Annotated in this window: 49 protein-coding genes and 3 pseudogenes; 27 read left to right on the forward strand and 25 right to left on the reverse strand. The window is 71.6% G+C overall.

Annotated features, from left to right (window positions below; all coding sequences use genetic code 11):
* Window positions 1-157: 157 nt before the first annotated feature.
* Complete coding sequence (locus ACIA6C_RS13600) at window positions 158-1,207, reverse strand: methyltransferase (protein ID WP_399275369.1); 1,050 nt, start codon at window positions 1,205-1,207, stop codon at window positions 158-160.
* A gap of 41 nt (window positions 1,208-1,248) precedes the next feature.
* Window positions 1,249-2,307: a nitrous oxide reductase family maturation protein NosD gene (locus tag ACIA6C_RS13605; protein ID WP_399275371.1), complete on the reverse strand. Its 1,059-nt coding sequence runs from the start codon at window positions 2,305-2,307 to the stop codon at window positions 1,249-1,251.
* A gap of 362 nt (window positions 2,308-2,669) precedes the next feature.
* Here ACIA6C_RS13605 and ACIA6C_RS13610 point away from each other — a divergent pair, with 362 nt between their 5' ends.
* Both ACIA6C_RS13610 and ACIA6C_RS13615 read left to right on the forward strand, forming a co-directional pair.
* Window positions 2,670-3,887, forward strand: coding sequence for a M4 family metallopeptidase (locus ACIA6C_RS13610; RefSeq protein ID WP_366079438.1), 1,218 nt, complete (start codon window positions 2,670-2,672; stop codon window positions 3,885-3,887).
* Window positions 3,884-4,186, forward strand: a complete 303-nt coding sequence (locus ACIA6C_RS13615) for a protealysin inhibitor emfourin (RefSeq protein ID WP_399275374.1) — start codon at window positions 3,884-3,886, stop codon at window positions 4,184-4,186. The genes ACIA6C_RS13610 and ACIA6C_RS13615 overlap by 4 nt, the downstream gene beginning before the upstream one ends.
* Window positions 4,187-4,209: 23 nt before the next feature.
* Here the strand turns inward: ACIA6C_RS13615 and ACIA6C_RS13620 are convergent, their stop codons facing one another.
* From ACIA6C_RS13620 to ACIA6C_RS13630, 3 genes are all read right to left on the reverse strand, one after another.
* Entirely contained in the window at window positions 4,210-4,992 is a 783-nt protein-coding gene (locus ACIA6C_RS13620) for a polysaccharide deacetylase family protein (protein ID WP_399275376.1), read from the reverse strand.
* A gap of 267 nt (window positions 4,993-5,259) precedes the next feature.
* Window positions 5,260-6,246: an aldo/keto reductase gene (locus ACIA6C_RS13625; RefSeq protein ID WP_399275378.1), complete on the reverse strand. Its 987-nt coding sequence runs from the start codon at window positions 6,244-6,246 to the stop codon at window positions 5,260-5,262.
* Between the two features lie 225 nt (window positions 6,247-6,471).
* A complete protein-coding gene (locus ACIA6C_RS13630; protein ID WP_366079442.1) occupies window positions 6,472-6,867 on the reverse strand; it encodes a VOC family protein in 396 nt (131 codons plus the stop codon).
* Between the two features lie 61 nt (window positions 6,868-6,928).
* Here ACIA6C_RS13630 and ACIA6C_RS13635 point away from each other — a divergent pair, with 61 nt between their 5' ends.
* Window positions 6,929-7,906, forward strand: a complete 978-nt coding sequence (locus tag ACIA6C_RS13635; RefSeq protein WP_399275381.1) for a helix-turn-helix transcriptional regulator — start codon at window positions 6,929-6,931, stop codon at window positions 7,904-7,906.
* Between the two features lie 131 nt (window positions 7,907-8,037).
* Here the strand turns inward: ACIA6C_RS13635 and ACIA6C_RS13640 are convergent, their stop codons facing one another.
* Entirely contained in the window at window positions 8,038-8,949 is a 912-nt protein-coding gene (locus ACIA6C_RS13640) for a LysR family transcriptional regulator (RefSeq protein ID WP_399275383.1), read from the reverse strand.
* A gap of 125 nt (window positions 8,950-9,074) precedes the next feature.
* Here ACIA6C_RS13640 and ACIA6C_RS13645 point away from each other — a divergent pair, with 125 nt between their 5' ends.
* Window positions 9,075-9,806, forward strand: coding sequence for an SDR family NAD(P)-dependent oxidoreductase (locus ACIA6C_RS13645; RefSeq protein ID WP_399275385.1), 732 nt, complete (start codon window positions 9,075-9,077; stop codon window positions 9,804-9,806).
* Window positions 9,807-9,959: 153 nt separating this feature from the next.
* On the opposite strand, the gene ACIA6C_RS13650 is transcribed toward ACIA6C_RS13645, so the two are convergent.
* The gene (locus ACIA6C_RS13650) at window positions 9,960-10,691 is read right to left on the reverse strand and encodes an SDR family oxidoreductase (RefSeq protein ID WP_399275387.1); all 732 of its coding nucleotides are present in this window, start codon (window positions 10,689-10,691) and stop codon (window positions 9,960-9,962) included.
* A gap of 141 nt (window positions 10,692-10,832) precedes the next feature.
* Here ACIA6C_RS13650 and ACIA6C_RS13655 point away from each other — a divergent pair, with 141 nt between their 5' ends.
* On the forward strand, window positions 10,833-11,339 hold the full coding sequence (locus tag ACIA6C_RS13655) for a DinB family protein (RefSeq protein ID WP_399275389.1): 507 nt from the start codon (window positions 10,833-10,835) through the stop codon (window positions 11,337-11,339).
* 9 nt (window positions 11,340-11,348) lie between these two features.
* Here the strand turns inward: ACIA6C_RS13655 and ACIA6C_RS13660 are convergent, their stop codons facing one another.
* Complete coding sequence (locus ACIA6C_RS13660) at window positions 11,349-12,581, reverse strand: monooxygenase (protein WP_399275391.1); 1,233 nt, start codon at window positions 12,579-12,581, stop codon at window positions 11,349-11,351.
* A 226-nt stretch (window positions 12,582-12,807) separates the two neighbouring features.
* On the opposite strand from ACIA6C_RS13660, the gene ACIA6C_RS13665 reads away from it, so the two are divergent.
* The 3 genes from ACIA6C_RS13665 (at window position 12,808) to ACIA6C_RS13675 (ending at window position 15,573) form a co-directional block, all read left to right on the forward strand.
* On the forward strand, window positions 12,808-13,989 hold the full coding sequence (locus ACIA6C_RS13665; protein WP_399275392.1) for an ALF repeat-containing protein: 1,182 nt from the start codon (window positions 12,808-12,810) through the stop codon (window positions 13,987-13,989).
* 182 nt (window positions 13,990-14,171) lie between these two features.
* Complete coding sequence (locus tag ACIA6C_RS13670; protein WP_399275394.1) at window positions 14,172-14,735, forward strand: dihydrofolate reductase family protein; 564 nt, start codon at window positions 14,172-14,174, stop codon at window positions 14,733-14,735.
* A 157-nt stretch (window positions 14,736-14,892) separates the two neighbouring features.
* Entirely contained in the window at window positions 14,893-15,573 is a 681-nt protein-coding gene (locus tag ACIA6C_RS13675; protein WP_399276217.1) for an HAD family acid phosphatase, read from the forward strand.
* 30 nt (window positions 15,574-15,603) lie between these two features.
* Here ACIA6C_RS13675 and ACIA6C_RS13680 read toward each other — a convergent pair whose 3' ends face one another.
* The 5 genes from ACIA6C_RS13680 to ACIA6C_RS13700 form a co-directional block, all read right to left on the reverse strand.
* Window positions 15,604-16,869: an MFS transporter gene (locus ACIA6C_RS13680; protein ID WP_399275396.1), complete on the reverse strand. Its 1,266-nt coding sequence runs from the start codon at window positions 16,867-16,869 to the stop codon at window positions 15,604-15,606.
* 46 nt (window positions 16,870-16,915) lie between these two features.
* A complete protein-coding gene (locus tag ACIA6C_RS13685; RefSeq protein ID WP_399275398.1) occupies window positions 16,916-18,916 on the reverse strand; it encodes a PEP/pyruvate-binding domain-containing protein in 2,001 nt (666 codons plus the stop codon).
* Window positions 18,913-20,364, reverse strand: coding sequence for an acetyl-CoA carboxylase biotin carboxylase subunit family protein (locus ACIA6C_RS13690; protein ID WP_399275400.1), 1,452 nt, complete (start codon window positions 20,362-20,364; stop codon window positions 18,913-18,915). Before ACIA6C_RS13690 ends, ACIA6C_RS13685 begins: the two co-directional genes overlap by 4 nt.
* Before the next feature lie 366 nt (window positions 20,365-20,730).
* Entirely contained in the window at window positions 20,731-21,672 is a 942-nt protein-coding gene (locus tag ACIA6C_RS13695; RefSeq protein WP_399275402.1) for a M56 family metallopeptidase, read from the reverse strand.
* On the reverse strand, window positions 21,669-22,046 hold the full coding sequence (locus ACIA6C_RS13700) for a BlaI/MecI/CopY family transcriptional regulator (RefSeq protein WP_399275404.1): 378 nt from the start codon (window positions 22,044-22,046) through the stop codon (window positions 21,669-21,671). The genes ACIA6C_RS13695 and ACIA6C_RS13700 overlap by 4 nt, the downstream gene beginning before the upstream one ends.
* Before the next feature lie 255 nt (window positions 22,047-22,301).
* On the opposite strand from ACIA6C_RS13700, the gene ACIA6C_RS13705 reads away from it, so the two are divergent.
* Window positions 22,302-22,616, forward strand: a complete 315-nt coding sequence (locus ACIA6C_RS13705) for a phosphatase PAP2 family protein (protein WP_399276219.1) — start codon at window positions 22,302-22,304, stop codon at window positions 22,614-22,616.
* Here the strand turns inward: ACIA6C_RS13705 and ACIA6C_RS13710 are convergent.
* Window positions 22,580-23,872, reverse strand: coding sequence for an APC family permease (locus ACIA6C_RS13710; RefSeq protein WP_399275406.1), 1,293 nt, complete (start codon window positions 23,870-23,872; stop codon window positions 22,580-22,582). The genes ACIA6C_RS13705 and ACIA6C_RS13710 overlap by 37 nt on opposite strands.
* Before the next feature lie 295 nt (window positions 23,873-24,167).
* Between ACIA6C_RS13710 and ACIA6C_RS13715 the strand changes: the two are divergent.
* Both ACIA6C_RS13715 and ACIA6C_RS13720 read left to right on the forward strand, forming a co-directional pair.
* Window positions 24,168-24,386, forward strand: a pseudogene (locus tag ACIA6C_RS13715) (glycosyltransferase); the annotation flags it as partial.
* Window positions 24,387-24,793: 407 nt separating this feature from the next.
* On the forward strand, window positions 24,794-25,429 hold the full coding sequence (locus tag ACIA6C_RS13720) for a glycosyltransferase (protein ID WP_399275408.1): 636 nt from the start codon (window positions 24,794-24,796) through the stop codon (window positions 25,427-25,429).
* A gap of 36 nt (window positions 25,430-25,465) precedes the next feature.
* Here ACIA6C_RS13720 and ACIA6C_RS13725 read toward each other — a convergent pair.
* Window positions 25,466-25,957 (reverse strand): annotated as a pseudogene (locus tag ACIA6C_RS13725) (GNAT family N-acetyltransferase); the annotation flags it as partial.
* 130 nt (window positions 25,958-26,087) lie between these two features.
* On the reverse strand, window positions 26,088-26,609 hold the full coding sequence (locus ACIA6C_RS13730) for a pyridoxamine 5'-phosphate oxidase family protein (protein WP_399275410.1): 522 nt from the start codon (window positions 26,607-26,609) through the stop codon (window positions 26,088-26,090).
* Between the two features lie 227 nt (window positions 26,610-26,836).
* Here ACIA6C_RS13730 and ACIA6C_RS13735 point away from each other — a divergent pair, with 227 nt between their 5' ends.
* The 7 genes from ACIA6C_RS13735 to ACIA6C_RS13765 all read left to right on the forward strand — a co-directional run bounded on the left by ACIA6C_RS13735 (window position 26,837) and on the right by ACIA6C_RS13765 (window position 32,825).
* Complete coding sequence (locus ACIA6C_RS13735) at window positions 26,837-27,124, forward strand: DUF4345 domain-containing protein (RefSeq protein WP_399275412.1); 288 nt, start codon at window positions 26,837-26,839, stop codon at window positions 27,122-27,124.
* 323 nt (window positions 27,125-27,447) lie between these two features.
* Window positions 27,448-27,915 (forward strand): MarR family transcriptional regulator, encoded by a 468-nt coding sequence (locus ACIA6C_RS13740; protein WP_399275414.1) that lies wholly within the window; start codon window positions 27,448-27,450, stop codon window positions 27,913-27,915.
* A 206-nt stretch (window positions 27,916-28,121) separates the two neighbouring features.
* Window positions 28,122-29,213: a PP2C family protein-serine/threonine phosphatase gene (locus tag ACIA6C_RS13745; protein WP_399275416.1), complete on the forward strand. Its 1,092-nt coding sequence runs from the start codon at window positions 28,122-28,124 to the stop codon at window positions 29,211-29,213.
* A gap of 358 nt (window positions 29,214-29,571) precedes the next feature.
* Window positions 29,572-30,168 carry a hypothetical protein gene (locus tag ACIA6C_RS13750; RefSeq protein WP_399275418.1) on the forward strand — a complete coding sequence of 199 codons (597 nt, stop codon included), beginning with the start codon at window positions 29,572-29,574 and terminating at the stop codon, window positions 30,166-30,168.
* 162 nt (window positions 30,169-30,330) lie between these two features.
* Complete coding sequence (locus tag ACIA6C_RS13755) at window positions 30,331-30,798, forward strand: hypothetical protein (protein ID WP_399275420.1); 468 nt, start codon at window positions 30,331-30,333, stop codon at window positions 30,796-30,798.
* Between the two features lie 133 nt (window positions 30,799-30,931).
* On the forward strand, window positions 30,932-31,531 hold the full coding sequence (locus ACIA6C_RS13760; RefSeq protein WP_361138971.1) for a hypothetical protein: 600 nt from the start codon (window positions 30,932-30,934) through the stop codon (window positions 31,529-31,531).
* A gap of 268 nt (window positions 31,532-31,799) precedes the next feature.
* On the forward strand, window positions 31,800-32,825 hold the full coding sequence (locus ACIA6C_RS13765) for a serine/threonine-protein kinase (protein ID WP_366079463.1): 1,026 nt from the start codon (window positions 31,800-31,802) through the stop codon (window positions 32,823-32,825).
* A gap of 120 nt (window positions 32,826-32,945) precedes the next feature.
* On the opposite strand, the gene ACIA6C_RS13770 is transcribed toward ACIA6C_RS13765, so the two are convergent.
* The 3 genes from ACIA6C_RS13770 to ACIA6C_RS13780 form a co-directional block, all read right to left on the reverse strand.
* Window positions 32,946-33,176, reverse strand: coding sequence for a response regulator transcription factor (locus ACIA6C_RS13770; protein WP_399275422.1), 231 nt, complete (start codon window positions 33,174-33,176; stop codon window positions 32,946-32,948).
* A gap of 170 nt (window positions 33,177-33,346) precedes the next feature.
* Window positions 33,347-35,794, reverse strand: a complete 2,448-nt coding sequence (locus ACIA6C_RS13775) for a SpoIIE family protein phosphatase (RefSeq protein ID WP_399275424.1) — start codon at window positions 35,792-35,794, stop codon at window positions 33,347-33,349.
* Between the two features lie 161 nt (window positions 35,795-35,955).
* The gene (locus ACIA6C_RS13780) at window positions 35,956-36,249 is read right to left on the reverse strand and encodes a hypothetical protein (RefSeq protein ID WP_399275426.1); all 294 of its coding nucleotides are present in this window, start codon (window positions 36,247-36,249) and stop codon (window positions 35,956-35,958) included.
* A gap of 914 nt (window positions 36,250-37,163) precedes the next feature.
* Between ACIA6C_RS13780 and ACIA6C_RS13785 the strand changes: the two genes are divergently transcribed.
* The 3 genes from ACIA6C_RS13785 to ACIA6C_RS13795 all read left to right on the forward strand — a co-directional run bounded on the left by ACIA6C_RS13785 (window position 37,164) and on the right by ACIA6C_RS13795 (window position 39,586).
* Entirely contained in the window at window positions 37,164-38,747 is a 1,584-nt protein-coding gene (locus tag ACIA6C_RS13785; RefSeq protein WP_399275428.1) for a DUF6777 domain-containing protein, read from the forward strand.
* A 228-nt stretch (window positions 38,748-38,975) separates the two neighbouring features.
* The gene (locus tag ACIA6C_RS13790; RefSeq protein WP_366079468.1) at window positions 38,976-39,197 is read left to right on the forward strand and encodes a hypothetical protein; all 222 of its coding nucleotides are present in this window, start codon (window positions 38,976-38,978) and stop codon (window positions 39,195-39,197) included.
* Window positions 39,198-39,340: 143 nt separating this feature from the next.
* A complete protein-coding gene (locus tag ACIA6C_RS13795) occupies window positions 39,341-39,586 on the forward strand; it encodes a DUF6158 family protein (protein ID WP_399275430.1) in 246 nt (81 codons plus the stop codon).
* 69 nt (window positions 39,587-39,655) lie between these two features.
* Here ACIA6C_RS13795 and ACIA6C_RS13800 read toward each other — a convergent pair whose 3' ends face one another.
* The gene (locus ACIA6C_RS13800; RefSeq protein WP_399275432.1) at window positions 39,656-41,851 is read right to left on the reverse strand and encodes a SpoIIE family protein phosphatase; all 2,196 of its coding nucleotides are present in this window, start codon (window positions 41,849-41,851) and stop codon (window positions 39,656-39,658) included.
* A gap of 834 nt (window positions 41,852-42,685) precedes the next feature.
* Here ACIA6C_RS13800 and ACIA6C_RS13805 point away from each other — a divergent pair.
* Entirely contained in the window at window positions 42,686-44,683 is a 1,998-nt protein-coding gene (locus ACIA6C_RS13805; RefSeq protein WP_399275434.1) for a flavin monoamine oxidase family protein, read from the forward strand.
* 161 nt (window positions 44,684-44,844) lie between these two features.
* Window positions 44,845-45,039 carry an antitoxin gene (locus ACIA6C_RS13810; protein ID WP_399275436.1) on the forward strand — a complete coding sequence of 65 codons (195 nt, stop codon included), beginning with the start codon at window positions 44,845-44,847 and terminating at the stop codon, window positions 45,037-45,039.
* 130 nt (window positions 45,040-45,169) lie between these two features.
* Here ACIA6C_RS13810 and ACIA6C_RS13815 read toward each other — a convergent pair whose 3' ends face one another.
* Window positions 45,170-45,967: a TIGR04222 domain-containing membrane protein gene (locus tag ACIA6C_RS13815; RefSeq protein ID WP_399275438.1), complete on the reverse strand. Its 798-nt coding sequence runs from the start codon at window positions 45,965-45,967 to the stop codon at window positions 45,170-45,172.
* Window positions 45,968-46,202: 235 nt separating this feature from the next.
* Here ACIA6C_RS13815 and ACIA6C_RS13820 point away from each other — a divergent pair, with 235 nt between their 5' ends.
* A complete protein-coding gene (locus ACIA6C_RS13820) occupies window positions 46,203-47,654 on the forward strand; it encodes an amino acid permease (protein ID WP_366079474.1) in 1,452 nt (483 codons plus the stop codon).
* Window positions 47,655-47,742: 88 nt separating this feature from the next.
* Here ACIA6C_RS13820 and ACIA6C_RS13825 read toward each other — a convergent pair whose 3' ends face one another.
* The 3 genes from ACIA6C_RS13825 to ACIA6C_RS13835 form a co-directional block, all read right to left on the reverse strand.
* Window positions 47,743-49,128: a S8 family serine peptidase gene (locus ACIA6C_RS13825; protein ID WP_399275440.1), complete on the reverse strand. Its 1,386-nt coding sequence runs from the start codon at window positions 49,126-49,128 to the stop codon at window positions 47,743-47,745.
* 231 nt (window positions 49,129-49,359) lie between these two features.
* Window positions 49,360-50,094, reverse strand: a complete 735-nt coding sequence (locus tag ACIA6C_RS13830; protein WP_399275442.1) for a VOC family protein — start codon at window positions 50,092-50,094, stop codon at window positions 49,360-49,362.
* 136 nt (window positions 50,095-50,230) lie between these two features.
* Window positions 50,231-51,121, reverse strand: coding sequence for a nuclease (locus ACIA6C_RS13835; protein WP_399275444.1), 891 nt, complete (start codon window positions 51,119-51,121; stop codon window positions 50,231-50,233).
* Between the two features lie 596 nt (window positions 51,122-51,717).
* Here ACIA6C_RS13835 and ACIA6C_RS13840 point away from each other — a divergent pair.
* Window positions 51,718-51,960: pseudogene (locus ACIA6C_RS13840) on the forward strand (hypothetical protein); the annotation flags it as partial.
* Window positions 51,961-52,530: 570 nt separating this feature from the next.
* The gene (locus tag ACIA6C_RS13845) at window positions 52,531-52,848 is read left to right on the forward strand and encodes a UBP-type zinc finger domain-containing protein (RefSeq protein WP_399275446.1); all 318 of its coding nucleotides are present in this window, start codon (window positions 52,531-52,533) and stop codon (window positions 52,846-52,848) included.
* Between the two features lie 182 nt (window positions 52,849-53,030).
* Here the strand turns inward: ACIA6C_RS13845 and ACIA6C_RS13850 are convergent, their stop codons facing one another.
* Window positions 53,031-54,161 carry an NADH:flavin oxidoreductase gene (locus ACIA6C_RS13850; protein WP_399275448.1) on the reverse strand — a complete coding sequence of 377 codons (1,131 nt, stop codon included), beginning with the start codon at window positions 54,159-54,161 and terminating at the stop codon, window positions 53,031-53,033.
* A 226-nt stretch (window positions 54,162-54,387) separates the two neighbouring features.
* On the opposite strand from ACIA6C_RS13850, the gene ACIA6C_RS13855 reads away from it, so the two are divergent.
* Window positions 54,388-54,867 carry a MarR family winged helix-turn-helix transcriptional regulator gene (locus tag ACIA6C_RS13855; RefSeq protein WP_399276222.1) on the forward strand — a complete coding sequence of 160 codons (480 nt, stop codon included), beginning with the start codon at window positions 54,388-54,390 and terminating at the stop codon, window positions 54,865-54,867.
* Window positions 54,868-55,282: the final 415 nt, after the last annotated feature.

Raw genomic sequence — 55,282 nt, forward strand, 5'->3', positions numbered from 1 at the left:
GGGGGGCTCGGCGTCGATCTCCTGCCGCCTGGCTTTCACCGTGGGGTCCCGCCACGCGGTTCGTTTCCGCACTTTCCCCCCCCAATTCCGCCCGGGGGGGGGGGCCCCCCCCCCCCCCGCCCCGGCCCCCCGGCGGCGTACGGGCGGCCGGCCGCCCTCAGCCCGCCACGGTGCAGTCGAAGGCGTGCAGGTACGGGTTGACCGGACGGATGTCGTTCACGGCCAGGCCCGCCTCGGTGAGCCTGCCGACCATGCTCTCGGTCGTGTGCTTGGCCCCTCCGACGTTGAGCAGCAGCAACAGGTCCATGCCGGTGCTGAACCGCATGGACGGGGTGTCGTCCACCAGGTTCTCGATCACCACGACCCTCGCCCGGGGGCCGCCGGCCTCGATGACGTTGCGCAGGGTGCGGGCGGTGCTGACGTCGTCCCACTCCAGGATGTTCTTGATGATGTACACGTCGGCCTGCACGGGGATCTCCGCCCGGCAGTCGCCCGGCACGATCTGCACCCGGTCGGCCAGCGCCCCTCCCGGCCGCAGCCGGGGATCGGCGTTGTCGACCACGCGCGGCAGGTCGAGCAGGGTGCCGCGCATCGCCGGGTACTTCTCCAGCAGGCTCGCCACCACGTAGCCCTGGCCACCGCCGACGTCGGCGACCGACGAGGCTCCCGACAGGTCGAGGAACTCCGCCACGTCCTGCGCGGACTGCCTGCTGGAGGTGGTCATGGCCCGGTTGAAGACGTCCGCCGACTCGGGGGCGTCCTCGTTCAGGTACGTGAAGAACTCCTTGCCGAAGAGGTCCTCGACGACGTTGTGGTTGGTGCGCACCGCCTCGTCCAGCTTCGGCCAGGCGGCCCAGGTCCAGGGCTCCGTGCACCACAGGGCGATGGCGCGCAGGCTGTGTGGGTCGTCCTCGCGCAGCAGCCGGGACGTGCCGGTGTGTGCGAACGTGCCGTCCGGCTCCTCGGCGAAGACCCCGTAGCAGGACAGCGCCCGCAGCAGCCGCCGCAGCGCCTTGGGCTCGGTCTTCACCGCGGCGGCGAGGTCCGCCGCGCTCATCGGGCTGTCCCCGAGCGCGTCGGGTACGCCGAGCCGGACGGCAGCGCGGAGGGCGGCGGTGCACGCCGCCCCGAAGACGAGCTCGCGCAGCCGCATGGACGGAGGGGGCGCCGGCTTCGTGGTCGGGTCGGTGGTGGGTGCGGTCGTCATGCCGCCCTTCCTGTTCTCGGTGGTGCCGGACGGGCGGGAGGTCAGCACAGCCCCGTGGGCTTCGAGGCCCCGCAGGTGTTGCTCTTGAAGACGTTGCCCCGGCCGACGCTGCTGTCGACGAGGTCCGCCGGGGCGTTGCCCCGCAGCGTGTTGTCGGTGACCTTGTTCCGCTCGTTCTTGGCGCCCACGAAGCTCTTGAAGAGGACGATGCCGCCGGACATCGGGGAGGAGCCCTTGTTGTCCGTGACCTCGTTCCCGGTCACCTCGGTCTCCTCGACGCCGGTCAGCACGATCCCGGAGCCCTGGAGGAAGGGCAGCCTGGCGGTCTTCGGGCAGAACTTGTTGTTCGCCACGACCCGGTTGTCGTGCACGGCCAGGTGGCCGCCGTGCGGGGAGTTCTCGTCGCCCACGACCACCACGCCGACGCAGTTCGCGGTGATGTCGTTGTGTCCGACGCTGAGGTTGCGCAGGCGGCGCACGGTGATGCCGTTGCGGTTGTCCCGGACGTGGTTGTGCTCCACCACCGTCCCCCCGGTGTCCGGCGCCCCTGCCTCGGTGGCGACGGTGTTGGCGAGGAACAGGCCCGCGTCGCCGTTGCCGCGTGCGGTGTTGCCCTTGAGGACCCCGCGCGTGGACCGCTCCTGGGCGATGCCCCACTGCCCGTTCTTCTCGGCGGTGACGTTCCGTACGGTCAGGCGGTCGGTCCGGGAGGCCCAGAGCCCGGTCTTGGCGAAGCCGGACAGGGTGAGCGAGGCGATGGTGGTGTGTTCGACGGGCCGGCCGTCCGCGCCCTCGACGCAGATGCCGTTACCGGCCTGGGCGCAGGCGCCGACGGGCTTCCCGGCGGCCGGAGTGAGGACGGTACGGGGGCCCATGCCGCGCAGGACGAGCCCGGAGGTGGTCACCCGTACGCTCTCCCGGTACGTGCCCTCGGTGAGCAGGACGGTGTCGCCCGGGCGCGCCGCGTCCACCGCCCGCTGGACCGAGTCCCCGGGACGGACGACGTGGACCATCGGACCTGCGGCCGCCGGCGCGGCGCCGAGCCCCGTCGCGCAGAGCACCGCGGCGCCCGCGCAGTAGAGAATATGACGCTTCTTCATATTCGTACGTTATGACCCGATACGCCGTCGAGGGCCGGGATGGGCCATCCGGTGGCGTGTCATCCGCCCCGACCCCCCTCGATGCCGCGCCGGTCCCCCAGGGGAGCCCACGGGCCTGCGTTTGCCAGGCATTACGGGCAGCCGGACACTGGAGTCACAGGCGTGGCACCGCCTCCGGCAATGCGGCTGGTCGCCGCCAACGCTCCACGCACCGCTGCGCCGTTCGGCGCGCACCCGCGGCTGCGTCCGCGAGATCCTCTCGCCAGGCCCGGGCTACGCCGCGGCCGGCCAGGTTGAACGCCGCGGACCGCCGCACGTTGATGAATGCACAACCATTGGCCCTCTTCTCAGGGAGGTGTCCTATGACCAGGACCCCCCGACTCAACTGCATCATCCCCCCGTACCTGCTCAAGAGGCTCCTGGAGAGCGACGACAGCGAGGTGCGCCGGGCCGCCCTGGGCACCATGCTGACCACCGCCCGGCTGCGGGGAGAACGAGCGGTCCGGGAGTCTTTCACCGGCTTGGCCACCCCCGGCAACGGCCGGCGTACCGTCTTCGACTGCGAGCAGGGGAGTTTCCTCCCGTCCGCGGTCCTGGCCAGGACGGAAGACGGACCCCAGTCCGCCGACCAGTTCATCGACCGAGCGTTCGACGGACTCGGCCTGACACGGGATTTCTACAAGGAGGTCTTCCAGCGCGACTCCATCGACGGCCGCGGGATGCGCCTGGACGGATACGTCCACTTCGGTGTGAGGTTCAACAACGCGTTTTGGGACGGGCAGCAGATGGTCTTCGGCGACGGTGACGGGAAGATGTTCGCCAACCTCACCGGATCCCTCGACGTCATCGGCCACGAGTTGACGCACGGAGTCACCGAGAACACCGCGGGACTTGAATACCACAACCAGCCGGGGGCCCTGAACGAGTCGATGTCGGACGTCTTCGGGTCGCTGGTCAAGCAGTGGTCGCTCAAGCAGTCGGCCGAGGAGGCGGACTGGCTGATCGGGGCCGACGTGTGGACCCCGGGCATAGACGCCGACGCCCTGCGGTCGATGAAGGCGCCGGGCCACGCGTACGACAACGCGCTGTTCGGCCGGGACCCCCAGCCCGACCGCATGAGCAAGTTCATCCACCTGCCCGACACCGAGGACGGGGATTGCGGCGGGGTGCACCTCAACTCCGGCATCCCCAACAAGGCGTTCTTCCTGACGGCCGTGGGCATCGGCGGATTCGCCTGGGAGACGGCCGGACGCATCTGGTTCGAATCGCTCAGGGCCTCCGGCAAGGAGGCCACGTTCCAGGAGTTCGCGGACACCACCTTCCAGAAGGCCGGAGAGCTGTTCGGCGCCGGCAGCGCCGAGCAGTCGACCGTGCTGGCGGCCTGGCAGGAAGTGGAGATACAGATCAGCGGCGTCCCGGCCGGGGTCGCCCGGGCGCGGAGCCTCGCGGCGGGCAACGGGAGCGGCGGTGCGGGCCGCCAGGACGGCCTGGCAGCTCTGACCACGCAGGTCGGGGAGCTCGGCGCCAAGATGACGGCGCTGGCCAAGGACGTGGCCGCACTGAAGAGAACCAGGCAATGAAGGTGTCCCTGGCGACACACGGCGGGCTGGCGGCGGCGAGCAACCTCCGCCGTCCGCCCGAGGTCCTCGACACGGACCACCTGCCCGATGACGCGGCCGCCGAGCTGACCCGGCTGGTGGCCGCGGCCCTCCCGGCGCCCGAGGTGGAGCGACCCGGCCGCGCCAGGGACGCCATGAGCTACACGATCACGGTGGAGGACGGCGGACGTTCGACGGTCCTCAAGCAGTCGGACGCCGCCATGACCCGTGCGTTCGCGGCCTTGCTCACCTGGCTCCGCGACCACTTCGAACAGCGGTGATGGCCGGCCCCGCCCGGGAGGTCCTACGGAGTGGTAAGGGCCGGGAACGTGAAGGTGTAGCCCCGCGCGGCCAGCCACGGCAGGTACTCCTCCAGCGCCGCGACGGTCTCGCTGCGGTCGCCGCCCCCGTCGTGGAACAGGACCGTCGGCTGCTGCGGCAGCTCGTCCTCCACTGCGGCCACGATGGCCGGCAGGCCCGGACGGCTCCAGTCCTTGGGGTCCACGCTCCACCCCAGGGGACGCATCCCGCTCGCGGCGGCGATCGCCCGGCTGTCGGGGGTGAAGGCACCACCCGGCGCCCGGTAGTAGTTGACGGCGACGCCCGGTACGGCCGCCTCGATCATGGCCTTGCCGTCGAGTATCTGCCGGCGCTGGTAGGCCACGGGCTTGTGGTCCATCGTCTCGTCGTGGTCGACGGAGTGGTCGCACAGCCGGTGCCCGTCCGCGGCGACGGCGCGCACCAGTGCCGGGTACTTCTGCGCCCGGGTGCCGATCATGCAGAAGGTGGCCTTGACGTGGTTCTCGCGCAGTACCTGGAGCACCTTCGGGGTCCAGCGGGGGTCGGGGCCGTCGTCGATGGTGATGGCGACGTCGCGCCCCGGGCCCTGGGCCAGGCGGGAGATCCCCATCGGGATCCGGGAGGCGCTCCCGGCCGGTTCCGCGGGGTGCCCGACCCGGTGCCGGCCGGCGGAGCCGTCCGAGGCGGCCAGGGCCGGTGCGACCGCCGTCATCAGGAGGCCGACGACGGCCGTCGCCACCGCGGCACCGGCCCGCCGACGACGTACGGAACTGCTGGTGGTGCCCATGGACGCGCCCTTCCCTTGCGCTCGGCCCCCGCCCTCACTTGGCTACCGATCCAGGCTAGGTCATCCGTTCGGGCCCCTTCCTCGCCCGAGCGGCCGCGGGAGCGGCCCGCTCGGCCCCCGTCCCGGCCCGCCCAGGGGCGGACGGCCGGGGCAGGCGGCCGGAGGTGAGATGCGTCACGGCCGCCGTGCGCGCCCGCCGGGGCGGGGTTGCGACAGCGCTGCGCCGGTGGGCGGCGCCACGGACCGGAGCGGTGGGCAGCGGCGGGCTCAGCCGTTGACGAAGGCGAGGTTGGCCGCGTCGTAGCGGGTGCCCGCGACCTGCTCGGGCGGGGCGGCGGCCTCGATGGCGGCGAGGTCCTCGGGGGCCAGGTCGACGGCCAGGGCCGCGAGGTTCTCCTCCAGGTAGCGCTGCCGTCGGGTACCGGGGATCGGCACCACGTCGGTGCCCCGGTGCTGCACCCAGGCCAAGGCGAGCTGGCCGGTGGTGATGCCCTTGGCGGCGGCCAGCTCTTCCAGCTTCGCGACGATCGCCAGGTTCCGTTCGAGGTTGCCGTCGGCGAAGCGCGGCTGGCTGCGCCGGAGGTCGGTCTCGGCCAGCCCCTCCACCGAGCCGTACCGGCCGGTCAGGAAGCCGCGCCCGAGCGGAGAGAACGGGACCAGCCCGATGCCGAGCTCGCGGCAGACCGGGGCGATCTCCGCCTCCAGGTCCCGGGTCCACAGCGACCACTCGCTCTGCAGCGCGGCGATCGGGTGCACCGCGTGCGCCCGCCGGATGGTGTCCGCGCCGGCCTCCGACAGCCCGAGGTGGCGGACCTTTCCGGCCTGCACCAGCTCGGCCATCGCGCCGACGGTCTCCTCGATCGGGACCTGCGGATCGACCCGGTGCTGGTAGTAGAGGTCGATGTGGTCGACGCCCAGCCGGCGCAGCGACGCCTCGCACGCCTGCCGTACGTAGGCGGCGTCACCGCGGAGCCGGACCGGCTCGCCCAAGCGGTTGGCGAAGCCGAACTTGGTCGCCAGTACCACCTCGTCGCGGCGGCCGGCGACGGCCCGTCCGATCAGTTCCTCGTTGTGCCCGGCGCCGTAGAAGTCGGCGGTGTCCAGCAAGGTCACACCGAGGTCGAGGGCGTGGTGCAGCGTCGCGATCGACTGCGCGTCGTCCGAGGCGCCGTAACCGTGGCTCATGCCCATGCACCCCAGGCCTTGTGCGGAGACCGCCAGGCCGCCTATGTGCCGGGTGGGGACGTCGGTCATGATGCTGCCTCCTGGGTTCGGTTCCATCTGCCCCAGACGCTAGGTGTTGGAGTGCACTCCATGTCAACCGATCATGTGCACGCACGTATGCCGGCAGCAGTGGCCAAGGGGCGGCTCAAGAGGCCTGCTGTCACATGTTCATGATGGTCCGTCAGGTGATCGCGGACCGGGGGGGGCGGCCGGGGCCGCGGGGAAGTCCCCGCGGCCGCTCGGCCTCCCGGTCGCTCAGACCAGGGTGGTGATGCAGAACGGGTGGCCCGCCGGGTCCAGCAGGACCCGCCACCGGTCGGGCTCCGGCTGGACGGAGGGCTCGACGGCCCCCAGGGCGAGCAGCCGGGCCTGGGCGACGTCCAAGTCGTCGACGCCCAGTTCGATGTGCGCCTGCTTCTCCTGCGAGGGGTCCGGCCAGGTGGGACGTCGGTAGTCGGCCAGCCGGTTGAACCCCAGCCCGGCCGAGCCCTCCCGGCCGAGCAGGACGAAGTCGTCAGTGGAGTAGGCGACGGGCAGGCCGAGGGCGTCGCCGTAGAAGCGGGCCAGTTCGGCGGGGTCCGGGCAGTCGAACGTGACGGCCGCGTAGCGGATCGCGGGTGCGGACGTGTCCGAGGCGTGTTCAGTGCTCATACGAGGACGCTATGACGGGACCAGGACAGATACGGTCCTGGTCGTGCGGGACACTTCTGAGGTGATCAGCACATCCGCCCGCCTGCTGCGACTGGTCTCGCTGCTGTCCGCGCGGCCGTCGTGGACCTGTGGCGAGCTGGCCGACAAGATGGCGGTCACCGAGCGCACGGTGCGGCGTGACGTCGCACGGCTGCGAGAACTCGGCTACGGCGTCGAGTCCGACCCCGGGCCGTGGGGCGGCTACCGCCTGCGCCCCGGAGCCCGGGTGCCGCCGTTGGTCCTCGATGACGAAGAGGCACTCGCCGTGGCCGTCGGGCTGCGCGAGGCCGCGCTCAGCGGAGTCCTCGGCGGAGACCAGGCCGCTCTGTCCGCCCTGCTGAAACTCCGTCAGGTCCTGCCGCGCCGGATCGCGGACCGGCTGGGCGAGATGGACGCCGCCTTCGTCCACACCGTGAGGCCCGACGAACCGCAGATCGCTCCCGGCACGCTGCTGGAACTGGCCGCCGCGTGCCGCCGGGGCGAGCGCAGCCGCCTGTCGTACCGTGACCGGGAAGGCAAGGACACGGTCCGGGACGTCGACCCGTACCGCCTCGTGCACACGGGACGCCGTTGGTACTTCGTCGCCCGGGACGTGACGCGGAACGAATGGCGTACCTTCCGCGCCGACCGGGTCGGCCGGATACAGCCGACCGGACGCCCCGTGGAACTCGGCGACCCGCCCGATCCGGCTCTGCTCGTATCCCGCTCCATCGCGGCCGGCGCCTACCCGCTCTACGTGACGATCCGCCTGCCCCTGCCCTTGGAGCAGGCGCTCCGGCTGATCCCGGCGACGGTCGGTTCCCACCGCCCGGACGGCCCGGACGCCACGGTCGTCGACATCGGCGGCCCCGACGCGGACGGTCTCGCCAGGTACCTCCTCGGCCTGGCCACACCCCTGCGGGTCCTGTCACCGGACGGTGTGCGGGAAGCCCTCCTGCGCCGCACCCGGGAACTGTTCGAGGACAACGACCGCGGCGGTCCCACCCCCGGAGGCGGCTGATCGCGACGAGCCGGCTCGCGTGTCCCGGGCTCGGCCCCGCGGAGAGAGGGTGGCTGCGGCGGCCGCCGGAAGGCACACCACAGCGACGAAGGTGCGCAGCCCCGCCGTCCACGCGTGGGCGCGTCCGCTGCTCACCGGGCCGCCCGGGGGACTCCGAGGCGGCCCACCAGCTCCTCCACGAACACCTCGACGTGGGGCGGGAGTGCGCCGGTCCGGGTGGCGCAGAACCAGGTGCGGGTCAGCGGCTTCGCGCCGATCTGCACCAGGGCAAGGCCGTGCGAGGCCGCGTAGGGGGCGGCCACCCAGTTGGGCAGGACCGTCACGCCCTGGCCGCCGGCCACCATCTCGATGACCAGGTCGGTCACCACGGGCATGGTGGTGATCCGACCGGGCCGGGCCCCGGCGGGGATCGGCAGCGGCAACGACGGGATGCGCTTTTGGTCGTAGAAGTCGTAGAGGACCAGGTCGGCCCCGTCGAAGTCGCGGGCGGTCAGGTGCTTGCGGCCGGCCCAGGCGTGCCCGGCGGGCACCACGGCCAGCATCTCGTCGTCGAAGAGCCGGGTCAGGGACACCCGGTCCATCTGCGCGTCGGGCTGGGTGACGAGCGCGACGTCCACGAGGTCGGCGAGGAGCGCCGGGACCGGCGCGTCGTCGGCGACGGTCTCGATGCGCACGTCGATGCCCGGCTCGCGCTCACGAAACGCCCGCAGCACCGGTGGCAGCCACGGGAAGGTGGTGCTGCACTGCGCGGTGAAGCGGACCCGCCGGTCGCGGCCGTCGCGGATCTCCCGCAGGTCGCGGGTGGCCGACTCCAGCTCACCGAGGACGTGCCGGGCGGCTACGAGCAGTCGGCGGCCCGCGGCGTTCGGCACCAGCCGCCGGCCCTGGCGGTCGAACAGCGGCATGCCGAGGCGGGCTTCGAGCCGGGTCAGCCGCTGACTGAGGGCCGGCTGGCTCACGTAGAGCCGCTCGGCGGCGGCAGTCAGCGAGCCGGCCTCGGCAGTGGCGTCGAGGAGCTCCAGGTCACGCAGGTCCACATCCATAACGCTGGATTATCACATGCTCCAAATTCCGTCGTGGCGTTATGGGTTGAGGGCCCATAGCTTCGTGGTGCCGACCGGGCGAACCGATCCGGCGGCCAGCAGATCCACCCCGAAAGGCACTTGCCATGACCACTGCTCTCATCACCGGATCCTCCAGCGGCATCGGCCTGGACATCGCCCGGGCCTTCCTGGCGAGCGGCGCGAACGTCGTCCTCAACGGCCGGTATGCCGACCGCCTCGCCAAGGCCGCCGCCGGTCTCGGCCATCCGGAGCGGACCGCGTGGGCCGCGGGCAGCATCGCCGACCGGGGGACCGGTGAAGCCCTCGTCCGTACGGCACTGGAGCGCTTCGGCCGTATCGACGTGCTGGTCAACAACGCGGGGACCTTCGCGTCCACCGCCTTCACCGAGGTCACCGAGGACGAGCTCGACGGCTTCCTGACGGGCAACCTCAAGGGCACTTACCTCACCACCCAGGCCGTGGTGCGGGCCCTGCGCGCGCAGGGCGAGGGCGGCAGCATCGTCAACATCGGCACCGTCCTGGTGGACCACGGGCTGGCCGGCTTCCCGGCGACCGGGCCGGTGGTCAGCAAGGCCGGTGTGCACGGGCTGACCACGAGCCTGGCTGCGGAGCTGGCCGCCGACCGCATCCGCGTCAACCTCGTGGCACCCGGGATCATCCGCACCCCGCTGCACGAGGGCTCCGACGTGGATTCCTTCGGCGGACTCGCCCTCCTCGACCGGGTCGGCGAGACGTCGGAGATCGCCGAGGCCGTGCTGTACCTGGCGGGCGCGGCCTTCGTCACGGGCCACGCCCTGCGTGTGGACGGCGGCCACGTCACCGGCCGGACCGTCTGACCCGGCGGTGTAGCGGGCGCCGTACACCCGTCGGCGCTTCTCCGGCGGGACCGGGCCCTGCCACTGGCAGGGCCCGGTCGGTTGCTTGAGCCTGCTCAGGCCTGAGCAGGCCCGGCCAGGATGAGCAGGCCCGGTCAGGCCCGGTCAGCCAGTTCAGGCCGCAAAGCCGCCGTCGACGGAGAATTCGACGCCGGTGATGTAGGCGGCCCCGTTTCCGGCGAGGAAGACGACGGTGTCGGCGACTTCCTGCGGACGGCCGAACCGACCCAGAGCCGTTGCCGCGGCCTGGGGGTCCGCGTGGGGGCCGTCCGCCGGGTTCATGTCGGTGTCCACCGGCCCCGGATGGACGATGTTGGCGGTGATGCCCCGCCCTCCGACCTCGCGGGCGAGGGCCTTGGTGAGTCCGGTCAGCGCGGACTTGCTCATCGCGTAGAGGGTTGCCCCTGGGCCCGGCACCCGCTGGGTCACGCAGGAGCCGATGGTGATGATCCTGCCTCCTTCACCCATGCGGCCCGCTGCCGCCTGGGAGGCGAGGAAGACGCCCCGTACGTTGACCGCGAGCACGCGGTCGACATCGGCCAGGGTGAGCTCGGCCAGTGGACCGAGGACGCCCACACCCGCGTTGTTGACCAGCACGTCGAGCCGGCCGAGTGCGTCCGCCGCCCAGTCCACGACCCCGGCCGCGTCGCCGACGTCGGCCGCGTCCGCCTTCACCGCGAAGCCGCGGCGACCGAACGCCTCGATCTTGCGGACCACTTCACCGGCCGCCGCCTCCTGTGCCGTATAGGTGATGGCCACATCGGCTCCCGCCTCGGCCATCGCCAGAGCGGTCGCCGCACCGATTCCCCGGCTGCCACCCGTCACCAGCACCGTCTTGCCATTCATGAGCCCTCCTCATTGGTTGCTTGTTCAATGAAACGGGGAGGTGTCCTCGGCGCGCTGGCGGGAATCCGACCTGGCGTTCCCCCCAGGGCGACGAGGCGAGCGGCTCGACAACGCGTTGAGGACGGTTGTAAACGTGACTGCATGACGGATTGCGAAGCATGCGGTTTCTCCTATGACCTCTCCCTGGCTCCCGGGGTCGCCACGCTCACCAGGGACCACGCGCGCGCGTACGCGGACCTGCTCGGCGCCGAGCCCTCGCAGCTGCGGCGGCGCGCTTCGCCCCAGGTGTGGTCGCCTCTCGAATACGCCTGCCACGTACGTGATGTGCTGCTCGTCCAACGGGAGCGGGTGCTGGCCGCACGGCGCCTGGACACGCCGGTCGCCTCGCCGATGGGACGCGACGAGCGGGTGGAGCACGACGGATACGCCCGGCAGCAACCCGCCGATGTGGCGCGGCAGCTCCAGGACGCGGCGCTCATGTTCACCGATGTACTCGACCGGCTGTCTCCAGCCGACTGGGAGCGGACGCTGGTGTACTCCTATCCCGAACCGGAGGAACGCTCACTGCGCTGGGTCGCCGTGCACACCCTGCACGAGCTGCGCCATCACCTGCTCGACATGGGCCGTCAGCTGGAACGGCCGCAATGAGGTCCGGGATCAGCCCGCGGGCGGCTTGGGGGCGGCCATGGCCTGGCCGCCGATGTCCGCCGCGTCCGCGAGCTGGTCCCGCCACCACGCCTGCGCCCCACGGGCGTCCATCACGGCCCAGGCGGGCGTCCGCTCCACCTGGGCCCGGCCGAGCCTGCGGGCCAGGGCGACGAGTTCGCGGCCCGCGGCCCACCGTGCGGCGCGGTAGGAGTGCAGCAGCTCGTCCCAGGAGGCCGACCGGCGCCAGGCGGTCTCGAAGGCGCTGGCGTCCTGGAGGGCCTTGGCCGCCCCGCTGGTGGTGTGCGGGCGCGCCACGACCGCCGCGTCACCCGCCAGCAGGAAGCGGCCGGCGGTGGTGTGCTCGCTCGCCAGGTCGTAGATCGGCTGGACGTAGGTGTGCTCGGCGTCCGTCAGCGAGATGACGCGGGCCCAGTACGGTGGAAAGCCGCGCTCCAGCAACTCGGCCAGAGCGGCGGCGAGTTCGTCGGTGACCTGCCCGGGCGGGAAGCTGGTGGGGTCGTCCAGCCGCAGCCGGCCGCTCTTCGGGGGCGCCGCGTACAGGACCCAGTTCACCCGGAGGCCGTCCGGGCCGGGGATGCGGTACACGACACAGCTGCCGCCCTCGAAGCACACGGTGGTCACGGCGTCGCGCGGCCAGTGCGCCTCGCCGGTCTCCACCAGCCGCCGGGCGTCGAAGTTCCCGCGCCAGCAGACGTATCCGGCGTACTCGGGGCGCGAGGTGCGGCAGACCGTCTCCCGCACCACCGAGCGGTACCCGTCGGCGCCGACCGCCAGGTCGTACTGTTCGGCGGCCCCGCCCGCGAGCCCTACCCGCGCCCGGCCCCCATCGGCGCTCACGCCGGTCACCGCCACGCCCTGGCGGTAGGCCACCGACGCGGGCATCGCCTCCCGCAACCCGCTCCACAGCATTCCCCAGTGGTACGAGTGGAAGGGGAACGGCTGCTCCCAGAACATCCGCCCGGCCGGCCCGGCGGCGGCGTCGCGGACCACCCACCGGCGCCGGGTCAGCCGGTGGGCGGCGATGCCCGCCGGCAGGGCGCCGGTCGCCGCGAGTTCGGCGGCCCGTTCGTCGTGGACGCACAGTCCCAGTCCCCGGTCGGCGAGCCGGCCGCGGGTCCGCTCCAGCACCACCACCTCGTCCGCCCCGGCGCGTGCCGCCGCCGAGGCGAACGCACATCCGGCAATGCTTCCACCGATCACAGCGACCGTACCGCCCTGCATGACTGCTCCCTCTGCTGCCGATCCCCGTGCCCGGCTCCCTGCCGAGACCGGCCGGGCCGGTCCTACGGGGACTCTCCGGCACGGACGGCGGATCCGGCAAGGGAGCCCCGTCGGCCGACGGCCCGGGTCGGCCGGCTCGCTCCTGCCCGTTCTCGATGTGCCGTACAACCATGGGTGAGGCTGGTGGGTCTTGTCCCCGTAAGCAACATTTTCCAGGGGGTTTTCTGTGAAGTTGTCCCGGATCGCCGCAGCGGTCACCACTGCCGCTCTTGCTCCGGCCGTCCTCATCGCGTCACCGGCGCTCGCCGCCGGCTCGGAGACTGCCGCGTCCACCCATCCCACGTCCCCGACCGCTCCTGACCAGGCGGCCCCGGACGAGACCGGCAAGGACCGTGCGGAGCAGGACCGCAAGACCATCCTCGCGATCATCGCCGACCCGATGGCCAGCGAGTACATGAAGGAAGCAGGCCGCAAGGCCATAGCCGACGGCCCCGCGGCCATGCGCAAGTTCATCGAGACGGACCAGCACGTGATCCGCCTCGACGACTACCGGGTGTTGATCACCAGGCTCCTCAACGGTGCGGGCCCAGGCCTGAAGGAGGGCATCAACCAGCTCTTCCGGAGCGACAAGGCCACTCTGGAGCAGCTGCGCCACTTCTACGAAGTCACCCAGTACGAATTGCGCGACGACGACAACAAGGTCGAGATCTCCAGGCTGATCGGCACCGGCGGACCCGGCGTGAAGGAGGCCGGCAAGAAGGCGCTCAAGGGCACTTACGCCGACCGCGTCGCCTTCCTCCAGACGGGACGCTATCTCGCGCAGGCCGAAGACGACCGGGTCGAGCTCGCCCGCATCGACGAAGGCTGGGACGGCCCCATCCTGAGCGAGGCGATCAGCAAGCTCCTCAGAACCTCCCCGACGCCGGCGGAGCTGCGCCACTTCCTGGAAGTGACCCAGTACGAGCTGCGCGACCAGGACAACCGGGTCGCGATCGCCAAGATCATCGACGGTGGCGGCCCGGAGCTGGTCAAGGCCGGCCGTGCCGCGCTGGCGGGCAGCGCCGCCGACCGCAGCGAGTTCCTGAAGACGGGCCAGTACGAAGCGCGCGCCAAGGACAAGAAGACCCAGCAGGAGAACGGCAAGGGCAAGGACCAGCAGACCCACGACAACAGCGGCACGGGCGCGGGCACGGGCTCCGGCACGGGCACGGGCTCCGGCACGGGCACGGGCACGGGCACCGGGACCGGCGGCAACACCGTTGCTCCCCAAGGCGGCAGCGGTTCCCCCCTCGCCTCCACCGGCGCGGGTGACCCGGCCCTGATCGCGGGCGGTGCAGGCGCGGCCCTGGTCGCCGGCGCGGGCCTCCTGCTCGCCGCACGGATGCGCCGCGCCGGCTCCGCGAGCTGACCCGGCGTCGTCGGGGGCCGGCCGCGTCACTGCCGCAGCCGGCCCCCGCTCCACCGCGCGGCAGTTCCGTCTGTCCGTGCGACGCGGCCTCCCGCAGGATGACCCGCGCGTCATGTCCCGCTGCCCCGTCGAAGCCGCCCCGGCGGTCGTACTGTCGAACCCCGTTCCCAGGAGGGTTCCTGATGCGCAGCGTGACGTATTCGATGGGTGTCTCACTCGACGGTTACATCGTCGGGCCGGACGGTGGCTTCGACTGGACGGCTCCCGACGAGGAGGTCTTCCGCTTCGTCACCGACGAGATCCGACAGGTCGGTGTCCACCTGATGGGGCGACGGCTGTACGAGACGATGCTGTACTGGAAGACCGCCGACCAAAATCCGTCGCTCGACGATGCGATGCTCGAATGGGCCGCGCTCTGGAAGTGTCTGCCGAAGGTGGTGTTCTCCACCACGCTGTCGGCGGTGCAGGGCAACGCCCGCCTGCTCCCGGGCGGTTTGGCGCAGGAGATCGAGCGATTGCGGGCCGAGCCGGGGGAGGGCGACATCGCGATCGGCGGTGCGGCTCTCGCCGCCGAGGCGGCCGCGTCGGGTCTGGTCGACGAGTACCGGGCCAGGGTGTACCCGGTGCTGGTGGGCGGAGGCGTTCCGTACTTTCCCCGGCAGGAGCGGCGGGTGGATCTCGAACTGGTCGAGTCCCGGACGTTCACCTCGCGCGTGGTCTACCTCCGCTACCGCGTGGCGCGCTGAGTACGCCGACGGCCCCCGCACCGCACACCGAGCCCCCTGGGCTCCACCCGTCGTTCGCCAGAAATTACCTACCGACCAGTAGATATCCGCGGAGATCTGTCTGATTCTTTTCGCGTACATGCCATCCCCCGCCAGGAGTGAGTGACCTGTGACACCCATGCGCAGAGCCCGCACCCGCACCACCCGCACCGTCATGGGCACCGCCGCCGCCGCGGTCGTGCTGGCCCTGGTGCCGACCACCGCCGCCCACGCGGTCACCACGGCGCCCGCGTCCGTGCCGGCACCCGCGCCGGCCGCCGTCACCACCTGGGCGCCCGGCGGGAACGCCGCCATCCTCGGCATCGACTACACCGCCTGGCAGCGTGATGTCGCCGCCGTGGTCGGCGCCGCCCGCCCCTACGTGGAGCAGCGCCTGGCATCCTCCCCCGCCGGTGAGAAGCCCGCCATCGTCCTCGACATCGACAACTCCTCGCTGGAGACCGACTTCCACTGGTTCTGGACCAACCCCACGCCGGCGATCGCCCCCGTCCTGGACCTGACCCGGTACGCCAACGCGCGCGGAGCCGCCGTCTTCTTCGTCACCGCCCGCCCCGGGATCCTGTATTCGCTCACCGAACGCAACCTGACCTCGGTCGGCTACCCGGTGTCGGGACTCTACGTACGTGACCTGCCCGACCTGTTCAGCGAGGTCAGCGCCTACAAGACGGCCAAGCGCGCCGAGATAGAGGGCCGCGGCTACACGATCATCGCCAACATCGGCAACAACGAGAGCGACCTCGTCGGCGGCCACGCGGAGCGCACCTTCAAACTCCCGGACTACGGCGGCAAGCTCTCCTGACGGCCCGGACCACCACGGCACTCGGCCGGGTCAGGGCCGCCCGGCCGGCTGTGGTCCGTCCCGGCGCAGCCGGCCCAGGACGACGCCGACGACGAGCAGCAGCAGGCACGTGCCCACCGCCGCGTGCACGAGGAGGGCGTCGAGGCGGTCGGCCGCCAGGTAGGCGCCGACGGCCAGCGCCACCAGCGCGCACACGCCGCGGTCGATGATGGACTCCACCGACAGCAGGGTCGCCCGGTAAGGGGTCGGCGGGATGGCCGCGTTGATCAGATTGCGTTGCACCGGGTACGCCAGGCCCGCCGCCGCGGCGAACACGCACAGCCAAAGGATCGTGCCCAGGCTCCCCGACAGCGTGGTGGCGGCGAGCGTGAGTGCCATGACCACGCTGAGGACGGTCACCACGGTGGTGTCGGACAGTCTGCTGCGCAGCCAGCCCGTCCTCGCCGACCCGACGGCCTCGGCGACCGTCATCGCCGACAGCACGGCACCGTGATCGGCGACGGGGAGGTTCTTCTCGAGGAGCAGCGGCTGGAACAGGTTGACCTGGCAGATGCGGGCGAGGGTGAACACGGCCACGCCCTGCACCATCAACGGCCCCAGGGACCGTGACGTTCCGAGCACCTTCACGGCCTGGCGGGCGGAGTCCAGGAGCCCGACGCGCTCCGCGGCCGGGCGGGTGTCCCCGAAGGGGGGCACCGCGATCGCCGGGAGGGCCGCGGCGCAGGCCAGCGAACCGAGCGCGGACAGCGCGGTCAGCACGTAGGGCGCTTCGTGCCGCACGTGCATCAGGACGCCGACCAGGGGCCAGCAGGTGATCTTCGCCCAGAGGCCGAGTGCCCGGGCGGTGCCCTCGGCCTGTACGTAGTGGGCGTGGCCGCCGTGCTCGTGCAGGTACTCGTACAGGTAGGCGCTGGAGGCCCCGGACACCAGCGAGCGGGCCGCGGCGATGGCCAGGAAGTGCGCCATGAAGCCCGCGAAGGACGGCGAGAAGACCGGGAGGAGGTTCGCCGCGGTCATCACCGCCGCCCCGAGCTGCATGCAGCGGCGTTGACCGATGCGGTCGGCGATGAAACCGGTGGGTATCTCCAGCAGGCAGAACGCCACGTAGTAGACGCTCTGGATGCCGAAGATCTGGCTGTCCGACAGGCCTGCCTGCTTCTGGTACTGGTAGAAGACCGGCATCCACCAGAGCAGGTTGAACAACAGCTGGAACCCGTTGTTCAGCCGGATCGCGCGGAGCACCGCGGCGGGCGGACGGACGCGGCGCCTCGCGCGCGCACGCAGGGAGAGGGACATGGGCGACCTTCGGGCGGGGCGGCGGGCGAACAGGGATAGGGGCGGATCAGGCGCTGTACGGTCGGAGTTGGAGGAGGTGGAGCGCGCCTCCCGGCCCGAGCAGCCATTCGATGTCGAGCGGCCCCGCGAAGGTGTAGTCCGTGGCGAAGTGGGACTGGAGGAGGCGGCCCGCCAGCGCCAGCCGGCCCAGGTGGTCCCGCGTCTCCTGGGGCAGGTCCTCGGTGGCCGCCCCCAGCGAGATCGTGCGGCCGCCGCCCTCGACGGTGTTGTACAGGTACTGCAGGGGCAGCGTCCGGCCGTCGACGACATCCGCCGTGGACCCGTGCGCGCAGTTGAGGTACACGTTGCGGAAGTCGGCCCGGTTGGTCGGATTGCAGGTGACCATGACGCCTCCGAGCGGGGACGGCTCGTAGCGCTGGACGATCACCCCCATGTAGGTGTCGTCCAGGGAGATGCCGGCCTGATGGCGCAGTCGCACGCTGCGCGGGGACAGCAACGAGGCCCACACCTGGCGGATGGCGTCCAGCAGTCCCGGCAGGTCGGTGACCTTGGTGTGGGACTCGTAGATGCCCGCCGCGGAGAAGCCCGGCAGATCCTCGGCGTTCGAGGAGGACCGCACGGCGAAGCGGCTCGTGCCCGCCAGGTGCTCGACCAGCTGGGTGTCCAGGGCGCCCACGAGGTCCTCGGGCACCGGAAGGGTGCGCACCAGGTGCTGCAACTGGACGCAGACCGTGTCGACGGCGTCCATGGCGTTCAGCTCCAGGGCCATCTTCAGTTTGCCGATGCTCTGCTGGACGGCCGGCGAGGAGTCCAGGAATCGCTGTTGGACGGAGAAGGGGACGGCGACGCCCTCCGGCGCCCGGACGTACCGGGCCAGGAACTCCCCTGCGCCCTGGGCGAGATCGCCGTCCTCGGGCACCCGCAGCCTGGCGGCCAGATGACCGAGCAGGTCGGCCCGCGGCGGCCGGGGCACGGAATAGTAGCCGGTCAGTCGGGACGAGCCGTGACGCAGTACGTGGTGCAGCTCCCCGAGGTTGGCCGCCTTCGTGCCGTACCGGTTGCGGTCACCGGCGCGCAAGGCGGACAGCGGCACGAGCGGTACGTCCGTCACGTGCGGCGCGTCGAGGCGGATCCGCTGCGTGTGCCACGTCGGTTCGGCGAGGTCCGAGGGCTCCTCGGCGCGCTCGATGACGAACCCGTGGGCGGTGACCTCGTAGCGGACCCAGGAACCGTCCAGCTTCTCGTCGGCGATCGTGTCGAGGACCCCGCGAATGATGGCGTTGGGGATGCCCCAGCCCGCCGCCAGCATGTTGGTGTGGGACAGCGGGGTGGTGGGCAGGGCGTTGATCAAACCGGAGAGGCGCGGGATGTCGTCGGGGACCACGGGCATGGCGACGATGTCGTACCAGGTCAGGTCCGCGCGGGCGGCCAGGTACTCCTCTCCCGAGGCGAAGGCGCGGAGCCGGCCGGTGGCCGAGGCGAGCGTCAACGGGACGAAGGACGCGGTCGCCAGGAGCGCGTGGCCCCGTGCACGGGGCACCACGGTCTCCGGCACACCGGCGAGGGCGTTCTCCTGGCCGTGGTTGGCCGGTTTCACCAGCAGCTCCAGCGAGGGATCGAGGTGAGCCCGTACGAAGGCGTGGAACTCGATCAGCAGGTCCGCGCCCATGGTGTCGGCCTCGGTGGTCTCCAGGACCATGAAGGGCTCGCCCTGCTCCGGGCCGCCCCGGGAGTGCAGCGACAGGACGCCGAGCAGGAAGCGTCGCGCCGGGTCCTGGTAGACGTCGTGGTTGAAGCGGTCGAGGTCGGCGTCGAGCTGGTCGAGGGTCAGTCCCTGGATCTCGGTGGCTATGTAGTTGACGTGGAAGGAGTGCACGGCGCTGTCGAGGACGTGCCACACGCCCTGCTCCCGGTCCACGACGACCTTCACGTACGGGTACCCGCCCAGCACCCCGGCCAGCTGCTCGAACAGGGGGAGCGTGAGCAGGGTGTCCACGGCGGCGCCCCGGGGGGAAGGCGCGGGGGTGTCGGTGCCGGCGTTCGTCATGCGGTGCTCCCGGGCGTCGAGCGGTCGGTGGGCGTGACGGAGGGGCCGGCGGGGTCGGCGGGGTCGGCGGGGTCGGCGGAGGGGGAGGCGGCCTTGGCGGATGTGGCGGTGAGGGCATCCGGCAGGGCCGCGACGATGCGGCCGCAGTCGGCCAGCAGCTCCGGCGCGGACCGGGAGGTCAGGAAGCACAGCGCGGCCATGGAATTGGCCCCTCCGGCCTCCTCGTACGGCGGGACCGGGCTGCCCGGCGGGAGACTGTGCTCGCGCACCAGCTCCACGCGGGAACCCGGCGCGACCAGGGCGCCCCAGTCGACCGCATCGAAGTCCCAGGCCGGGTGCTCGGTCCAGGGCCGGCCCTCGGGGTCGACGGCGAGGACGACCAGGGATCCGGCGGCGCCCTCGCCCTCGGTCAGCATCCGCTGCGGGTAGGCGACCTCCCGGCCGAGCAACTGGCGCACCAGCATGCCGATCATGTCGAGCCCGAAGACGCTCTCCACCTGTCGGGTGGTCATCACACCGCCGAAGCGGGCCGCGGTCTCGATCAGCCACATCGCCCCGTCCGCGCCGAGCTTGATCTCCGTGTGGGTTGCGCAGGTGTCGAGTCCGAGCGCGTCGACGGCGGCGCGCGACACCTCCTCGATCCGGCGCTGCGACGCCTTCGGGAGGGCGGCCGGCGCCAGGCTCGCCCGCTCGGTGAAGGGCGCCACGGTCGGCATCCGCCCGGTGATGCACAACGGGTGGTAGCGGCCGTCCGCGACCATCCCCTCCACGCTGACGTAGTCGCCCCAGCCGGTTCCCTCGAACCAGTCGGAGGCCTCTCCGGTCACGATCTCCTCCAGCAGGAAATCGCTGACGCCCTCGTCCGCGGCGTGCAGTTCCGCGTAACCCTGTGCGGAGGAGGCTTCCATGACGGCGCGTCCGGTCTTCCACGCCTCCTCCGCCTGCTGCTCGTTCCACACGGTGAGATGGGCGGTGGAGCCCGCGCTCCAGGCGGCCTTGAGGAGGAGCGGCGGCCGCAGGGTTGCGAAGACGGTAGTGATGTCCTGCGGACCGTGCACCTCCACGAACCCCGGGACGGGCAGCCCGGCGTCACGCCAGATCCGGCGCATCCGACGCTTGTCCCGCGCCCCCGCGACCCGCTCGCCGGCGCCGCGCAGACCGAGCCGCCGGCTCGCGTGGGCGACTGCCACCACCGCGTACTCGGAGAGGGTGAGCACCGCCTCGGCGCCCACGCGGCGCGCCCGGGAACAGATCAGATCGACCAGATCCACCCCCTCGCCCGGCGGTGCCGTGGTGACCGACGCACAGCCGGGCAGCCACACCGACTCGGTGGTGCGGGGCAGCGGCGCGAGCGCCAGGACGTGCACCTCGGCGTGGGCGGCGATTCTCGGGACCGCGTACTCCAGAGGCGGGCCGCCCTTGGCATAGACGAAGAGGATCGGGGTCATGGTGCTCCTCGGGTCTGGGGGACACCGCATGGCGCGACGGCGTCGTCGGCGGACGGTCCGCACGCGGCGCACCACGTGCGGACGGGGGACGGCTAGAGCACGACGGGAAACGCTGGACGTACGGGTGTACGCCTACTCGGTTACACGCCCGCCAAACAGCCGGGCCCGCCAACCGGGGCCGGGAGCAGGGACTTTCGGCCACCCGCGAGAGGCCCGCGGGGATCACACCTCCGGGCGGCCGATCCGGCCATCCTTCTGATCACAGCCGGCCGTGCCACGCCCCGCGGGGTCGTCGCGCCGCCGCGCCGCCGGCGTCCCGCACGCAGGCTGACGCGTACACGACGGGGCTCGTGGTTCGACCGTCGGTCAGGGAGTCTCGCCCTGGGCGACCTCGATGCCGTCGTGCAGGTCGTCGGCTGCCTGGAGGGACGCACCGGTGGACAGGGCCAGGCAGGCCACGAGGGCGAGGGCCGCGAAGGGCCGGGCGAGGGGCCGCGCGGTCCTGGGCTCGGTGCCGTCACCGAGGAGGGCGGCGACGCGCCGGGGTACCGGCCCGGCGGTCGCCGGAAGAGCCGGCGCGGGACGCGTACGGCCGGTGGCGGAAGAGGCGCGGGCGGCCAGAGCCGCCCGGCCGATGGCCCGGGCGGTCAGCTGCCGGCTCCCCACGGCGCGGGCCGCGCACTCGTCGGCACTGCGCTCCAGGGCGTAGGCCAGCGGCTCGCGCAGGGTCCGCAGGGCGGGGTGGCACAGGGCGGCCAGGTCGACCACGGCGGTGAAGACGTGGTGCCGGCCCCGCAGATGGGCGCGTTCATGGGCGAGGAGGGCTTCGCGTTCGGCCGCCGAGAGCGCGCGGAGCATGCCGGAGGTGACGACGATGCGGCCGGGGCGTCCTGGGAGGGCGTACGCGTCGGGGTGCTCGTCCGGCAGGACGACGAGCTCGCCGTCCGCCTCGGCGGCCAGTCCCGCGGCACGCCGGAGCTGGCTCCAGCGCCGCCGCACCCCGTGCACCAGCCGGCCGGTGCACCAGGTGAGCAGGGCCCCGGCCGTGAGGGCGATGGTGATGACGGCGTCGGGCGATCCGCTGTCGAGCGGGGTGAGCAGGTGCCCCAGCGCGGCGACGGCGTGGAGGTGGGTGGCGCCGGGGACGACGAGCAGGGCCAGCGCGCAGCAGCAGGCCGCGGCGAGGCCGGCCGCGGTCGCCGTCAGCAGCCAGACCGCCTGCCGGGGCGGCAGGTTCGAGGCCAGCCGCCGGCCCGCCGGAGCCGCCAGGAAAGGCACGAGCAGGGGAAGCCAGACGAAGTAGATCACCTGGCGTCTTCTTCCCCGTCGAGCAGGGCCCGCAGCAGGCGCTCGTCCTCGTCGCTGAGCTGGGAGACGAACCGGCTCAGTACGGCCTCGCGGTCCTCGTCCTTGGCCAGCTCGGCGTGCATGCGCCGGGCGGTGAGACCGGAGGCGTCCTCGGTCGGAACGTAGGCGAACCCGCGGCCGGACCGCTTCCGGGTCACGGCGCCCTTTTCGTACAGGCGGGACAGGATCGTCGTGACGGTCGTGCGGGCGAGGGAACCGTCGATCATCTCCTGCACCTGCCCGGGGGTCAGAGGGCCGTCCGCCGCCCAGAGCGCCGCGAGTACGCGGGCCTCCAGCTCGCCGGCGGGCCGTCGCTCGGCGTTCCTGTCGCTCATGGGTGCGCTCCTCCACACATCGATCGTCTACAGCGTTGTAGACCGTCTACGGAACTGTAGTCTTCAGTCGGCGGCGTGCCGGCCCGGGCCCCCTCACTCTAGGGGAGCTGTTCGCCATGGCTTTGGCCGATCTCGCCGCGGGGGCGATGTACGCCCTGGCCCGGCCGCGGCCGCCGTGCCGACTGGGCGGCACCCGCCTCCGGCTCCGCCTTCCCCTCCGGCCACGCCACCACCGCCGCACTCACGGCCGGTCTGCTGGGCTGGGCGGTGGGGCGCCCCGCCGCCCCGGCCACCGCCCGCCTCTGCCGGTTCCTGCTCGCCTGCTGGGCCGCGCTCGTCGGCCTGACCCGCATCCATCTCGGCATGCACTGGCCCACCGATCTCCTCGGCGGCTGGCTCTACGCCCTCACCCGGCTCACCGCCGCCATGGCCGTGTACACCGTGGCGTACGGGGTCAGGTGCCCCGGGCGGCCGCCGGACGAGGACCGGTGCGGCGAGCACGGCACGCGCCGGCCGGGTAGCCGGCCGGCCCGTCAGGCGCGGGACACGAGCGCCCTGCGGAGGCCGTAGGCGACGGCGCCGACCGCGATCACCGCTGCGCCGCTCAGCACGGAGGCGGCGGGCAGGGCGAAGGCGAGGACCAGGCAGCCCGTGGCACCGACGGCCGGCACGATCCGCGGCACCATCCGCGGAACCATCCGCACGGGGCGTCCCTCGGCAGGGGTGAGCGTCCAGGCGGAGGCGTTGGCGATGGCGTAATAGACCAGGACGCCGAAGGAGGAGAAGCCGATCGCGCCGCGCACGTCCGTCGTGGCGGCGAGAACGGCGACGACCGCGCCGACGGCGAGTTCGGCGCGGTGCGGCACCTGGAACCGCGGGTGCACGGCGGCCAGCGCGTGGGGCAGGTGCCGGTCGCGGGCCATCGCCAAAGTGGTGCGCGAGACCCCCAGGACCAGCGCCAGCAGCGACCCGGTCGCCGCGACGGCCGCCCCGGCGCGCACCACCGGCGCCAGACCCGGGGCACCGGCGGCGCGGACTGCCTCGGCGAGCGGGGCGGCCGTGTGGGCGAGCCGGTCGGGTCCGAGGACCGCGAGGGCGGCGACGGCGACTGCCGCGTAGACGACCAGCGTGATGCCGAGCGCGAGGGGGATGGCCCGGGGGATGGTCCGCTCCGGGTCGCGCACCTCCTCGCCGAGGGTGGCGATGCGCGCGTACCCGGCGAAGGCGAAGAACAGCAGCCCGGCCGCCTGGAGCACACCGCCGAAGGTGGCGTCCGTCCCGGGCTCCAGCCGAGCCGCCTGTGCCGTGCCGCAGGTGAGGCAGGCGGTGACCACCGCCGCGAGCACCGCGAGGACGACCGCGACGATCGCGCGGGTCAGCCAGGCGGACTTCTGCACGCCGACGTAGTTCACCGCGGTCAGGGCCACCACCGCGGCGACCGCCACGGCGTGCGCCTGCCCCGGCCACACGTACGAGCCGACGGTGAGGGCCATCGCCGCACAGGAGGCGGTCTTGCCGACCACGAAGCCCCAGCCCGCCAGGTATCCCCAGAAGTCCCCGAGCCGCTCACGGCCGTAGACGTAGGTGCCGCCCGACCGCGGGTACCGCGCGGCCAGGCGCGCGGAGGAGGCGGCGTTGCAGTACGCCACCACCGCCGCCAGCGCCAGACCCGGCAGCAGCCCCGACCCCGCCGCCCCCGCGGCCGGCGCGAGCGCGGCGAAGACGCCGGCCCCGATCATCGACCCGAGCCCGATCACCACCGCGTCGAACACGCCCAGGTGCCGCCCCAGTTCCCCCGCACCGGCAGATGCCGCCGCCGTACCCATCGCCCGCTCCTCAACCACGGCCCACCGCCCTCAGGGTCCCGGCCCCGGGCAGCACACCCGTGCGCGGCGCCGGGTGCGTGTGTCCGGTGTCCGAAAGCCCGGCCGGGACCTCCCTGTCCGCAAACGTAGCCCTTACGGAGTTCCCTTGACTGTCACACCGGTCGATGAACGTGCGGCGATGCCCTGACGAACCTCTGGGTCGGCGGGCGGCCGGGAGCGTCCGCGTCGTGACGCGCGGAATGCGGCGAGTCGGGGGCGGGGAAGCGGCACACTGTCTGCCGTGAGGATTGTGATCATGACGGCCGGGTCGCGCGGCGACGTGGCGCCGTTCACGGGGCTGGGGGCCGGGCTGGTCCGAGCCGGACACCACGTGACGCTGGCGACCCACGGCCCGTTCGAGCCCCTCGTGTCGGGGTCGGGAGTGCACTTCGCGGCCCTGCCCGGCGATCCGATGGCCGAGCTGCACTCGGAGCGTGGCCGCGCCCTGCACGACAGCCGGACGGGAACCGGGAAACTGCTGCGGGCGGTGGCTCTCGCCCGGAGGGTGGCCGGGGAGATGACCCCGCTGCTGGTACGCGCGGCACGGGACGCGGACGTCGTCCTGGCCGGCGGGACGGTGGCGCCACTCGGCCACGCCATCGCCGAAGGCCTGTCCCGGCCCAGCCCGGGCCTCTTCTTGCAACCCCTGCACGGAACGCGCGAGTTCCCGCCCCCGATGCTCGGCGCGCACTCGTGGGGCCCGATGGGCAACCGGCTGGGGGGCCACGCCGTCGCCGCGGCCATCGACAGTGTCTTCACCGACGCCGCACGGGCGCTCGCCACCGACCACGCCCTGCCCCGACCACGCCCTGCCCCGACCACGCCCTGCCCCGACCCCGCCTGGCCGCGGCCCGACGGGCCCGCGAGCGGCAGGAGTGGCAGGTGTGGCACGGATTCAGCGAGCTGGTGGTGCCCCGACCCCGGGACGGGCGCCCCGGCCTCCACGTCTGCGGATACTGGTGGCCCCACGACACATCCAGCCGGCTCCCGGCAGAACTGGAGGGCTTCCTCGCGGCCGGCCCCGCCCCCGTCTACGTCGGCCTCGGCAGCGCCACCACGCCCAACCCCCAGCAGGTCAGCGCCCACGTCATCGCCGCACTGCGCGCCGCCGGACTACGCGGAGTGATCCAGCGCGGCTGGGCCGGCATCACGGCGACCGGCGACGACATGATCACCATCGGGGACGTCCCGCACTCCGTCCTCTTCCCCCGCATGGCCGCCGTCGTCCACCACGCGGGAGCCGGAACGACCGGCGCCGCGCTACGCGCAGGGGTGCCCTGCGTACCCGTCCCGATCCAGTTCGACGCCCACTTCTGGGCCTCCCGCCTGATCACCCTCGGCACCGCCCCCTGCGCCGTGCCCCTGCGCCGCCTGAACGCGGCCACCCTCGGCGCCCCGCTCCAACGGGCCACCACCGACCCCGCCTACGGCGCCCGCGCCCGGCGCATCGCCGACCGGCTGGCCGCGGAAGACGGCGTCGCTCCCGTCGCCGCGGCACTCGAACAGCTCGCCCGGTGACCGCCGAGCCCCGCTCCGGAGGACTGTCTCCGGATGACGGGCCAGCACGCGGGTGGTGCTGCCGTCGTCCTCCGTGATGTCCCGGACATGCTCGAAACCGATTCCGTCCAGCAGGGTCAGTGAGGCATCGTTCGGTGCGGCTACGGTGGCGTAGACCTCGGTCAGCCCGAGGGTCTCGAAGCCGTGAGCGACGATCGCCTCCGCCACCTCGGTCCCCAGACCCAACCCCCATGCGGCCGGGGCCAGAGCGTAGACGATCTCGTGGCCTCCGAGGAGGTCGGCCGGCTTGATCTCAGCGTGCCCGACCAGGAGTCCGTCGCGACGGACAGCCCAGACATCGAACAGTTCCCGGGCGTAGACCTTCGTGAAGATCCGCCCGAACAGGGCCCGGTCCGCTGCTTCGGAAGCGGGGCCGTCACCCATCCACTGCGACACCCTGGTGTCCTGGAACAGAGCGACGAAGTCCTCTTCGTCCTCGGGGGTGTACGGATCCAGCAGTAGCCGGTCGGTGCGCAGAGTCGGGGTCACGGGCGCCGACGCTACCCACGCGGCATCCAGGCCGGCAAACCACTTTCACCTGCGCGGCCACGTCACCGCCACGCCGCCGCACCAGAGCGACGAGGACACTTCGGTCTTTTCCGCAGTGACGGCATGAAGGTCACCGATTCGGCCATGTGTAGCGGGTCTCGCTGAACGTCGGTAGCTTGCCGAAAGCGAATCCCACCATCGGATCGATCCGATACAGCCTGACGTCGCCGACGATGACGGCCTCGCCCAACCCGTACCAGGTGCCGTCAGGGCTGGTCAGATGTGTGCCGTACTTCCGCTCGAAGTCCGTAGCAGCCGCTTCACGCTCGGAGCGCCCGTCCACCGTGTATGCGGCGCCCTCGATGACGACGTCCACACCGGTCAAGGCATTCGTGCCGGTGGTCAGCGCACAGCGGGGATTGCGCTCGAGATTTCGCGCCTTGCGCTCTTGGCCGCCCGTGGTGAAGCACATTCCGCCCAGACTCCATGCGGCCAACAATGGTGTCACGTGCGGTCGCCCGTCAGGCCGCACCGTGGACAGCCAGAACACCTCCGCCTCAGCCAGGACCGCCAACGCCGACGCCCACGGCGTCGCTCGCGCGCTCGGTGACGAGAAGGGTCCCAGTGAGACATCTGGTTCGCTGTTCAACATGTTGGGTCCTCCATCAGGCATGTTCCGTCATCGGCGCCGGTGAGCCGGCGCCACCCAGCCGACCCCTCATGATCTCGGATACGTCTGACGAGCCGTGGTGGTGATGACCCGAGTTCGCCGGGAAACTCATCGGTCCTGGTGCGCCGGGAGGCCGGCGCGGCCAGTCGGGGGCGGGGTCCTCGGCGAGCAGCGGGCGGAGGGCGCCGAGGACCGCGTTGCGGTTCGCCATGAGGCAGTCGAGGTGGACCTCCACGCCCTGGACGAGCTGTTCCACCAGGTTCCGCCGGCGCGACGGTCGACAGCTGGGCCGGTTCGCGGGGGCCGGCTTCGTCGGCTGCGGGCCGGCCTGGCTCTGGGCCGCCCGGCAGCGTCCGATCCCGTCCCGGGCGGTGCGGTGGCCGGCCGGAGTCTTCCCGCTGAGCGGCCTTGGCCGACTGCTCTGCCTCGCCGTACACGGCCGTCCGCAGTGGTTCCAGATGGCGCTGACGGTGATCGAGCTCGGCCTGCCGCGATGACGTGGGCGGCGCCGCTTCCGCCGCTCGGTGAAGGCCGCACGTGCCCCGCGCGCCGCACATGGGTGTTGCCGTACGTCAGGAGTCGGGGAGGGCGGGGGGCAGGGCAATCCCGGCCTGTCGGACCGAGAGCCGCGGTCGGCGGTGGCGCGGGCGCACAGGTCGTGGGCGAGAGGTCACCATTCGCCCGTCAGACCGCCACTCCGCGTCGACGGCGCCGGAAGATCATCTGCTTGACCGCAACAGCGCTTGAGGTCCTAGGGTCTCCTCATGACCTGCCAGAACGCGCAGGCTCCGAACCCGAAGCACCGGGAGGGGTCATCAACATGACGATCCGCCAGATCTCCGACGCCGAGCTCGCCGGACAGCCCGCCGCCTACTGGACGGGCGTCGCCTACGAGGCGCTCATCGCGTACACCCGGGCCCGGCAGGCCGAAAAGGGCTACACCCAGCCCCAGTTCTGGCTGCTGCGCAACCTTTCGAAGAACGACATCTCGCCCGACGGCGAGGGGATGACGCTGCCCCGGCTGCGGGAGGCCATGGCCTCCTACATCCGGCCCGAGGACGACCTGGCGGCGGAGGCCGAGGTGCTCCTGGAGCGCGGCTGGCTGAGCCGGGATGCCGAGGACCGGCTGTGGCTCACCGCGGACGGGGAACGAGCCCGCGTCGACCTCGCACGCACCGCCCCCGCGATCCGTGCCGCTCTCCACGAGGGCATAGACGACGCGGACTACGTCACCACGGTGAAGGTGCTCCGGCAGCTGATGCGCAACGCGGGAGGCACGGTCGCCTGACGGCCCCCCACCGGGCCCTGCCGTGGGGCGGTCGGTGATCGGCGGCGGGAGAATCCGGGCGGGTGACCTCGATACGGCGCGCAGCGCCGGGGGCCGGGCGGCCGGGGCCCGGCATGATCGACCCCAGCCCCGGCCGCGGGCCGGGCATGGCCGGCGGACCCGTTCTCGGAGTGCTGTGCCCTCATGGCGCAGATACCCTGGTAGGTGTGATCGAGTCTGGACGGCTGCGGCTCCGTAGGCGCCCCGGCCCGGGACGACTTGTGCGGCTGTCGCCGGTCATCCTGACCGTCGTGATCGCCAGCCTGGCCTACGCCACTCCGCCGGAACTGGCCTTCAGCCGCCTCCTGCCCGCGGCGCCGGCCCTCGCCGCCGCCATGTGGCCGGTGCTCCCCACCGTCCTGCTCGGTACCATCTGCCTCCTCCTCATGATCGGCCTCAGCCTCGTCTTCCCCGATCTGGGGACGTGGTGGACGGCCGCGGGGATCATCGCGGTCACCGTCGCCGCCGCGTACGGAAGCCATGTCCGGCTCCAGCGCGAGCGCACGCTCTTCCAGGTACGACTTGTCGCCGACGCGGCCCAGCAAGTGGTGCTGAGCCCTCTGCCGCGTCGGATCGGGGGCATCGAGATCGAGTCGCTGTACCTCGCGGCCGCGGCGGAGGCCCGGATCGGCGGGGATTTCTACGAGGTGGTCGACACGCCGTACGGGGTCAGGCTGCTCATCGGTGACGTGCGGGGCAAGGGCCTGCCGGCAGTGGGCGCGGCAGCGGCGATCGTCAACGCCTTCCGGGAGGCGGCCTACGGGGAGGCCGACATGGTCGACGTCGCACGCAGACTGGACGCCAGCAGCGTCCGCTACAACGCCGCCTTTCCCCCCGAGGGGCCGATGGAGCGCTTCGCCACCGCCCTCCTCGCCGAGATCCCGCACGAGGGCAGGCACATCCGCATCCTCAACTGCGGCCACCCCCCGCCGCTGCTCCTGAACCGGGGGAAGCTCCGTGTCCTCGAGTCCGCCACCCCCGCGCCGCTGCTCAGCCTCGCGGAGCTGATCGGAGACCGGTACAACGTCGACACGTTCGACTTCACCCACGACGACCTGCTGTTTCTCTACACCGACGGGATCGCCGAGGCGCGCGCCCGCGACGGTGAGTTCTTCCCGTTGGCGGCTTGGATGCGCAAACAGCCCCCCACACCGCCCCGCGAACTGCTCGCGGCTCTGCACCGCGATCTCCTCCACTACAGCAGGGGCCGCCTCGAAGACGACATCGCCGCCCTCGCCGTACGTCTGCGCGAGTCCTGAGGCGCGGTAGCCGTCAGGCGCGTTGACCGTTGCCCGGCGATGGGCCGGCCACGTTTCGCCGGCGACGTTCTGCCGGTCACGGCGCCCCCGGTGATTTCTGGCCCGTGCCCTTCCGTGGCCTTTTCCGGCCCCCCTTTTAGAGGGTGCTGAGGCACCTGTCAAGCCCCGACATTCCGGAACGTGACCCGGGTGTGCCGGTCGGCGCTTACTTGTGGTGCGGGCCTCACCGAAAAGGAAACGAGGCAAGACGGAAGAAACGAAATACCTCGCAGAGGATTCTTTCTCCCACCCATGTCACCGCATCCGTCCCGGAATTCCGGGACGGTCACTCGCCCCTCAGCACAAGTAGGAGAAAGTCATGAACCGCAAGATTCGCACCAACAACGTCGCCCGTCCCAACCGCCGAGGTTTCCGCCTCGCGACGCTGGTCGCTTCGGCTGCTGTGATCACAGGAGGAATCGCGCTTCCGGCCTCCGCCGCGGTGGCCGCCCCGGTGCCCGCCCACGTGGTGGCAGCCTTCCCGACCGCTGGAGGCGCCGGAGGCGACGGTGGTGACGGCGGGGGCGGCCTCGTCGGCGGCGGTGGCGGCTCCGGCGGCTCCGGGGGCGGCAGCGTCCTGGGCGTCGGCGGCAACGGCGGCAACGGCGGCAAGGGCGGGGACGGTGTCCTCTCCGGTGGCGGCGGTGGCGGCGGCGGTGGCGGCGGCGACGGCGTGATCGGCGGCAACGGCGGTAAGGGTGGCGACGGCGGGGGCGGCCTCTTCGGCGGCAACGCCGGTGGCGGCGGTGGCGGCGGCGACGGCGTCCTGATTGGCGGGAACGGCGGCAAGGGCGGCAAGGGCGGCGACGGCGTCTTCCAGGGCGGCAACGGCGGCAAGGGCGGCAAGGGCGGCTTCGGCGGCATCTTCGGCGGCCTTGGCGGCGGCGGTGGCGCCGGCGGGCGCAGCATCTTCTGAGCCGGCCCCGGTCCTGGGGTGGAGGCACCCGGTGCCTCCACCCCCCCAACCTCCAACCCCCTATCCATCCATCCCCTGATCGGCCCCGGCGCCAGTCCGGCGACATCCGGGACGCAGAGCCCGCAAGCGAATACCCGTGCATACGGAAACGGAGAACCCCCCATGTTCAGAAGTACCTGGCAGCGTCCGCTCATCCTGGCGGCGGCCTCCCTGGCTCTCTTCACCGGCACGGCGTGCGCCGCGCAGCCGTCCGCGTCCCACACCCCGGCCAGCCTCAGCATCCCGGCGGCCGCCGACCACCCGAAGCCCTGTGCCGCGATCGGCAAGGGCGGGGAGGGTGGTGAGGGCGGCAAGGGCGGTGAGGGCGGCAAGCCCGGTCAGCCGGGTCAGCCCGGCCAGCCCGGCCGCCCGGGTTGCCTTCGGTTCGACGACCTGCCCGACAAGCCGAAGTCGAAGCTGTCGGTGGTGGACAAGGTGTACATCGTCATGGTGCTCATCGCCGACGACTCGGACGAGACGAAGGAGAAGATCGCCAAGAAGTACGACGTGTCCCACGACCAGCTCGACACCTGGAAGAAGGACTACCTCGACGGCAACTGGTTCGCCCTGATGGGCGGGGACCCTTCCTGAACCCGCACCACGCGGGGGTGGTGAACCAGGGGCGGAAAGTCTCGGGGAAACCTCGGGGAAACGACGAGGCCGGCGGAATCCCACCGCCGGCCTCCGCGTACAAAATGCGATCTCTACGGCAAGGGTGAATGTCATGCGTGTGCGTTCTTGGAAGTTCCGTCTCGGTCTCGTCATCTCTTCGACCCTGGTGGGCGCCGGTGCGATGGCGCCGGCGGCCACGGCAGCGCCGACGTACGAGCCGGCCGCGGCATCCGTCGGCCACTCCCTCGGCTCGCCGTTGGGCACCGGTGACGGCCGCTCGGGCGGGGGCCGGTTCACGGCCGCCGGCTCCGTGCTCGGCAACGTCAAACTGGGCAACGGCAGCGTCAAGGTCGGCAATGGCAGCGTCCGCGTCGGTGATCGGATATGCGCGGGCAACTGCACGGGATCGGTGAACGGCACCAAGGGCGGCAACGGCGGCATCTGCGCCGGGCTGTGCAACGGCAGCGCCAACGGTGGCGACGGCACGGACGGCGGGCCGGGCGGCAACGGCACGAACGGCGGCAAGGGCGGTATCTGCGCCGGGGTCTGCAACGGCAGCGCCAACGGCGGCAACGGCGGCAACGGCGGGGCCGCGCCCCCCGGTGGCGACGGCGGCGACGGCGGTCGCGGCGGCAACGGCGGCATCTGCGTCGGCACCGGCTGCGAAACCAGTGGTCAAGGCGGCCGCGGCGGCAACGGCGGCGCCGGCTGACGGCCGCCGGCGACCTCGGTGCCCGGCGGTGGAAGTGGTGGTTCGACCGCCTTCCGCCGCCCGGCACACATGTGGATCACTGGATAGACTTCGGGTAGGCAGTGTCGTCCGACGGGCGACGCTCGCGTCCGGCGGCGCGACGCGCGGCGTGCGTGCGGAGGCCGCCCACGGACCATCGAGGACGGGGTCGGCATGATCGACACCTTCACCCACGGGCACCTGAGCGGCGCCGGGCCCCGTCGGTCCGGCCGGGGGACGGGGGCGCCCGATGAGTTCGCGACCTGACCTCAGCGTCTACACGGGTCGGGCCTCCGGCCTGATCGGCAAACAGATCGCGGGCTACCGGGTCGACAGCATGATCGGCCGCGGGGGCATGGCCGTCGTCTACTGCGCGAAGGACCTGCGCCTGGACCGGACGGTCGCGCTCAAGCTGATCGCTCCGGAGCGCGCCCGCGACGACACCTTCCGGCGCCGCTTCACCCACGAATCGAGGGTGGCCGCGCAGATCGACCACCCGCACATCGTTCCGATCTACGAGGCCGGTGAAACCGACGGCGTCCTCTACATCGCGATGCGTTACGTGGCCGGTCCGGACCTGCGGGCCCTGCTGGACCGGGAGGGGCCGCTCCCCGTCGCGACCGCCCTGCGCATCGGCACCCAGGTGGCGTCCGCACTCGACGCGGCCCATGAGCACGACCTGGTGCACCGGGACGTCAAGCCCGGCAACATCCTGGTCACCACGGGCACCGACAGCGACCACCCGGAACACGTCTACCTCACCGACTTCGGACTGACGAAGAGGTCCCTCGCGCTCACGGGGTTCACCACCGCCGGCGAGTTCGTCGGCACGGTCGACTACATGGCACCGGAACAGATCTCCGGCCGGCCGGTGGAGGGCAGGTGCGATCTCTACAGCCTCGCCTGTGTCGTCTACGAGTCCCTCGTCGGCGGGCCCCCCTTCGACCGCGGCGACGACGTGGTGGCGCTGCTGTGGGCGCACCAGTACGACCCGCCCCCGTCCCTGACCGACAGGCGGCCGGGGATCGCGCCCGCAGCCGACGAGGTCATGGCGAAGGCCCTGGCGAAGATCCCCGAGGACCGTTACGGCTCCTGCCTGGAATTCATGGCGGCCCTGCGTGCCGCGACGGGGGTCGGCGCCGGCAAAGACGCCGAGGCGGCCGAGGTGTCGTCGCCGGCTGCCCCGCGGCATCCTGCGACGGTGAAGAACACGCCGCCGCCCCGGCCTCCCCGCTGGGCGCGGCCGGTCTTCCGCCACCTTCCGGGAACGGCGTAGCGCGGCGCACGCACGAACGTCCCCGCCCCTACCCGACGGATGCGGGTGGGACGGGGACGCGCGGGAACCGGGACGGGGAGCGTTGCGGGGGAGACCGGAGTGGTGGGGGAGGGCGGAGGGTCACAGGCCGAGGGAGATGGCCAGCCGGGTCATTTCCGCCGTGCTGTTGATGCCCAGCTTGGCCCGGATGCGGCGGAGGTAGGCGTCGACCGTGTGCTTGGAGAGTCCCATGTGCCGGGCCGTCTGCAGGTAGGTGCACCCGGCGGCGATGTGTCGCAGGGCCTCCTGCTCTCGCGGGGCCAGCGCGGGGGTAACGGTGGAGGTCTGCGGCGTGGCGAGTGTGAGGCTCATGGGATTTCCTCCGACGGATCGGATCGGTCATCGCTGCTCACGCCCTCGGAAGCAGGGGACATATGCATGAATGTCGCTTTTTGTCCCTGCTAAAAGCTTGGCCGCGCGACGTCATGGCCGTGTCCGCCGACTGTCACAGGCGCGTCACAGGGAACACCGCGCGCGCGTCCTCAGAACCCGACGAGGGACTGCTCGGCCCAGATGGTCTTTCCGACGGGGGCGTGCCGGGTGCCCCAGCGCTGGGCGAGCTGGGCGACCAGCAGCAGCCCGCGCCCTCCCTCGTCGAAGATCCGGGCGCGCCGCATGTGGGGGGCAGTACTGCTCGCATCGGAGACTTCGCAGATCAGAGTGCTGTTCTCGCTCTCGTGGATCAGCCGCAACTGGATCGGCGGCTCGCCGTAGCGGATGGCATTGGTGACGAGTTCGCTGACCACGAGCTCGGTGACGAAGCCGGCCTCCTCCAGACCCCACGCCGCCAGTTGCTCGGTGGTGTACCGGCGGGCCTGGGCGACGACGGAGGGATCGGAGTCGAGGTCCCATACGACGACCTGGTCGGCGTGCAGGGCCCGGGTGCGGGAGACGAGCAGGGCGACGTCGTCCTCGGGAGGGTGGGTCAGCATGGCGGTCAGGACGCGGTCGCAGACCGTCTCCAGGGTGGAGGCGGGCCGGATGAGGGCCTCGAACATGTTGTCCAGGGCGTCGTCGATGTCGTGGTCGCGGGCCCGGAGCAGACCGTCGGTGTACAGGGTGAGGATGCTGCCTTCGGGAAGTTCGACCTCCGCGGCCTCGAAGGGCAGGCCCCCCAGGCCCAGGGGCGGGCCGGCGGGCACGTCGAGGAGGTAGGCGGAGCCCTCCGGGGAGACCACGACGGGCGGGGGATGCCCGGCCCGGGCGACCGTGCAACGCCGGGTGACCGGGTCGTAGACCACGTACAGGCAGGTGGTGCCGATGCCCCCGGCGGCCTCCGCGGACGCGTCCTGGTCCGCCTCGTCGGCGGAGAGGTGGATGATGAGGTCGTCGAGGTAGGTGAGCAGCTCGTCGGGCGGCAGGTCGACATCGGCCAGGGTCCGTACCGCGGTGCGCAGCCGGCCCATCGTGGCGGTGGCGCGGATGCCGTGGCCGACGACGTCACCGACGACCAGGGCCACCCGCGCACCGGACAGCGGGATCACGTCGAACCAGTCGCCGCCCACACCGGCCCCCGTACTGGCGGGCAGGTAGCGCGAGGCGATCTCCAGTGCGGCCTGCGTCGGCATCGTGTGCGGGAGCAGACTGCGCTGCAGCGTCATCGTGGTGGTGTGCTCCCGGGTGAACCGGCGCGCGTTGTGGATGCCGACGGCCGCTCTGGTCGTCAGTTCCTCGGCCAGCCACAGGTCTTCCGGCTGGAACGGCTCCCGGTGCTGGTGACGGGTGAAGAAGGCCAAGCCGAAGGTGATGCCGTCGGCGCGCAACGGCAGGACCATCATCGAATGGGTCCCGTCCCCGCTGATCCGGGCGGCTCCCGCGTCCTGGGCCACCCATCGGGCGATGCCCGGGTCGGCACTCCCGTACACGGCGCCCCGGCCCGCGGCCAGGCACTCCACGGGCGGTGACAGCGGCGGATAGACGGTCGTCTCGCCCACCCCGACCTCGGCCTCCGCTTTTCCCCCGAGGATCGAACGCGCGGCGGTGCGGCGCGCGGCGACGGGCCCCGCCGCGGGGCGGGCAGACGGCTCGTCACCGCGCGGGGGTGGCTCCAGCAGGTCGATGACGGCGAAGTCGGCGAGCCGGGGAACGGCGATGTCCGCCAGTTCCTGCGCGGTGCGGGCACTGTCGAGGGTGGTACCGATGACGGGGTCCGCATGGTCGGGCAGGAGCATCTCCCGACGGTCGGCCTCGGTGGCGGTCCGGTCGTGCGCGGCCAGGTACACGGCGACGACCCGGCCGTCCGGATCCCGCAGAGGAGCCAAAGAGGTGGCCCAGCCGCGCTTCTCCGGGTCGGCGCCCGGGGATCGGACGAAGGCGTTCACGTACTGGGGTTCGCCCGTCTCCAACGTCAGCCGCATACTCCGCTCGGTTTCGTCGCTCACCGGATCCGGCGCGATCTCGGGCAGGCGCAACCCGCGCATCTCGGACTCCCTGAGCAGGAGCGCGCGTTCCATGCCGGCGTTCGCCCGCAGCAGCCGCAGCTCCGCGTCGAAGATCGCCAGGACGCAGGGGGACTGGGTGAAGGCCCATTCGTTCAACGCGTCGTCCAACGGCGGGCGCAGTCCCGCCGTCACGGCGCACACCACGGACCATCGGGTGGTCCCGCCCGTGGACGTCCAGCGGTGCGCGAGCAGCCCCTGTTCCAGCCGTAGGCCGTTACGGTGCCGCAGCGCCACGGTGCCGCTCCACCGGTCCTGCCCGGGCGGTAGCCGCCACACCGTATCGGCGGCGGTCGCGCCGTCGGCGAGCAGGCGGGCAGCGGGCAGACCCACGACCTCCGAGGGGGCGTAACCGAGCAGACGACGGGCACCCTCACTCCACTCGGTGACGGTGCCCTGGTCGTTGATGCCGGCCGTGGCCGAGTAAGCCGGCTCGGGGGAGGCGTCCGTCTTCTCCGGGTACTCACCGGGAGAGGTGGGAGGTCGCTCCATCGTCGCTCATCTCGCCCTCGCTCGTTTCCTGCCCGTCGGCCCACGGGAACCTGCACGGGGCTTCACTGACAAGCATCATCCGGCGGGGCGACGAGCACCAACGCAGCGTGCGGGCCGGGCTCCCCCGAGAGCCCGACCCGCGCCCTCACCTCTCGCGCTTGTCAGTGGTGGTCGTGCCAGTGGTGGTGCCAGTTGTTGTGCCAGTAGTGGTGCCAGTAGTGGTGGTGCCAGTGGTGGTAGTCGTGGTCGTGGTCGTCGTCATGCCGGTCGTGTCGCCAGTCGTGGCCCTGGACGACGCTCGCCACAGGGCTGGCGGGCATCGCGGACACCGTCGCCGCGGAGGCCGGGAGAATGGCGGCACCGGACAGCAGGGCGCCCGAGACCACGATCATCGCGAGGCGGAAGCCCCGACGGTTGGTGCGGGCGTTGTCAGTGACGTGAGCGTTGCTGGTCATGAGTTTCTCCTACTGATGAGTGTGCCGATATTGGGCTGATCCGACGGACCGTCCTTTCAAGGTGCCGATTCCGGCGATGAGGAACATTCCGGAGACGAATTCCGTCTTGCCGTTCTGCCCTTTTCGCTTTCTCGGCGAGGTCCGTGCTTCAAGTAGGCCCGACCGGCCGGACAGGGTCATGTTCCGAGGACTCGGGACTTGACGCCGTCGTAAGGGCCCGGTAAATGCGGCGCGAACCGTCGCGGTCCGGCGGTGCGGTGCCGCGCGTTGCGCCGGGCACGACCTCGTCCGTCTTGGCGGAACCGGAAGGGGGCGGCCCGCAGCAGTCCGCAGCGGCCCGGCGCGGACCGGGGCGTTGTCGAGGCCGTCGGGGCTTCCCCGTTCCGCCGTACCAGCCCCTCCGGCTCTGCTCCCCCTGGCAGCCGCCCGGCACCGGCGTTTGTCAAGTCACGAAGAGTCGCGCCATGACGCGCCCCCAGGCCAGGGGCCTACTCAAGACCTGGGCCGCCACAGCGAGTGGCCCACCCGCGTCAGCTCGGGAGGGGACGGGACCGTCCGGTTGCGTCTTCACCTTCTTCGCGGGAGCGGAATTTTCAGGAATCACGTCCCTGGGATGTGGAGCCATAATGGCGAGAGGAGCAGGCAATGCGGATGACCATCGTTTCCCCGATGTCCCACGACGAGGGGAGAGTGTCGTGACTTCCCTACCTCCTTCGTCCGAGCGCCCCAGCGGCCCCCCTTCCGGTCCGTTGTCCGGTCGGCCGACGGATGAGCAGCCGTCGCCGCCCGGCCTGCCGCCGCCCACGGGACCACCGCCCCCGTCAGGGCCTGCCGCCCCGTCCGGCGGCGGCGAGCCGGGTGGGCCGGGTCGGCGCCCGGGAGAACAGGCCCACCGGTGGCGGTCGCGCAAAACCGTGCTGAGTGCCGGCGCGGCCGTCGGCATCGCTACGGCGGTGGTCCTCGCCTTCACCGTCATGGGCGGTAACACGGCGAGCGGCGGCGAGGTCTTCCTCCAAGCCACCTCTGCGGCCGGAATCGATCCGTTCACTCCCTCGACGGCCACGGCGTCCGAGGCGACCGAGGTCACGCCGGCCATGGCCAACACCTCGGGCGCGAGCGGTACGCGCACTCTTCAGGTCGACGGCGCGCAGCCGGGGCTGTACGGAGGCACGCGGAACGTCGCGAGCTGCAACGTCGAGAAGCAGATCCAGTTCCTCGCACAGCACACGGACAAGCGCAGGGCCTTCGCAGAACCCCTGGACATCCAGGAGTCCGCCGTTCCCTCCTATCTGCGGTCACTGACGCCCGTTCGGCTGAGCTGGGACACCCGGGTCACCAATCACGGGTACCGGAACGGCCAGGCCACCAGTTTCCAGGCAGTCCTGCAGGCAGGTACGCCCGTCCTGGTGGACAACCGCGGCGTACCGAGGGTCCGCTGCGCCTGCGGAAACCCGCTGGCTCCGCCCGTCGCCGTCAAAGGCAAGCAGGCGTACAGCGGCAAGCAGTGGACGTCCTTCCGGTCCACCGATCTCGTTGCGGTCAAGCCCGCCGCGAAGCCGGTGAAGGCCGTCACGATGTTCGATCAGAACCACAAGGACTGGTACCAGCGCCCGAGCGGCGACGTGCAGGGTCGGCACGACCACAAGATTCCTGCCCCCAGCGGCCAGAAGCCCGACTCGCCGTACCCGCTCCTCCCCGTGGCCCCTCAGGAACCGGTGGTGAAGCCCCCGGAAACACACCAGAACAAGGTGCCGGACAAGGAGCAGAACCCGGGCCAGGACCAGAACAAGGTCCCTGAGCAGAACCACAAGCAGGACCAGAACAAGGTCCCGGACAAGAACCAGAACCCGGGGCAGGACCAGAACAAGATCCCTGAGCAGAACCACAAGCAGGACCAGAACAAGGTCCCGGACAAGAACCAGAACCCGGGCCAGGACCAGAACAAGGTCCCTGAGCAGAACCACAAGCAGGACCAGAACAAGGTCCCGGACAAGAACCAGAACCCGGGCCAGGACCAGAACAAGCAGGACCAGAACAAGGTCCCCGAGCACAACAACAACCAGGACCAGAACAAGGTCCCGGACAAGAACCAGAACCCGGGCCAGGACCAGAACAAGCAGGACCAGAACAAGGTCCCGGACAAGAACCAAAACCCGGGTCACGACCAGAACCCGGGGCAGGACCAGAACAAGGTCCCCGAGCACAACAACAACCAGGACCAGAACAAGGTCCCGGACAAGAACCAAAACCCGGGTCACGACCAGAACAAGATCCCTGAGCAGAACCACAAGCAGGACCAGAACAAGGTGCCCGACAAGAACCAGAACCCGGGGCAGGACCAGAATAAGGTCCCTGAGCAGAACCACAAGCAGGACCAGAACAAGGTGCCCGACACGAACCAGAACCCGGGTCAGGACCAGAACAAGGTCCCTGAGCAGAACCAGAACCAGAACCAGAACCCCGGCCAAGACCAGGGCAACAAGCCGGACCAAGGATGACGGTTCGCGCTCCCTCCCTGGGGCCGGCAGTCACACAGGCGCCCGACTGGGATTTCCCAGGCGGGCGTCCGTCATTGAGGCTCCTCAAACACCGGACGGACGGCGAGGCACCCGCCGCCGGCCGCTGAGCGGCACCGTGCCGATGCTCGGCGGCATGACATATGTACCGGTGAAGACATGATTCGCCGCCCTATGGGTGGGGCTGTCGCGCTCCCTAGACTTCACAGCATGTCGAAAACACACGAATTCGGACGCGACGACTCCTGGGAAGGAGTCGTCATCCACAAGTCCCGGGGCATGCTCGACGGCTCCAACATGTACCACTTCGTCGAGATCCGCCTCGCCGACGGCGAATCCGCCAAGGTCCGTATCGGCCGCCAGCTCTGGAAGTCGATCGCGGTCGGCGATCGGATCGTCAAGCGGCCGGACGCCGACCCGGCCAAGGCGTAGCCCCCACCACTGCTGCGGGGCGCCTCGCGTCGGGACGGGCAGGCGTCCCCGACGGGCAGCATGATGGAGGGAGCGGCCCGCGGGCCGCCCGGGGCGGTCCTGCGTCCGCCCCCTCATGCGTGAGCAAGGGAGGCGCACCTGCGATGACGGATCACCAGGGCGGCCCGTCGGCCCAGGACCTCGAGGAAAGTGTGCTGCTCAAGGAGCTGGAGGCCATTCACCGCACCCGCCACGAGACCCTGCTGCACGGGTCGGACGATGCGCTGGCCACCCACACGAAGCGGATGCACGAGCTGGAAGACGAGTATCTGCGCCGTCACCCCCAGCGCGCCCAGACCCCGTCCCGCACCCGCTCGGGCGCCCGGGCGCGTACCGCCGACGGGGACTGAGGCCACGGGAGCGGTGGCGCTGACCCCGACCCCGGCCGGACCGGGAAATCTTGTCGGTCGGGGTGGTGATCACCGCCGCGGTGCCGGATGCGCCGAGGCCGGTTGGGGGCGGATGAGGAGCAGGGCGATGTCGTCGGTGCGGTTCGCGGTGTGCTGGGCGTAGCCGATGAGACTGTCGGCGAGCACGTCGAGATCCTGGCTCTCCGCCCGTGCGAGGTGCCGGGCGAGCGCGTTCGTGCTCTGGCCGATGTCGGCGCCGGGGGTTTCCACGAGTCCGTCGGTGTAGAGCACGAGGACGGTGCCGGGCGGGAGGGCGACGACGGTGGTGGGGTAGTCGGCGTCCGGGTCGATGCCGAGGAGCAGTCCGGGCGGCACGGTCAGGGTCTCGGCGCGGCCGTCGGGGTGCCGCAGCAGAGGAGGCGGATGCCCGGCGGTGACGATGTGGGCGCACTGCCGGGTGAGGTCGATACGGGCGATCAGACAACTGGTGAACAGGCCGGGGTCCAGATCGGCGAGGAGGCGGTTGGTGCGGGCGAGGACGGCGTCGGGTGGTGTGCCGGCGGTGGCATGGGCGTGGACGGCGGTGCGGATCTGTCCCATGAGGGTGGCGGCCTTGAGGTTGTGGCCCTGGACGTCGCCGATGACGGCTACCGCCGTGGTCGGACTGGGGTGGATGAGGTCGTAGAAGTCGCCGCCGATGTCCATGCCGTGGGCGGCGGGGAGATAACGGGCGGCGACTTCCAGGCCGGGCACCGAGGGGAGGATCTGTGGCAGCAGGGCGGTCTGGAGGGTGTGGGCCAGGTCGTGTTTGGCGTCGTAGAGGCGGGCGCGGTCCAGGGCCTGGGCGATCAGTCCTGCCAGTGAGGTCAAGAGGGCGCGTTCGGCCGGATTGAACGCGCGCGGGCGGTCGTAGGACAGGACGAGGGAGCCGACCATGTTTCCGGCGGCGGTCAGGGGGAGGAAGGCGTAGGCGCTCCGGTCGGCGTAGCGGGGGGCGGAGGGGTAGTCGCTCTGGAAGTCGGCGTAGGTCGCGTAGAAGACGGGGGCACCGGTGGTCAGGGCGCGCAGGTGAGGGGTGTGCGCAGTCAGGGGGGTGCCGTCGAAGCGGTGGACGAATTCGGCGCTGTAGCCGCGGTGGGCGACGACCCGCAGACGGCCTTCTTCCATGGTCAGCAGCGCCAGCCCCTGCGGCCCGAAAGCAGGCACCAGCTGGTCGGCGACGAGCTCGGCGACGTCCTTCACGCCGACGGCTTCGGCCAGCGCGACCGCCAGGTGAGTGAGGTGGTACAGGGCTGTCGCGCCCACCGGCTCGCCGGACACCGGAGGCGGCTTCGGGTGCGGGTCCTGGTCCTGGTCCTGGCCCGGGTCCGGGCCTGGGTGCGGATGCGAGGGAGATTGCGGTGCGGTGACGGGGGTGATGTGGACGCTGATGCCGTGCTCGTCCGGGTACAGCCGGAATTCCAGGCGGTTGCCCGGTGACCGCAGGGTGGTGAATCCGGTGGGACTGCTGGTCACCACCGCTTCGCGGTAGCGGTCTTCGAAGACGGGGTCGTGCAACCACGCCAGTGCTTCCCACGGGCGCCTGCCCAGCAGTTCGGCGGCGCCGTGGCCGAGCAGATCGGCGGCCGCCGGATTGAGGAACGTGATGCGGCCCTCCGGGTCGAGGGCGCAGCAGCCGAGGGGCAGGCGCTCGGCGAAGGCGAGTGCGGCCATCGCCTGGGCCGGGTCGGACGGGCTCACCTGGGCCGGGGTCAGGACGCGCGGCTCCTCGGCGACGGGCAGCGGTCCGCCGCTGTCGGCGGCGTGGCGAAGCAGCCGTCCGGCACGCCGGCACCCGGCGGTGAGCGCTGCGCGTTCGTCGGCTCCGAGCTGGGGTGGGTGCCAGGCGGGCCACAGGAGCACGATGCCGCCCTGCACCGGCCCGCCGTCGCTGAAAGGCTCTGCGGCGAGCATGAAGTCGTACGGCAGTACGATCCCCAGTCGTGGGAAGAGGCGGGCCGTCTCCTCCTGGCTGCCCAGCCACACGAGGCGGTCCTCGCGGATCGCCTCCGACACGGGGATCTTCGCGGCCAACGGGACCCTCGCCCACGGGGCGGCGATCTGCCGGGTCACTCCGTAGACGAGTACCAGTCTCAGCACGGTTTCACCAGGTGGCAGGACGTACACCAGACCCACCGACGCGCGGGTCTGCCGCACCACGTCCGCGAGAACCGCGTCCAGCGGCTCCCGGCCGGCGTCGGCCTCGGCGCCCGGCCAGGCGGGCATGTTCCTCACCGGCCCCGGGGGGCGGCGGAGCCCCGCCCCGGTCGGTCGTACCACCGTGACGCGCGCTCAGGCAGGAGCGGCTGCGAAGCACGCTGCTGCGCGACCACCCGGATCCGGAATGACAGCACCTGGCCCCCGGCGGTCCCTCCCACCCGGTCTTGAGCCGCCTCGTACCCCCGGCGGCGTGCGCGGCAGGAGGCCTGCCGGTGCGCCGGAAGGCGGTACCGGCGGCCCGGGGCCGCCGCCGGCCCCGAAAGCGGAACACCGCACCAGCCACACCGCGCGTTACCCACAAGCGGACCATACGCCCGCCGGGCCCTGACGGCATCCCCCCGAGGAGCGGGCGAAACGGGGTTCGTCCCGAGCGGCGACCCACGGGGGATCGCTCCAGCGGAACGACGGCGGGGCGAAGCCCCACCCGGTTCGGACGCCTGGTCCGCCCACTTGATCCGACTGCTCACCCGCCCCGCACGGCGAAGCGAACGGCGCGCGCGACGCCTGCCCCCACCGCGTCCCGCGCCGCAGCCGTGCCCGCGGGTTCCCCCGAACGGCCGAGGTTGGGCCGCGAGCACGGGGCATGCGCGCGGTGCACGGTCGGCAGGTGACCGAGCTCGGGGATGAGCACGCCGTGCCCCCTTGAAGGAGGGGACGTCACCGTCCCGACCGCTGCGGTGGGGACGGTGGCGATCTGCCGGATGTCGGATCCGGGTCGGTGCTGTGTCCGCACCCCGTCAGCGTCCGCACCCCGTCAGCATCCGAGGACCTGACGCACATTCGGGTGGATTCAGTACTTTCTCGGCGTCCCGGGGGCATGTCCCCCGCCAGAGTTCCCTCATGATCATTCAGACGCGTCCCACAACCGACGGCTCCGACGAACCGGCACCCGCACCGGCATCCGCATCCGCATCCGCACCGCCGCCCGCGCGGCGACCGTCCCGGCGTACCGTCATCGCCGGAGCGGCCGCCGCCACCGGAGTCGCCGCGCTGTCCGCGGCCCCGGTGTCCGCTTCGACAGCCTCCGCCTCGACCACTCAGGCTCCGGCGAGCGCCCCGGGTGCCGACTGGGAGACCTGCCTCTCCATCGCCCGGGCCATCCTCGTGCGGGACGACGACGATCAGCCGCTCGTACCGCGCTACGCGGACATCCTCCTCAAGAACGGCCTGCCCCGGTCTCGTCGCACCGGCAGGAAGGTCTTGGTCGTCGGTGCCGGACCGGCCGGACTCACCGCCGCCCACCTGCTGCGGCAGGCCGGGCACCAGGTCACCGTCATCGAGGCCAACGGCAACCGGGTGGGCGGCCGGATCAAGACCTTCCGTACCGGCGGCCACGAGAAGTCCCCGGCGCCCTTCGCAGACCCGAAGCAGTACGCCGAAGCCGGCGCCATGCGCATCCCCGACAGCCACCCCCTGGTCACCGGGCTGATCGACGGCCTCGGTCTCAAGCGCAGGCGGTTCCACCTGGTAGACGTCGACGGAGCCGGTCGCCCGGCGAACCGCACATGGATCTACGTCAACGGGATCCGCGTACGCCGGGCCGACTACACGCGCAGCCCGCAGGCCGTCAACCGCTCCTTCGGGGTCCCGGCGGCCTACGAGTCGGTCCCCGCCGCGCAGATCGTCCGCAACGCCTTCGCGCCCGTCCGAAAGGAGATCGAGGGGAAGCAGGACAGGGCGCTCGTCGAGGGCTGGGCGCGTGTCATCCAGCGCTACGGCCACATGTCGATGTACCGGTACCTGACGGAGGAGGCGAAGCTGGACGAGCGGACGATCGATCTCATCGGAACCGTCGAGAACCTCACCTCGCGTCTGCACCTCGCCTTCGTGCACAGCTTCATCGGAGCCTCGCTGATCAGCCCCGACACCGCCTTCTTCGAACTGCCCGGCGGCACGGCCACCCTCGCCGACGCGCTCTACGGCCGCGTCAAGGACCTGGTGCGGCTCGACCGCCGGGCCACCCGGATCACGCACGGTGAAGGCAAGGTCACCATCGACACCGTCTCCGAGGGCCGCGGCGGCAGCCCGGTGGAACGCGAGACGTTCACCGGCGACGCCGCGATCATCACGGTCCCCTTCTCGGGACTGCGCCACATCCCCGTCACCCCGGCGCTTTCCTACGGCAAGCGCCGCGCGGTCACCGAACTGCACTACGACGCCGCGACCAAGGTGCTGCTGGAGTTCAGCCGCCGCTGGTGGGAGTTCGACGAGACCGACTGGAAGCGCGAACTGGAAGCCGTACGGCCCGGCCTGTACCGCAAGTACCAGCTGGGGCAGAGCCCGACGGACGGCACCCTGCTCGGTGCCCACTCGTCCGTGCCCAAGGGGCACATCTCCGCCGCCCAGCGCTCCCACTACGCCGCCTGTCGCCTCGTCACCCGTGATCAGCCCGAGGCGGTCGGCGTCATCGGCGGCGGCTCGGCCACCGACAACCCCAACCGCTTCATGTTCCAGCCGTCCTACCCCGTCGAAGGCAGCAAGGGCGGCGTGCTGCTCGCGTCCTACAGCTGGTCGGACGACGCCCTGAAGTGGGATTCGTTCGACGACGCCGAGCGTTACCCGCGCGCCCTCGCGGGTGTGCAGGACGTGTACGGGCAGCGGATCGAGGTGTTCTACACCGGCGTCGGGCGGACCCAGTCCTGGATGCGCGACGCCTACGCCTACGGGGAAGCGTCCGTGCTGCTCCCCGGCCAGCACACCGAGCTCTTCCCGCACGTCCGCAAGCCCGAGGGCAACCTGCACTTCGGGGGATGCCACACCTCCGTCAAACCCGCGTGGATCGAGGGAGCCCTTGAATCCGCGGTGCGAACCGCCCTGGAGGTTCACTTGGCGCCGTGAGCGCGGCCGGTCGGCCGGGGCGGTTCGCCGGAGCACGCACCGTCTCCCGCGGGCCGCGGCCGACCGGCGGCCCCGGACGTGGTCGTCGCACGCAGGCGTAGGAGTGGGCCAGTGGGGTATCCGCGGCTGCGTACGACGCACGGACTACCGCGGAGGTACTCATGAGCAGGCTGGGAGACATGGCGAACAAGGCCAAGGAGCTGGCGAAGGGCCACCCGGACCAGGCCGACAAGGGCGTCGAGAGCATCGAGCGGCTGATCGACGAGCGTACGGGGGACAAGTACGACGCCCAGACCGACAAGGCCGCCGAGGCGGTGCGCCGTTCGTACGGCGGCAACGGTACGACGGGGCGCTGACCTCCTTCCGGCACGTGCGGCTCCGGCACGGGTGGCCCCGACGCAGTGCGCGCCGGGGCCACACCCGTGCCCGGACCCGTCCTCGGACCGGTGGTGGGCCTCCTCCCTCCCGCGGCGGGAGAGGCGCCCGTCAGCCCCCGCACCCCCCGCACCCGCCCGACGTCTCGTGCCAGCCGCCGCTTCCGCTCCGCTCCATGGGCACCCTCGGGGGGCGGGTCAGCAGTCCGCTCTCCTCGGTGAACCGGGGGAGCTGGGCACGCAGCGCCGGGGCGCCGAACAGGGCGACGCTCAACAGCAGCGCGCCCGGATCGCCCTGCTCCGTGGCCCGGCGGGCTCCGGCGTGGTCCAGGCGCAGCCGGGCCAGCAACGCCGCGCCGCGCGAGGTGCGCCGGGGCCGCACCCACAACGCCACGGCGGCGACATCCGCGAGGAGGGCGAGCCACAGCCACACGGCCGCCCGGCCGCCCGAGACGGCCTGGACGGGCGCCGCGGCGAACACCGGGAGCAGCAGGGCCCGTACGGCCCACCGCCGCTTCGGGGACACCAGCAGTCCCGCACGCTCCAGCTCCCGGGCGGTCTGCGCGAGGGCATCCCGCACCCGTTCGTAATCTCGCAGCCGACGGGGGTGCATCTGCCGGTAGAGCACGGCGTACTGCGCACGGGCCACCGCGGAGCTGCCGTGCGGCGGCAGCCGGTCCACGACGCCCCGGACCGTCTGGCGGAACCCCGCCTCCACCGCGCCGACGAGGTACAGCTCGGCCAGTGCGGTCTGCGCCGCCCCGCGCGAGCCCCCGCGCAACATCCCCACCTCGACCGGCAACAGCGCCTTGCCGCGCGGCCGGGCCCTCCCGCCACCGAGCCGCAGCACCCCGGCGAGCAGCACCAGGCACCACGCCACTCCGGTCGGCACCCAACCCGTCAAGTCCATGCGAACCACCCCCTGCCCTTACCTTCCCCGGCTCTCCACGGCAAACGCCGCCCGGCCAACCACTCCCGGTCAGGCCGCGCGAGAAGCCGGGACAGCCGCCGTGATGAGCGACCGCTGCGGCAGCCCCTGCCGCTACGCCCCCACCCCCCGGGGCGACGCGCGGAGCGCCTAACTCCGCCGTCTCGGCGACTGCGCCATCATGAAATCCCGTCAGCACCTGCGGAAAGGACCGGACATGGCGAGACCGCGGATGGGAGAGGGCGTCCTGCGCCGCAAGCCGATCGAGCACATCGACGAGACCGAGGGCGCCCCCAGCGAGCAGCTCACGCGGACCCTCGGCCTGTGGCAGCTCACCGCGATCGGCGTCGGCGGCATCATCGGCGCCGGCATCTTCACGCTCGCCGGGACGGTCGCCAATGGCATCGCGGGACCGGCCGTACTGGTCTCCTTCCTCATCGCCGGCGTGGCCAGCGCCGCGGCCGCCTTCTCGTACGCGGAATTCGCCGGCCTCATCCCGAAGGCCGGCTCCGCGTACACCTACGGGTACGCCGTCCTCGGCGAGCTGGCGGGCTGGTTCATCGGCTGGGACCTGCTGCTGGAGTACACGGCCATCGTCGCCGTCGTCGCCATCGGCATCTCCGGCTACTTCAACTTCCTCCTCACGGACACCGGCGCGGGCCTGCCCACCTGGATGCTCGGCGCGCCCGGCACGGGGGCGGGCCACCGCGTCGACCTCATCGCCGCCGTGCTCTGCCTGTTCACCGCCTACCTGCTCAACCTCGGCATCAAGAACGCCGCACGCTTCGAGACGGTCGTCGTCGTACTCAAGGTGCTGGTCGTCCTGCTCGTCATCATCGTCGGCTTCTTCCACATCAACACCGGCAACTACACCCCCTTCTTCCCGTTCGGAGTGGGAGGCGCCTTCACCGGGGCGGCCACCGTCTTCTTCGCCGTCTTCGGGTACGACGCGATGAGCACGGCGGCGGAGGAGTCCAAGGACGCCCAACGCCACATGCCCAAGGCGATCATCTACTCGCTCGCCATCGCCATGGTGCTGTACGTCCTCGCCTGCCTGGTCCTGACGGGCATGCAGCGCTACACGGAGATCGACCCGGAGAGCGGGTTCTCCAGCGCCTTCAAGTCGGTGGGGCTCGGCGCGATCGCCGACGTGATCGCCGTCGGGGCGATCATCGGCATCCTCACGGTGATGTTCACCTTCATGCTCGGTGTGACGCGTGTGTGGTTCTCCATGAGCCGCGACGGACTGCTGCCCCACTGGTTCGCCAAGACGCACCCGACCCGGCACGTCCCGACCCGCGTCACCTGGATCGTCGGCGTCGCGTCGGCCGCCATCGCCGGCTTCGTGCCGATCGGCGCGGCCGCGGAGCTGACCAACATCGGCATCCTGCTCGCCTTCGTGGTCGTGTGCACGGCCGTCATCGTGCTCCGCTACCGGCGCCCCGACCTGCCGCGGGAGTTCCGCGCACCGTTCATGCCCGTCACCCCCGCCATCGGCGTGGTCGCCTCCATCTGGCTCATCACCTACCTCCAGGTCCAGACGTGGATCCGGTTCGTCGTCTGGTTCCTGATCGGGCTGGTCATCTACTTCGGCTACTCCTACCGGAACTCGGGACTCGCCAAGGCCGCCCGGGGCGGCTCTGCGAACGGCCCCGACGGCACCCTCTGAAAGCGGGCGCGCCTGCCCCGGACATGCGTACGGCGCCACCCGGAGGACCGGGCGGCGCCGTGCACGGCGGTCGTGAGCCGCCCCGTGATCAGTGGTGCCGGCTCTCCCGGGCCAGGGCCGGGACGAAGCGTGCCGCGTCGATGGTGCCGAGACCGGTCGCCATGTCATATCCGTTGACCGCGGTGTAGCCGGTCACACCCGCATAGCTGTTGTTCGTACCGTCGTTGACGTCCACGAGGCCGCTGGACGGCTTGTAGCCCTCGTCCTTGTACAGGGAGTACAGGGCCTCGTTGAGGTTGCCGATCCGGCGGCCGGCCGCCTGGTCGGCGAGGGCGACGATGCCGGAGAACAGCGGCGAGGCCTCGCTGGTGCCGCCGGACACGTCCCAGCCGACCGCGGTCGGGTCGTAGCTGGAGTACACCCATGCCCCGCCGTTGACGGCGGCGGCCATCGAGATGTCGGGGGTGCCGCGCCGATCGCCAACGACGCCGCGGACGCCGTTCTGGAACGAGGGCCGCGCGAAAACGTGCGACTGGCCGCCTCCGCCCGCCCCGTTGTCGTTGTAGACGCTCTCGGGGCTGAGGCGGTTGCCCTTGTCGTCGAGGTGCAGCTGGGTGCCGCCGATCGAGGTGACCAGCGGGTCGGAGGAAGGCCAGGAGTTGACGCGCTCGGGGTAGTAGCCGCTGCCGTCCGCCGTGCTGTCCGTGGCTCCGCCGTCACCGGAGGAAGCGAGGACGGTCACATCGTGCGCCGCTGCCGCCTTGAAGGCGTACCGCAGATCCTTCAGGCTGGAGAAGTCACCCTTGTCGAAGCCCGGGAAGGTGTTCTCGGTCGCGCCGAAGCTCTGGGTGATGACGTCGCCGATGCCCCGGTCGATCAGGTACTTCTCGGCCGACATCATCTCGGGGAAGCCGGTGACGCCCTCGGTCTCCGCCACCGCCGTCTCGACCAGCACGATCTTGGCGTCCGGCGCCATGGCGTGGGCCATCTCGACGTCGAGCGTGGACTCGCCGGCCCATCCGGTCATGTCGGCGTTCTTCGGGTCCCAGGCCGGGACGTTGCCCCACTTGACCACCTGGACCTTGCTGCTGGGAATGCCGAACTGCTTGCTGTACACGTCGAGGTCGTGCTGGATCGTCGGCGAGCCGAACGAGTCCACGATCACGATGGTCCGGCCCTTGCCGGTGATGCCTGCCTTGTAGAGCGGGTCCAAGTGGTACGCCTGGCGGTACTGAAGCGGTCCGTAGCAGGCGATCTTCCACTTCGCCTGGCACTGCTCCGTGGACAGCGGGCTGCCGACGGCACGGACCAACTGGTGTCCGGCCACGGCCGGAACGGGCTTGACCTGCCGGCCGGCGGCGGGGGCGGCCGAGGCGCCCCCGCTCAGAGGAGTGGCGACCAGGGCGGCGGAGGCGAGGGCGGTGGCCCCTGCCGTGGCGGCCATGGCGCGGAGCCGGGGGCGAGGTATGCGCATGAGTGCTCCTTGTGTGGGGTGGAGCCGCACGTAACGGCTCCCGTGATCCCATCGGGAGGTCATGCACAGGACAAGGTCCTTTGTCGCTTGATGTCGAACGCTTTGCTTGCCCGCCTATCTTTTGTCGCTTCCTGACCGAATCATGGGCGGTGTCCCACGACGGATCTGCGAAGCGGGCACCGCCCGCCGTCATTCCGGCGCCGACGCCGCACGGTCGGCAACGGCCCGCCGTCAGCGGGGCCTTTGCACGCAGAACTCGTTGCCGTCGGGGTCGAGCATCAAAACCCGTGCTCCGTCGCCCTCGCCCTCGCCTTCGCCTTCGCCGGTGCGCGTCGCGCCGAGCGAGACCAGGCGGTCGATCTCCGCCTCCCCGTCCGCGCCGGCGGGGACCGCCAGCTCGAAGTGCAGCCTGTTCGTACCCGTCTTCGGCGCGACGGGAGGGCCACCCCAGGTGATCTTGGTGCCCCCGTTCGGCGACTGGATGGCGGTCTCCTGGTCCTGGTCCCAGACCAGCGGCCACCGCAGCGCCGCGCTCCAGAAGTAACCGACCTCCTGCGTACCGTCGCAGGCCAGGGCCCCGACGAAGCCGGTTCCGGCGAGGAACTCGTTGCCCGCCGCGATGACGCAGAACTCGTTGCCGTCGGGGTCGGCGAGCACCACGTGCCCCTCCTGCGGGAGTTGGCCGACGTCGATGTGCTTCGCGCCGAGACCCAGCGCCCTGGCCACCGTCTCCTGCTGGTCCTCCGGGGAGGCGCTCGTCAGGTCGAAGTGCGCCCGGTTCCGGCCCGTCTTCGGCTCCTGGCCCGGCAGGAAACGGATGCGGAACCCGTCGGCATCCGGGGGCAGGACCGTGACGTCGTCGTCCGGACCGTCGGCCAGTTGCCAGCCCAGGACGTCGGACCAGAACCGGGCCAGGTCCGACGGCCGGGTCGCATTGAAGCAGATGGCGAAGAGTCGACTGGTCATACCCCGTGCATCCCCGATCCCTTGACGGTCGATACGGTCGCGGTGGCTCGCCCGCGCGGCGACGGCAGCCTAGGGGTGGCCGTGCGGCCCCCGCATCCGAGTTTCCGGTGCCAAGAGCCCGACGGAGCGGGAGGGTTCACTTCTCCGTGAAGATGATCTCCCTGGCGGGCCGGGTCATCTTCACGGTGTTGTCGGCGGTGACTTCGACGATGTGCTGCAGGCCGCTGAAGAGCTTCCCGGTGTCGGGCAGGAGACGGTACTCGTCCGCGCAGCCGGCCAGATACGCCCGGAAGCGGTCCAGCGACGGATCGTCCGGGGTGAAGTCCAGGTAGTCCTTCAGGCGGCGGAACAGCTTCGGCAGGATCACCTGTCCGGTGTGGTCGTCCGTGATCGAGGGCATTCCGGTGACCGTTGCCCCGTCGGTGGTCTTGTCGATGCCGGCGGCCCACAGGCCCGCCCCGGCCGCCCGCGCCTGTTCCGAGGCGTCGGTGAGCAGCTCGCGCAGGTACCCGGGCAGGCCGGCGTAGTACGTCGGGTAGACCAGGCCCAGCCGGAGCAGCTGGTAGTTGGCGGTCCTCTTCAGCAGATCCTCGTCGATGGTCGTCTCGTAGCCGCTGAACACCGGTGGTGTGGTCTTGCCTACGAAGGCCACGCACCGGCCGTGGACGTCGCTGCCCCGGGTGAGGATCCATCCGGGCACGCTCTTGGGCACGGTGACGACGGTCTCGTCGTCCTCGTTGCGGATGACGGACTCGAAGCCGACCAGCGTGAGCAGCTTGTCCGCGGCCTGGTGGGCGAGGTCACGCGGCTGGTGCTCCTCGTGCGGCTTCTGGCCGTAGTGGGTCTCCAGCGCGTCGATGGCTTCGAGCCGGATGCTGACGCGGCCGTCGGCCTTGGGCACGATCGGTTCGCAGCCGGGCACGAGCTTCCAGTCGGCCACGTTGTCCGCGACGAACGGGAGCGTGTCGCCGTCCGGCCGGGCGCGGTCCGTCATCTTGAACGAACCCCTGATCAGCAGCATGGACATGGCGACTCCCACAGGCGAACGGCCGAGGTCGGTGTGCGATGAAGTCACTGTACGTGATCGACCGTCACGAAGGGTGTATGCGCGGGTGGTCCGGCGCCGTCTTCGTCGAGCCGGGCCGGTCACCCCGGGCGGCCGGAGACCCGGACCCGGCGGCATGTGGGCTGGTCGAGTGCATGAAGCGTGGTGGAGCGCATTAAGGGTGCATCAACCGAACCTTAATGCCGCCTTTGGTTTCCTCGGCCGGGCGTCGCTCGAAGCCGTCGGTGCGAGCACCGCCCGCTCGTCGCTCCTGCGGGCGCTGGGCCCTGACCTGCCGTTTTGCAGGCCTTCTTCGAACGTTGGACCGCGGCGGGCTGCCGGACAGCGCTCCCCAAGCCCCGGCGACGGTGGATTTGTGACGTGGTGACAAGACCGCGCCGGCCGGTGCCGTCGGCCCGTATCAAGGACAGGGACAGCGTCCATCGGATCGAGGAGTGTCCATGTCCCGGAAGCGGACCATGAGTTCCACGAAGAAGGCCGTGCTCTGTGTAGTCGCCGGAACGCTGGTGGCCGGAGGGTTCGTCGCCACGATGGCGACCGGCAATGCCGCCGTACCCGACGTCGTGTGTCCGGGGTCGACGGTGACGTTGTCGGGCGAGGCGGGTCCGCCGGCGGCGAGCAGTGGGACGTTTCCCGTGGGGACGAGGCTGCGGGTGACGAATCTGGACAACGGTCATGTGACGACGGTGTCGGTGAACGGTCCGTCGGGCAGTTGCGTCCTGTTGAACGACGCGGCGTTCGACAAGGTCCGCGAGCCGGGCAAGAACCTGATCCGGCGCGCGCGCATCGAACGCGTGGCGGCAGCGGGCGGAAACGCTGGGGCGGGCTCGGGTGGCACGGCGGGCACGGCGGGTGTGCGCGTGCCGCCGGCCACCGGGCAGGTGGTGTGTCCGGGGTCGACGGTGACGTTGTCGGGCGAGGCGGGTCCGCCGGCGGCGAGCAGTGGGACGTTTCCCGTGGGGACGAGGCTGCGGGTCACGAATCTGGACAACGGTCATGTGACGACGGTGTCGGTGAACGGTCCGTCGGGCAGTTGCGTCCTGTTGAACGACGCGGCGTTCGACAAGGTCCGCGAGCCGGGCAAGAACCTGATCCGGCGCGCGCGCATCGAACGCGTGGGCTGAGCGACCGGTTCGTCCGCCGGGGTACCGGTTCGGGTGCAGTGGCACGCACCCTTCCGCAGGCTTTCGTGGTGTTCCCCCCAACGCTTCGTCGGCTGCTCCGCGTCGGGCACGCGTCCTTCGCCCTGGCCGTCGTACCGTGTCCACCAGGCGGCGCCGACCGCCGCCTGGTGGCATTACCGCCCGTACCGACAAGGTCGTTTCCGCGCGCACCTCCTGACGGGAACCGACCGTCAAGGAGGAGAGCCGATGAATGCCTGGCAGGTGGCCTCGGACGTGGAGGGCAGGCCCACCGCGAAGGAGTGCCCGCACCTGGATCACGTCCGGGACGTCGCTCCCTCCACCACGGAGGGCTGTGAGGACTGCCTGAGGATCGGCGGCCAATGGGTGCATCTTCGTGAGTGCCTGGTCTGCGGTCACGTGGGCTGCTGCGACTCGTCGCCGAACAGGCACGCGTCCGCGCACGCCAGGGCCACGGCCGGTCATGAGCTGGCCAGGTCGTTCGAGCCCGGAGAGGACTGGGCCTTCTGCTACGCGGACGAGCTGTTCCTCCTCCCGGCCGAGTGACCGGGGGACCGCCGCCCCGCCCCCAGGGATGACTCCCCGCCGCCCTGACGGAACCGCCGCTGCCGCGGTGGGACGGGCGCGGGCCGTCCGAGGCGAGATCACCGGCAGGCCACTACCGGCCGGGGTACCGTGCGTGAAGGGCGCGGCGCCCCGGCCTCCGGTGTACGGAACCGGTCAGCGGCTCAGCGGCTCAGCGACTTGAGCGCCGCAGCGTCGTACGGCTGCAGCTCGTCGAAGCGGTTGCCGAGGACCTTCGCCGCCCACTGCGGGTCCTGGAGCAGCGCCCGGCCGACGGCGACCATGTCGAACTCGTCGCGTTCCATGCGGTCCAGGAGGTTGTCGATGTCGCCGAGCGCCGCGCCCTCGCCGGCGAAGGAGCGGATGAAGTCGCCGTCGAGGCCGACCGAGCCGACGGTGATGGTCGGCCGGCCGGTGAGCTTCTTGGTCCAGCCCGCCAGGTTCAGGTCCGAGCCCTCGAACTCCGGGACCCAGTAGCGCCGGGTGGAGGCGTGGAACGCGTCGACGCCCGCCGCCGTCAGCGGGGCCAGGATCGCCTCCAGCTCCTGCGGGGTCTGCGCGAGCCGGGCGTCGTAGGCCTCCTGCTTCCACTGCGAGTAGCGGAAGATCACCGGGAAGTCGGCCGCAACGCGCTCGCGGACCGCCGCCACGATCTCCGCGGCGAACTTCGTACGGGCGACCGCGTCGCCGCCGTACGCGTCGGTGCGGCGGTTGGTCCGCTCCCACAGGAACTGGTCGAGCAGGTAGCCGTGGGCCCCGTGCAGTTCGACGCCGTCGAACCCGATCCGCTCGGCCTCGGCGGCGGCGTCGGCGAACGCGCCGATGACGTCGTCGAGGTCGGCGCGGGTCATCGCCTTGCCGGTCCCCTCGGTGCCGTCGACGCGGATGCCGGACGGGCCGACGGCGGGAGCGTCGGCGTACGGTGCCTCGCCCTGGTTGCGCACCATGCCTATGTGCCACAGCTGGGGCACGATCGTGCCGCCCGCCTCGTGCACGGCCGCGGCGACCTTCGCCCAGCCCGCCAGCTGGTCCTCGCCGTGGAACCGCGGCACCCGGTCGCTCTGCCCGGCGGACTCGTGGCCGACGTAGGTGCCCTCGGTGACGATCAGCCCCACACCCGCGGCGGCCCGGCTGGCGTAGTACGCCTGCACGTCCTCGCCGGGCACGCCGCCGGGGGAGAACATCCGCGTCATCGGAGCCATCGCGATGCGGTTGGGGACGGTCAGGCCGTTCAGCGCGATGGGCCGGGACAGGATCTCGGCAGCGCGGGAGGCGGTGGACGTGGTGACGGTCATGCGGGTCCTCCGGGGTGAGGCGGTGGCTCGTCGGGCTGACAACGAGGAGTGCATAGTACACACACTGTGTATCATGCATATTGCGGCCCGAGGTCTATGGCGGTCGTCCGCGGGCCACGCCCACAGCGGTCCGCCGGTCCGACGGCCCACGGGCTGACGGGTCCGCGATAATGGAGCGCCGGAAGGAGCGGGAGGCGCAGTGCTGGAGAAACTGGAACGGGAGCTGATGCTGCTCTCGCGGCACCAGGTGCTGGCCCGGCGCGAGCGCGACCCCGAACGCCTGGAGCGGTCGGCGTACCTGCTGCTCAGCCGGATCGACACCCAAGGCCCCATGTCCATCGGGCAGTTGGCGGAGGCCTTCGGGCTCGACACCTCGACCGTGAACCGCCAGACGGCCGCACTGCTGCGCTGCGGCCTGGCCGAGCGCGTCGCGGACCCGGACGGCGGCATGGCCCGCAAGCTGCGCATCACCGCCGAAGGTGCGCGCCGGTTCGCCGCGGACCGCGAAGTCAACCGGTCCTGTCTGGCCCGGGTGGTCGCCGACTGGTCCCCGGAGGAGATACGGGAGCTGGAGGACGTCCTGATCCGGCTCAACCGCAGCGCCGAGGCCCTCGAAGGACGGCACTGGCCGCGCGCGGAGGAAGACGACGCCCGCGCCGCGTGCCACTCGCCGGTTGCGCAGGAACCCGCGCCGCGAACCACGTAGGAGGTCGCGGACCCTGCCCCTCAGGGCCGCTGCGCTCCGGGCGGGACCCCGGCCCGGTGAGCACCCGACCACAGCCCGGCCAGGGCCGGCACGAATGCAGGGGAGGACGCGCACCAGTGCACGGTGATCGACATGGGCGGGACGAAGCCGATCTCGCGCCGGGCGTGACGCCGCGGAGACGGCAAGCAGGATCAGGTCGGTGCTTCGCATGCTGACGGCGTCGACGGCGACCCCTCCGGGTGGCGCCCCGCCGCACCCACCGCACCTCGGGAACAGCACCGCGCCCGGGCCGGGGCCCGTCCGGGCTTCTGCGCCCCGCCGCGCCCGGGGCTCGGGGTCGGTGCACCGTGCCGCTGAGCCCGTCCGGCGAGGCCGGGCTCAGCGGCTCGGCGGTCCGGGCGCCCCGCGCGCCAGA

This window comes from Streptomyces sp. NPDC051578 (genome assembly GCF_044454045.1).
GTDB lineage: Bacteria > Actinomycetota > Actinomycetes > Streptomycetales > Streptomycetaceae > Streptomyces.

Bases quoted from the DNA above. Each gene is read 5' to 3' on its own strand.
- ACIA6C_RS13600 (WP_399275369.1), bottom strand. From the start codon at position 1,207: ATGACGACCGCACCCACCACCGACCCGACCACGAAGCCGGCGCCCCCT.
- ACIA6C_RS13795 (WP_399275430.1), top strand. From the start codon at position 39,341: ATGACGGATCACCAGGGCGGCCCGTCGGCCCAGGACCTCGAGGAAAGT.
- ACIA6C_RS13770 (WP_399275422.1), bottom strand. From the start codon at position 33,176: ATGAGCCTCACACTCGCCACGCCGCAGACCTCCACCGTTACCCCCGCG.
- ACIA6C_RS13805 (WP_399275434.1), top strand. From the start codon at position 42,686: ATGATCATTCAGACGCGTCCCACAACCGACGGCTCCGACGAACCGGCA.
- ACIA6C_RS13820 (WP_366079474.1), top strand. From the start codon at position 46,203: ATGGCGAGACCGCGGATGGGAGAGGGCGTCCTGCGCCGCAAGCCGATC.
- ACIA6C_RS13615 (WP_399275374.1), top strand. From the start codon at position 3,884: ATGAAGGTGTCCCTGGCGACACACGGCGGGCTGGCGGCGGCGAGCAAC.
- ACIA6C_RS13780 (WP_399275426.1), bottom strand. From the start codon at position 36,249: ATGACCAGCAACGCTCACGTCACTGACAACGCCCGCACCAACCGTCGG.
- ACIA6C_RS13815 (WP_399275438.1), bottom strand. From the start codon at position 45,967: ATGGACTTGACGGGTTGGGTGCCGACCGGAGTGGCGTGGTGCCTGGTG.
- ACIA6C_RS13845 (WP_399275446.1), top strand. From the start codon at position 52,531: ATGAATGCCTGGCAGGTGGCCTCGGACGTGGAGGGCAGGCCCACCGCG.
- ACIA6C_RS13690 (WP_399275400.1), bottom strand. From the start codon at position 20,364: ATGACCCCGATCCTCTTCGTCTATGCCAAGGGCGGCCCGCCTCTGGAG.
- ACIA6C_RS13810 (WP_399275436.1), top strand. From the start codon at position 44,845: ATGAGCAGGCTGGGAGACATGGCGAACAAGGCCAAGGAGCTGGCGAAG.
- ACIA6C_RS13650 (WP_399275387.1), bottom strand. From the start codon at position 10,691: ATGAATGGCAAGACGGTGCTGGTGACGGGTGGCAGCCGGGGAATCGGT.
- ACIA6C_RS13800 (WP_399275432.1), bottom strand. From the start codon at position 41,851: ATGCCCGCCTGGCCGGGCGCCGAGGCCGACGCCGGCCGGGAGCCGCTG.
- ACIA6C_RS13765 (WP_366079463.1), top strand. From the start codon at position 31,800: ATGAGTTCGCGACCTGACCTCAGCGTCTACACGGGTCGGGCCTCCGGC.
- ACIA6C_RS13740 (WP_399275414.1), top strand. From the start codon at position 27,448: ATGACGATCCGCCAGATCTCCGACGCCGAGCTCGCCGGACAGCCCGCC.
- ACIA6C_RS13700 (WP_399275404.1), bottom strand. From the start codon at position 22,046: ATGAGCGACAGGAACGCCGAGCGACGGCCCGCCGGCGAGCTGGAGGCC.
- ACIA6C_RS13835 (WP_399275444.1), bottom strand. From the start codon at position 51,121: ATGTCCATGCTGCTGATCAGGGGTTCGTTCAAGATGACGGACCGCGCC.
- ACIA6C_RS13605 (WP_399275371.1), bottom strand. From the start codon at position 2,307: ATGAAGAAGCGTCATATTCTCTACTGCGCGGGCGCCGCGGTGCTCTGC.
- ACIA6C_RS13775 (WP_399275424.1), bottom strand. From the start codon at position 35,794: ATGGAGCGACCTCCCACCTCTCCCGGTGAGTACCCGGAGAAGACGGAC.
- ACIA6C_RS13645 (WP_399275385.1), top strand. From the start codon at position 9,075: ATGACCACTGCTCTCATCACCGGATCCTCCAGCGGCATCGGCCTGGAC.
- ACIA6C_RS13755 (WP_399275420.1), top strand. From the start codon at position 30,331: ATGTTCAGAAGTACCTGGCAGCGTCCGCTCATCCTGGCGGCGGCCTCC.
- ACIA6C_RS13750 (WP_399275418.1), top strand. From the start codon at position 29,572: ATGAACCGCAAGATTCGCACCAACAACGTCGCCCGTCCCAACCGCCGA.
- ACIA6C_RS13655 (WP_399275389.1), top strand. From the start codon at position 10,833: ATGACGGATTGCGAAGCATGCGGTTTCTCCTATGACCTCTCCCTGGCT.
- ACIA6C_RS13830 (WP_399275442.1), bottom strand. From the start codon at position 50,094: ATGACCAGTCGACTCTTCGCCATCTGCTTCAATGCGACCCGGCCGTCG.
- ACIA6C_RS13670 (WP_399275394.1), top strand. From the start codon at position 14,172: ATGCGCAGCGTGACGTATTCGATGGGTGTCTCACTCGACGGTTACATC.
- ACIA6C_RS13685 (WP_399275398.1), bottom strand. From the start codon at position 18,916: ATGACGAACGCCGGCACCGACACCCCCGCGCCTTCCCCCCGGGGCGCC.
- ACIA6C_RS13630 (WP_366079442.1), bottom strand. From the start codon at position 6,867: ATGAGCACTGAACACGCCTCGGACACGTCCGCACCCGCGATCCGCTAC.
- ACIA6C_RS13850 (WP_399275448.1), bottom strand. From the start codon at position 54,161: ATGACCGTCACCACGTCCACCGCCTCCCGCGCTGCCGAGATCCTGTCC.
- ACIA6C_RS13675 (WP_399276217.1), top strand. From the start codon at position 14,893: ATGCGCAGAGCCCGCACCCGCACCACCCGCACCGTCATGGGCACCGCC.
- ACIA6C_RS13710 (WP_399275406.1), bottom strand. From the start codon at position 23,872: ATGGGTACGGCGGCGGCATCTGCCGGTGCGGGGGAACTGGGGCGGCAC.
- ACIA6C_RS13730 (WP_399275410.1), bottom strand. From the start codon at position 26,609: ATGTTGAACAGCGAACCAGATGTCTCACTGGGACCCTTCTCGTCACCG.
- ACIA6C_RS13610 (WP_366079438.1), top strand. From the start codon at position 2,670: ATGACCAGGACCCCCCGACTCAACTGCATCATCCCCCCGTACCTGCTC.
- ACIA6C_RS13680 (WP_399275396.1), bottom strand. From the start codon at position 16,869: ATGTCCCTCTCCCTGCGTGCGCGCGCGAGGCGCCGCGTCCGTCCGCCC.
- ACIA6C_RS13825 (WP_399275440.1), bottom strand. From the start codon at position 49,128: ATGCGCATACCTCGCCCCCGGCTCCGCGCCATGGCCGCCACGGCAGGG.
- ACIA6C_RS13640 (WP_399275383.1), bottom strand. From the start codon at position 8,949: ATGGATGTGGACCTGCGTGACCTGGAGCTCCTCGACGCCACTGCCGAG.
- ACIA6C_RS13660 (WP_399275391.1), bottom strand. From the start codon at position 12,581: ATGCAGGGCGGTACGGTCGCTGTGATCGGTGGAAGCATTGCCGGATGT.
- ACIA6C_RS13790 (WP_366079468.1), top strand. From the start codon at position 38,976: ATGTCGAAAACACACGAATTCGGACGCGACGACTCCTGGGAAGGAGTC.
- ACIA6C_RS13620 (WP_399275376.1), bottom strand. From the start codon at position 4,992: ATGGGCACCACCAGCAGTTCCGTACGTCGTCGGCGGGCCGGTGCCGCG.
- ACIA6C_RS13735 (WP_399275412.1), top strand. From the start codon at position 26,837: ATGAGGCAGTCGAGGTGGACCTCCACGCCCTGGACGAGCTGTTCCACC.
- ACIA6C_RS13855 (WP_399276222.1), top strand. From the start codon at position 54,388: ATGCTGCTCTCGCGGCACCAGGTGCTGGCCCGGCGCGAGCGCGACCCC.
- ACIA6C_RS13760 (WP_361138971.1), top strand. From the start codon at position 30,932: ATGCGTGTGCGTTCTTGGAAGTTCCGTCTCGGTCTCGTCATCTCTTCG.
- ACIA6C_RS13625 (WP_399275378.1), bottom strand. From the start codon at position 6,246: ATGACCGACGTCCCCACCCGGCACATAGGCGGCCTGGCGGTCTCCGCA.